Origin of the sequence: Rhizobium sp. S152 (assembly GCF_030380735.1) — a bacterium.
Lineage (GTDB): Bacteria > Pseudomonadota > Alphaproteobacteria > Rhizobiales > Rhizobiaceae > Rhizobium.
On sequence record NZ_JAUDRZ010000008.1, the window covers coordinates 559,908 to 612,986 of the forward strand.

The 53,079-nt window shown below is 63.1% G+C and carries 61 protein-coding genes and 2 tRNA genes (1 of these 63 cut by a window edge); 29 read left to right on the plus strand and 34 right to left on the minus strand.

Going from position 1 to position 53,079, the window contains the following annotated elements; translation table 11 throughout:
• The 5 genes from QTL95_RS12295 to QTL95_RS12315 all read right to left on the minus strand — a co-directional run.
• Nucleotides 1–745 carry the 5' portion of a metal ABC transporter permease gene (locus tag QTL95_RS12295; protein ID WP_289720238.1) on the minus strand. It extends 128 nt beyond the left edge of the window, so only the first 745 of its 873 coding nucleotides appear in the window; its start codon is at nt 743–745; the stop codon falls past the left edge of the window.
• On the minus strand, nt 742–1,500 hold the full coding sequence (locus tag QTL95_RS12300) for a metal ABC transporter ATP-binding protein (RefSeq protein WP_289720239.1): 759 nt from the start codon (nt 1,498–1,500) through the stop codon (nt 742–744). Before QTL95_RS12300 ends, QTL95_RS12295 begins: the two co-directional genes overlap by 4 nt.
• Entirely contained in the window at nt 1,479–1,604 is a 126-nt protein-coding gene (locus QTL95_RS12305; RefSeq protein ID WP_289720240.1) for a hypothetical protein, read from the minus strand. The genes QTL95_RS12300 and QTL95_RS12305 overlap by 22 nt, the downstream gene beginning before the upstream one ends.
• A 545-nt stretch (nt 1,605–2,149) precedes the next feature.
• Nucleotides 2,150–2,635: a peroxiredoxin gene (locus QTL95_RS12310; RefSeq protein ID WP_289720241.1), complete on the minus strand. Its 486-nt coding sequence runs from the start codon at nt 2,633–2,635 to the stop codon at nt 2,150–2,152.
• Nucleotides 2,636–2,717: 82 nt separating this feature from the next.
• Nucleotides 2,718–3,554 carry a protein-disulfide reductase DsbD domain-containing protein gene (locus tag QTL95_RS12315; RefSeq protein WP_442981288.1) on the minus strand — a complete coding sequence of 279 codons (837 nt, stop codon included), beginning with the start codon at nt 3,552–3,554 and terminating at the stop codon, nt 2,718–2,720.
• 140 nt (nt 3,555–3,694) lie between these two features.
• On the opposite strand from QTL95_RS12315, the gene QTL95_RS12320 reads away from it, so the two are divergent.
• The 3 genes from QTL95_RS12320 to QTL95_RS12330 all read left to right on the plus strand — a co-directional run bounded on the left by QTL95_RS12320 (nt 3,695) and on the right by QTL95_RS12330 (nt 5,742).
• The gene (locus QTL95_RS12320) at nt 3,695–4,300 is read left to right on the plus strand and encodes a YqgE/AlgH family protein (RefSeq protein WP_289720243.1); all 606 of its coding nucleotides are present in this window, start codon (nt 3,695–3,697) and stop codon (nt 4,298–4,300) included.
• 84 nt (nt 4,301–4,384) lie between these two features.
• Complete coding sequence (locus QTL95_RS12325; protein ID WP_289720244.1) at nt 4,385–4,576, plus strand: CsbD family protein; 192 nt, start codon at nt 4,385–4,387, stop codon at nt 4,574–4,576.
• A gap of 83 nt (nt 4,577–4,659) precedes the next feature.
• A complete protein-coding gene (locus QTL95_RS12330) occupies nt 4,660–5,742 on the plus strand; it encodes a zinc-binding metallopeptidase family protein (RefSeq protein WP_289720245.1) in 1,083 nt (360 codons plus the stop codon).
• Between the two features lie 6 nt (nt 5,743–5,748).
• Here the strand turns inward: QTL95_RS12330 and QTL95_RS12335 are convergent, their stop codons facing one another.
• The 4 genes from QTL95_RS12335 to thrC are packed head-to-tail and all read right to left on the minus strand — an operon-like array spanning nt 5,749 to nt 12,026.
• A complete protein-coding gene (locus QTL95_RS12335; RefSeq protein ID WP_289720246.1) occupies nt 5,749–8,661 on the minus strand; it encodes a sensor domain-containing phosphodiesterase in 2,913 nt (970 codons plus the stop codon).
• The gene (locus QTL95_RS12340; RefSeq protein WP_289720247.1) at nt 8,658–9,272 is read right to left on the minus strand and encodes a GNAT family N-acetyltransferase; all 615 of its coding nucleotides are present in this window, start codon (nt 9,270–9,272) and stop codon (nt 8,658–8,660) included. Before QTL95_RS12340 ends, QTL95_RS12335 begins: the two co-directional genes overlap by 4 nt.
• Before the next feature lie 27 nt (nt 9,273–9,299).
• A complete protein-coding gene (locus QTL95_RS12345) occupies nt 9,300–10,598 on the minus strand; it encodes a M16 family metallopeptidase (RefSeq protein WP_289720248.1) in 1,299 nt (432 codons plus the stop codon).
• 27 nt (nt 10,599–10,625) lie between these two features.
• Nucleotides 10,626–12,026, minus strand: a complete 1,401-nt coding sequence (gene thrC, locus QTL95_RS12350) for a threonine synthase (protein WP_289720249.1) — start codon at nt 12,024–12,026, stop codon at nt 10,626–10,628.
• A 231-nt stretch (nt 12,027–12,257) separates the two neighbouring features.
• Between thrC and QTL95_RS12355 the strand changes: the two genes are divergently transcribed.
• Complete coding sequence (locus QTL95_RS12355; RefSeq protein WP_289720364.1) at nt 12,258–12,911, plus strand: hypothetical protein; 654 nt, start codon at nt 12,258–12,260, stop codon at nt 12,909–12,911.
• Nucleotides 12,912–13,009: 98 nt separating this feature from the next.
• Here the strand turns inward: QTL95_RS12355 and QTL95_RS12360 are convergent, their stop codons facing one another.
• Nucleotides 13,010–13,699, minus strand: a complete 690-nt coding sequence (locus QTL95_RS12360; RefSeq protein WP_289720250.1) for an HAD family hydrolase — start codon at nt 13,697–13,699, stop codon at nt 13,010–13,012.
• Nucleotides 13,700–13,885: 186 nt separating this feature from the next.
• On the opposite strand from QTL95_RS12360, the gene QTL95_RS12365 reads away from it, so the two are divergent.
• From QTL95_RS12365 to QTL95_RS12375, 3 genes are all read left to right on the plus strand, one after another.
• Entirely contained in the window at nt 13,886–14,557 is a 672-nt protein-coding gene (locus QTL95_RS12365; protein ID WP_289720251.1) for a GntR family transcriptional regulator, read from the plus strand.
• Nucleotides 14,558–14,758: 201 nt separating this feature from the next.
• Entirely contained in the window at nt 14,759–15,337 is a 579-nt protein-coding gene (locus QTL95_RS12370) for a biotin transporter BioY (RefSeq protein ID WP_289720252.1), read from the plus strand.
• 1 nt (nt 15,338) lies between these two features.
• Nucleotides 15,339–15,764 carry a DUF1284 domain-containing protein gene (locus QTL95_RS12375; RefSeq protein ID WP_289720253.1) on the plus strand — a complete coding sequence of 142 codons (426 nt, stop codon included), beginning with the start codon at nt 15,339–15,341 and terminating at the stop codon, nt 15,762–15,764.
• A 76-nt stretch (nt 15,765–15,840) separates the two neighbouring features.
• Here the strand turns inward: QTL95_RS12375 and QTL95_RS12380 are convergent, their stop codons facing one another.
• The gene (locus tag QTL95_RS12380; protein ID WP_289720254.1) at nt 15,841–16,539 is read right to left on the minus strand and encodes an ArsR/SmtB family transcription factor; all 699 of its coding nucleotides are present in this window, start codon (nt 16,537–16,539) and stop codon (nt 15,841–15,843) included.
• A gap of 101 nt (nt 16,540–16,640) precedes the next feature.
• On the opposite strand from QTL95_RS12380, the gene QTL95_RS12385 reads away from it, so the two are divergent.
• Both QTL95_RS12385 and QTL95_RS12390 read left to right on the plus strand, forming a co-directional pair.
• Nucleotides 16,641–16,970 carry an NIPSNAP family protein gene (locus QTL95_RS12385; protein ID WP_289720255.1) on the plus strand — a complete coding sequence of 110 codons (330 nt, stop codon included), beginning with the start codon at nt 16,641–16,643 and terminating at the stop codon, nt 16,968–16,970.
• Complete coding sequence (locus QTL95_RS12390) at nt 16,967–17,320, plus strand: antibiotic biosynthesis monooxygenase family protein (protein ID WP_289720256.1); 354 nt, start codon at nt 16,967–16,969, stop codon at nt 17,318–17,320. Before QTL95_RS12385 ends, QTL95_RS12390 begins: the two co-directional genes overlap by 4 nt.
• A 38-nt stretch (nt 17,321–17,358) precedes the next feature.
• On the opposite strand, the gene QTL95_RS12395 is transcribed toward QTL95_RS12390, so the two are convergent.
• Together QTL95_RS12395 and QTL95_RS12400 are read right to left on the minus strand one after the other, a co-directional pair.
• Complete coding sequence (locus tag QTL95_RS12395; RefSeq protein ID WP_336622278.1) at nt 17,359–17,664, minus strand: HepT-like ribonuclease domain-containing protein; 306 nt, start codon at nt 17,662–17,664, stop codon at nt 17,359–17,361.
• Nucleotides 17,664–17,960, minus strand: a complete 297-nt coding sequence (locus tag QTL95_RS12400) for a nucleotidyltransferase family protein (protein ID WP_289720366.1) — start codon at nt 17,958–17,960, stop codon at nt 17,664–17,666. Before QTL95_RS12400 ends, QTL95_RS12395 begins: the two co-directional genes overlap by 1 nt.
• A gap of 143 nt (nt 17,961–18,103) precedes the next feature.
• Between QTL95_RS12400 and QTL95_RS12405 the strand changes: the two genes are divergently transcribed.
• A complete protein-coding gene (locus tag QTL95_RS12405; protein WP_289720257.1) occupies nt 18,104–19,234 on the plus strand; it encodes a site-specific DNA-methyltransferase in 1,131 nt (376 codons plus the stop codon).
• A 179-nt stretch (nt 19,235–19,413) separates the two neighbouring features.
• Here QTL95_RS12405 and QTL95_RS12410 read toward each other — a convergent pair whose 3' ends face one another.
• The 4 genes from QTL95_RS12410 to mutY form a co-directional block, all read right to left on the minus strand.
• Nucleotides 19,414–20,325: a hypothetical protein gene (locus QTL95_RS12410; RefSeq protein ID WP_289720258.1), complete on the minus strand. Its 912-nt coding sequence runs from the start codon at nt 20,323–20,325 to the stop codon at nt 19,414–19,416.
• Nucleotides 20,326–20,556: 231 nt separating this feature from the next.
• Entirely contained in the window at nt 20,557–20,922 is a 366-nt protein-coding gene (locus QTL95_RS12415) for a nuclear transport factor 2 family protein (protein WP_037180806.1), read from the minus strand.
• A 2-nt stretch (nt 20,923–20,924) separates the two neighbouring features.
• On the minus strand, nt 20,925–21,533 hold the full coding sequence (locus QTL95_RS12420; protein ID WP_289720259.1) for an HAD family hydrolase: 609 nt from the start codon (nt 21,531–21,533) through the stop codon (nt 20,925–20,927).
• A complete protein-coding gene (gene mutY / locus QTL95_RS12425) occupies nt 21,534–22,628 on the minus strand; it encodes an A/G-specific adenine glycosylase (protein ID WP_289720260.1) in 1,095 nt (364 codons plus the stop codon).
• 97 nt (nt 22,629–22,725) lie between these two features.
• Here mutY and QTL95_RS12430 point away from each other — a divergent pair, with 97 nt between their 5' ends.
• From QTL95_RS12430 to ppdK, 6 genes are all read left to right on the plus strand, one after another.
• Nucleotides 22,726–23,217 (plus strand): DUF721 domain-containing protein, encoded by a 492-nt coding sequence (locus tag QTL95_RS12430; RefSeq protein WP_289720261.1) that lies wholly within the window; start codon nt 22,726–22,728, stop codon nt 23,215–23,217.
• A gap of 81 nt (nt 23,218–23,298) precedes the next feature.
• Nucleotides 23,299–23,574 carry a type II toxin-antitoxin system ParD family antitoxin gene (locus QTL95_RS12435; RefSeq protein ID WP_037111341.1) on the plus strand — a complete coding sequence of 92 codons (276 nt, stop codon included), beginning with the start codon at nt 23,299–23,301 and terminating at the stop codon, nt 23,572–23,574.
• The gene (locus QTL95_RS12440; protein WP_289720262.1) at nt 23,561–23,866 is read left to right on the plus strand and encodes a type II toxin-antitoxin system RelE/ParE family toxin; all 306 of its coding nucleotides are present in this window, start codon (nt 23,561–23,563) and stop codon (nt 23,864–23,866) included. Before QTL95_RS12435 ends, QTL95_RS12440 begins: the two co-directional genes overlap by 14 nt.
• Before the next feature lie 142 nt (nt 23,867–24,008).
• A complete protein-coding gene (locus QTL95_RS12445; RefSeq protein ID WP_289720263.1) occupies nt 24,009–24,701 on the plus strand; it encodes a DsbA family protein in 693 nt (230 codons plus the stop codon).
• 84 nt (nt 24,702–24,785) lie between these two features.
• Entirely contained in the window at nt 24,786–28,247 is a 3,462-nt protein-coding gene (locus QTL95_RS12450; protein WP_289720264.1) for a chromosome segregation SMC family protein, read from the plus strand.
• 406 nt (nt 28,248–28,653) lie between these two features.
• Entirely contained in the window at nt 28,654–31,317 is a 2,664-nt protein-coding gene (gene ppdK, locus QTL95_RS12455; protein ID WP_289720265.1) for a pyruvate, phosphate dikinase, read from the plus strand.
• A 12-nt stretch (nt 31,318–31,329) separates the two neighbouring features.
• On the opposite strand, the gene QTL95_RS12460 is transcribed toward ppdK, so the two are convergent.
• Complete coding sequence (locus tag QTL95_RS12460) at nt 31,330–31,605, minus strand: hypothetical protein (RefSeq protein ID WP_289720266.1); 276 nt, start codon at nt 31,603–31,605, stop codon at nt 31,330–31,332.
• A 74-nt stretch (nt 31,606–31,679) separates the two neighbouring features.
• Nucleotides 31,680–31,877: a hypothetical protein gene (locus QTL95_RS12465; RefSeq protein ID WP_289720267.1), complete on the minus strand. Its 198-nt coding sequence runs from the start codon at nt 31,875–31,877 to the stop codon at nt 31,680–31,682.
• 109 nt (nt 31,878–31,986) lie between these two features.
• Between QTL95_RS12465 and QTL95_RS12470 the strand changes: the two genes are divergently transcribed.
• The gene (locus QTL95_RS12470) at nt 31,987–32,226 is read left to right on the plus strand and encodes a hypothetical protein (protein WP_289720268.1); all 240 of its coding nucleotides are present in this window, start codon (nt 31,987–31,989) and stop codon (nt 32,224–32,226) included.
• 10 nt (nt 32,227–32,236) lie between these two features.
• Here the strand turns inward: QTL95_RS12470 and QTL95_RS12475 are convergent, their stop codons facing one another.
• Nucleotides 32,237–32,623 (minus strand): hypothetical protein, encoded by a 387-nt coding sequence (locus tag QTL95_RS12475; protein WP_289720269.1) that lies wholly within the window; start codon nt 32,621–32,623, stop codon nt 32,237–32,239.
• Nucleotides 32,624–32,845: 222 nt separating this feature from the next.
• Between QTL95_RS12475 and QTL95_RS12480 the strand changes: the two genes are divergently transcribed.
• Nucleotides 32,846–33,754, plus strand: coding sequence for a DUF1499 domain-containing protein (locus QTL95_RS12480; protein ID WP_289720270.1), 909 nt, complete (start codon nt 32,846–32,848; stop codon nt 33,752–33,754).
• Nucleotides 33,755–33,773: 19 nt separating this feature from the next.
• Here the strand turns inward: QTL95_RS12480 and QTL95_RS12485 are convergent, their stop codons facing one another.
• Genes QTL95_RS12485 through QTL95_RS12495 form a run of 3 tightly spaced genes read right to left on the minus strand, consistent with a single transcriptional unit; the run spans nt 33,774 to nt 35,445 of the window.
• Entirely contained in the window at nt 33,774–34,223 is a 450-nt protein-coding gene (locus QTL95_RS12485; RefSeq protein ID WP_289720271.1) for a thiol-disulfide oxidoreductase DCC family protein, read from the minus strand.
• 10 nt (nt 34,224–34,233) lie between these two features.
• Nucleotides 34,234–35,145, minus strand: coding sequence for an MBL fold metallo-hydrolase (locus tag QTL95_RS12490; RefSeq protein ID WP_289720272.1), 912 nt, complete (start codon nt 35,143–35,145; stop codon nt 34,234–34,236).
• Nucleotides 35,146–35,148: 3 nt separating this feature from the next.
• Nucleotides 35,149–35,445 (minus strand): cupin domain-containing protein, encoded by a 297-nt coding sequence (locus QTL95_RS12495; protein WP_289720273.1) that lies wholly within the window; start codon nt 35,443–35,445, stop codon nt 35,149–35,151.
• A gap of 162 nt (nt 35,446–35,607) precedes the next feature.
• On the opposite strand from QTL95_RS12495, the gene QTL95_RS12500 reads away from it, so the two are divergent.
• Nucleotides 35,608–35,682: transfer RNA gene (locus QTL95_RS12500), tRNA-Gln, on the plus strand.
• Between the two features lie 164 nt (nt 35,683–35,846).
• Here QTL95_RS12500 and QTL95_RS12505 read toward each other — a convergent pair.
• Nucleotides 35,847–36,263: a hypothetical protein gene (locus tag QTL95_RS12505; RefSeq protein ID WP_289720274.1), complete on the minus strand. Its 417-nt coding sequence runs from the start codon at nt 36,261–36,263 to the stop codon at nt 35,847–35,849.
• A 268-nt stretch (nt 36,264–36,531) separates the two neighbouring features.
• Here QTL95_RS12505 and QTL95_RS12510 point away from each other — a divergent pair.
• From QTL95_RS12510 to QTL95_RS12520, 3 genes are all read left to right on the plus strand, one after another.
• Nucleotides 36,532–36,608 (plus strand) — tRNA-Pro (locus QTL95_RS12510).
• A gap of 201 nt (nt 36,609–36,809) precedes the next feature.
• Entirely contained in the window at nt 36,810–37,034 is a 225-nt protein-coding gene (locus QTL95_RS12515; RefSeq protein WP_289720275.1) for a hypothetical protein, read from the plus strand.
• Nucleotides 37,035–37,239: 205 nt separating this feature from the next.
• A complete protein-coding gene (locus tag QTL95_RS12520; RefSeq protein WP_289720276.1) occupies nt 37,240–37,470 on the plus strand; it encodes a hypothetical protein in 231 nt (76 codons plus the stop codon).
• Between the two features lie 75 nt (nt 37,471–37,545).
• On the opposite strand, the gene QTL95_RS12525 is transcribed toward QTL95_RS12520, so the two are convergent.
• Nucleotides 37,546–37,761 carry a hypothetical protein gene (locus QTL95_RS12525; protein WP_289720277.1) on the minus strand — a complete coding sequence of 72 codons (216 nt, stop codon included), beginning with the start codon at nt 37,759–37,761 and terminating at the stop codon, nt 37,546–37,548.
• 142 nt (nt 37,762–37,903) lie between these two features.
• On the opposite strand from QTL95_RS12525, the gene QTL95_RS12530 reads away from it, so the two are divergent.
• Nucleotides 37,904–38,725 (plus strand): bifunctional allantoicase/(S)-ureidoglycine aminohydrolase, encoded by an 822-nt coding sequence (locus QTL95_RS12530; protein WP_289720278.1) that lies wholly within the window; start codon nt 37,904–37,906, stop codon nt 38,723–38,725.
• 37 nt (nt 38,726–38,762) lie between these two features.
• Complete coding sequence (locus QTL95_RS12535) at nt 38,763–39,290, plus strand: GNAT family N-acetyltransferase (RefSeq protein WP_289720279.1); 528 nt, start codon at nt 38,763–38,765, stop codon at nt 39,288–39,290.
• Nucleotides 39,291–39,344: 54 nt separating this feature from the next.
• Here QTL95_RS12535 and QTL95_RS12540 read toward each other — a convergent pair whose 3' ends face one another.
• Entirely contained in the window at nt 39,345–40,280 is a 936-nt protein-coding gene (locus QTL95_RS12540) for a GlxA family transcriptional regulator (protein ID WP_289720280.1), read from the minus strand.
• Between the two features lie 95 nt (nt 40,281–40,375).
• On the opposite strand from QTL95_RS12540, the gene QTL95_RS12545 reads away from it, so the two are divergent.
• Complete coding sequence (locus tag QTL95_RS12545; RefSeq protein WP_289720281.1) at nt 40,376–40,891, plus strand: isochorismatase family protein; 516 nt, start codon at nt 40,376–40,378, stop codon at nt 40,889–40,891.
• A gap of 49 nt (nt 40,892–40,940) precedes the next feature.
• Here QTL95_RS12545 and QTL95_RS12550 read toward each other — a convergent pair whose 3' ends face one another.
• The 4 genes from QTL95_RS12550 to QTL95_RS12565 form a co-directional block, all read right to left on the minus strand.
• Complete coding sequence (locus QTL95_RS12550) at nt 40,941–41,978, minus strand: DMT family transporter (RefSeq protein ID WP_289720282.1); 1,038 nt, start codon at nt 41,976–41,978, stop codon at nt 40,941–40,943.
• A 59-nt stretch (nt 41,979–42,037) separates the two neighbouring features.
• A complete protein-coding gene (gene cysN, locus QTL95_RS12555) occupies nt 42,038–43,522 on the minus strand; it encodes a sulfate adenylyltransferase subunit CysN (protein WP_289720283.1) in 1,485 nt (494 codons plus the stop codon).
• A gap of 1 nt (nt 43,523) precedes the next feature.
• Nucleotides 43,524–44,477 (minus strand): sulfate adenylyltransferase subunit CysD, encoded by a 954-nt coding sequence (cysD, locus tag QTL95_RS12560; protein WP_289720284.1) that lies wholly within the window; start codon nt 44,475–44,477, stop codon nt 43,524–43,526.
• A 105-nt stretch (nt 44,478–44,582) separates the two neighbouring features.
• Complete coding sequence (locus QTL95_RS12565) at nt 44,583–45,326, minus strand: phosphoadenylyl-sulfate reductase (RefSeq protein WP_289720285.1); 744 nt, start codon at nt 45,324–45,326, stop codon at nt 44,583–44,585.
• Between the two features lie 437 nt (nt 45,327–45,763).
• Here QTL95_RS12565 and QTL95_RS12570 point away from each other — a divergent pair, with 437 nt between their 5' ends.
• The gene (locus tag QTL95_RS12570; RefSeq protein ID WP_289720286.1) at nt 45,764–46,210 is read left to right on the plus strand and encodes an RrF2 family transcriptional regulator; all 447 of its coding nucleotides are present in this window, start codon (nt 45,764–45,766) and stop codon (nt 46,208–46,210) included.
• 15 nt (nt 46,211–46,225) lie between these two features.
• On the opposite strand, the gene QTL95_RS12575 is transcribed toward QTL95_RS12570, so the two are convergent.
• Nucleotides 46,226–47,587, minus strand: a complete 1,362-nt coding sequence (locus tag QTL95_RS12575) for a chloride channel protein (RefSeq protein WP_289720287.1) — start codon at nt 47,585–47,587, stop codon at nt 46,226–46,228.
• A gap of 158 nt (nt 47,588–47,745) precedes the next feature.
• On the opposite strand from QTL95_RS12575, the gene QTL95_RS12580 reads away from it, so the two are divergent.
• The gene (locus QTL95_RS12580) at nt 47,746–47,961 is read left to right on the plus strand and encodes a ribbon-helix-helix protein, CopG family (protein WP_289720288.1); all 216 of its coding nucleotides are present in this window, start codon (nt 47,746–47,748) and stop codon (nt 47,959–47,961) included.
• Complete coding sequence (locus tag QTL95_RS12585; RefSeq protein WP_289720289.1) at nt 47,955–48,320, plus strand: type II toxin-antitoxin system VapC family toxin; 366 nt, start codon at nt 47,955–47,957, stop codon at nt 48,318–48,320. Before QTL95_RS12580 ends, QTL95_RS12585 begins: the two co-directional genes overlap by 7 nt.
• Before the next feature lie 3 nt (nt 48,321–48,323).
• On the opposite strand, the gene betA is transcribed toward QTL95_RS12585, so the two are convergent.
• The 3 genes from betA to betI form a co-directional block, all read right to left on the minus strand.
• On the minus strand, nt 48,324–49,976 hold the full coding sequence (gene betA / locus QTL95_RS12590; protein ID WP_289720290.1) for a choline dehydrogenase: 1,653 nt from the start codon (nt 49,974–49,976) through the stop codon (nt 48,324–48,326).
• A gap of 175 nt (nt 49,977–50,151) precedes the next feature.
• Nucleotides 50,152–51,615, minus strand: coding sequence for a betaine-aldehyde dehydrogenase (gene betB, locus QTL95_RS12595; protein WP_289720367.1), 1,464 nt, complete (start codon nt 51,613–51,615; stop codon nt 50,152–50,154).
• 10 nt (nt 51,616–51,625) lie between these two features.
• The gene (gene betI / locus QTL95_RS12600; RefSeq protein ID WP_289720291.1) at nt 51,626–52,219 is read right to left on the minus strand and encodes a transcriptional regulator BetI; all 594 of its coding nucleotides are present in this window, start codon (nt 52,217–52,219) and stop codon (nt 51,626–51,628) included.
• Between the two features lie 140 nt (nt 52,220–52,359).
• On the opposite strand from betI, the gene QTL95_RS12605 reads away from it, so the two are divergent.
• Nucleotides 52,360–52,908: an HdeD family acid-resistance protein gene (locus QTL95_RS12605; protein WP_289720368.1), complete on the plus strand. Its 549-nt coding sequence runs from the start codon at nt 52,360–52,362 to the stop codon at nt 52,906–52,908.
• Nucleotides 52,909–53,079 lie beyond the last annotated feature (171 nt).

Genomic DNA, 53,079 nt, shown 5'->3' on the forward strand with positions numbered 1-53,079 from the left:
AGGAGGCTATCAGCCCGAAATAGCCGGATGCCGCGGCACTCAAGGCCGCCACCAGCATCATCGAGGGCAGGCTGCGCGACCAGAGCTGCGCGATCGCCGCCGGCAGCATCATCAGCCCGACGGCCATCAGCGTGCCCAATGCCTGGAAGCTGGCGACGAGATTGAGCACCACGAGCAGGAGGAACAGAAAGTGATGGACGGGACCGCGTCCGCCGATGGCCCTGAGAAAACTCGGGTCGAAGCACTCCGCGATCAGCGGCCGGTAGATCGCGGCGAGCACGATCAGCGTCAGCGTCGTGATCGCGCCGATCTGGTAAAGCGCCGGCGGATCGATGGCGAGGATGGTGCCGAACAACACGTGCAGCAGGTCGATATTCGATCCACGCAGCGACACGATCAGCACGCCGAGCGCCAGCGATGCCAGATAGAAGCTGGCAAAGCTCGCATCCTCCTGCAGCACCGTCACCCGGCTGACCGCGCCCGACAGCAGGGCGACGGCGAGCCCCGCCACCAGTCCGCCGATCCCCATGGCGGTCAGCGACAGCGATCCCGCCACGAGATAGCCGATCGCAGCCCCAGGCAGGATCGCATGGCTCATCGCATCGCCCACCAGGCTCATGCGCCTGAGCATCAGGAACACGCCGATCGGCCCGGAACCGAGCCCGAGGCAGAGGCAAGCGACCAGTGCCCGGCGCATGAAGCCGTAATCGACGAAGGGTGCTAAGAACAGATCGTAGATGGTCATGCGGCCGGCGCGCAGGCGTCTGCGTCCTCGTCCCAGCGCTCGGCCATCGCCCGTGCCTTCAACAGGTTCTCGGCCGACATGGCGGTCGCCGTCGGTCCCCAGTCGATCATCTCGCGGGCAATCAGCAGCGTCTGCGGAAAATGCGCGCGGATCTGCTCGAAATCGTGCAGCACCGCGATAATGGTGCGGCCGTCGCCATGCCAGCGCCGGATGATGTCGATCAGGTTGCGGGTCGTGCGGGCATCGATTGCGGTAAAGGGCTCGTCGAGCAGGATCACCCCGGCGTCCTGCAACAGCAGCCGCGCGAACAGCACCCGCTGCAACTGGCCCGACGACAGTGACCCGATCTGCCGCCGCTCGAAGCCTTCGAGCCCGACGGCCGAAATCGCCTCCCGCGCCTTCTGCATCTTCGCACCCGACACCCGCGAAAACGCCCCCGCCTGCCGCCATGCGCCAAGCAGCACGGTATCGAGCACCGAGATCGGAAAGCGTCTGTTGATATCGGCCGCCTGCGGCAGGTAGCCGAAATCGGTGCGCTGCAATCGATGCTCGATATGCCCCTCACTCGGCCTGATCTCGCCCATGATCGCCTTCAGCAACGTCGACTTGCCGGCCCCGTTAGGACCGGCAATAGCCGTCAGGCTACCGGCGGCAATCGTGCCGGAAACGTGATGCACGGCGGGATGCCTGTCATAGGCGATGGTAAGGTTGGAAAGCCGGATCAACGCGTCGCTCACGGCAGCATCACCGCCCATGCAATGGCGATCCAGAGAAGGATGGCCACGAGCGCGGCGCCGATCACGCGAGTGATCGCGGAGGCGCTGATCAGGCGGGGAGAGAGATTGTTCAGGAGGGGCATTGCAGGTGCTCATTATGTAATAACATTACTTAGTAACGTTATAACGGTAGTTCTGATGGCGACGCAAGTGGCTGAGCGCCGAAATTTGGACGATCAACAGAGGATAATCGGAATATGGGCCAGGTCGTGAATTGAGGGGCGCGTCCCACATTCTCGACGTCATCCTCGGCCGTCGTGCCGAGGATTTGAGCACGCTGCCTCGAATACAACGTTGCAGCGGGAGCGGAGGGGCGGGAGCCGGTGGAATTGACGGGCGGGAAAGGCGCGACGTGTTTGCACCGAGCGCAAGGCCAGCCACCCGCAGCTCCGTCCTCGCCTAGCGTCCATTCACGTCGAACAAGATGCACCCTGGGCAGATACTCGGGACAGGCCCTAGTATGACGTCGAGGATTTGAAGACGCCCGTCAACTTATTGAAACGACGCCGCTTCCCCCCTTGCGCGACGTCATCCTCGGCCGTCGTGCCGAGGATCTGAGCACGCTGCCTCGACCGCAACGGCGCAGGAGGGCGAGAGGGCAAAACAACCTCCCGCCAGCAACATCTCCTCAGAGCTGCTCGATCATCGTCGCTGCGCCGGAAACCGTGGCCTGGCCTGGGTTTTCCTCGACGTTGAGCGACTTCACGACGCCGTCTTCGACCAGCATTGAATAGCGCTTGGAGCGAACGCCCAGTCCGCCGCCGGAGAGGTCGGCATCGAGGCCGAGCGCCTTGGTGAAGCTCGCGTCCCAGTCGGGCAGGAAGTGAATCTTGCCGAGGCCGCCGGAGGATTGCGCCCAGGCGCCCATGACGTGCCAGTCATTGACGGCGACGACGGCGATGTCGTCCACGCCCTTGGCGAGGATCGCGTCGCGGTTTTCGAGGTAGCCGGGCAGGTGGTTCAGCGAGCACGTCGGGGTAAAGGCGCCGGGCACGGCGAAGAGCACCACGCGCTTGCCTGCAAACAGCTGCTCGGTGGTCGTCTCGACCGGGCCGTCGGCCGTCTTTTCCTTGAAGGTCGCGGAAGGAAGCTTGTCGCCGATCGCGATGGTCATGGGTCTGTCCTCGTGTTTTCTTTGAAGTGTGGTCTGGAATGAAAGCGGCGGAATGCCAGCCTCCCCGGACTATAGGACGGGATCACTCGAAGACAAGCGGGGTCTCGATAGCACGGTCGCCGTCGATGACGAGCGCGCTCCATGTCTTGCCCTTGACGTCGTAATTCCTGGGAAGCTTGCCCACCGCGATCGTGGTCGAAAAGCTGGTGCCGTCGCGCTTGCTGGTCTTGCGCTTGGTGAAGGCGTAGCCGCTGGGGCCGGCGACGATCACCTGCGGCGCCGTCTCGCCGGCTTCCGGAAGGGTGATCTCCAGCGACAATTCCTTCATGTCGGGAGACAGCGCATGCGCGGTGACTTCGAAGTCGGAGGAAGGCTCCATCGGCAGGCGCGCTTCCGCGGCGTCGAGAATGGCTTTCTCCTCCGGTCGCGATTGCGGCGGCGAGAGGAAGTCGAGCGAGAGCTTCGCCTGGAAGGGAATGCAGATATCCTTGCAGATGCCGATGAAGGCATCGACCTCGAGCTTGGCGGGTTTCGCATCCGTCGCCGTCAGCCGCAACGGAAGCGTCACCATGCTGTCATAGGCGACCTCGTCGACAGCTTCGGTGACGATGTGCTTGGGCACCGGATAGAGCATCGTATCGAGTTTCACGCCCGGCGTGGAGACGGTGACCTGAGGCGGAATGCCGGCATTTCCCGGCTCGCGCCAATAGGTGATCCAGCCTGGTTTCGGCTCGATCTGCAGCCCCGCGCGGATGTGTCCGTCGCCATCGGCGGCAAGCGCCACCAGCCGCATTCGGCCACCCTCGTTGTCCGCCCAGGCACTGGTTTCGGCCCGTGCGGCATGGCTCGTCGCCAGCATTGCCGCAAGACAAGAAACAGCTATCGGGATAGCGCATGAGGGAAGTGGAATAGTCTTCATGGATCAAAGGTTTATTGAATATCATGAAAATCTGCCAGCAATCTCTATCATTTAAGTTTTCATTTTCAGTTGATTGATCTGTGACATTGCCCCATGTTTCCGTTGTCGGGACTTTCAGCGGTCTGGCAGCAGGAGGAATGATGTCGTTAGCAACTCTGAAGAACAGGCGCGAACGCGGCTTCTTCGATGGGCAGTTCCTCATCGCCATGCCGGCCATGGAGGACCGCAACTTCGCGCGCACGGTGATCTACATCTGCGCGCACTCCGATCAGGGGGCAATGGGCTTCGTCATCAACCGCCCGCAAAGCCTGACTTTCACCGATGTCCTGCTGCATCTCGAAATGATCAAGGACGAGGAAGCGATCGTGCTTCCGTCGCCGGCGCGCGATTTCCCGATCCAGACCGGCGGACCTGTCGAGAGCGGCCGCGGCTTCGTGTTGCACTCGGATGATTACCTCTGCGATTCCAGCATCCCCGTCAGCGACGACATCTGCATGACGGCCACGCTCGATATCATCCGCGCCATCTCCAAGGGTGAGGGGCCGAAGCGCGCCACCATGCTCCTTGGCTACGCGGGATGGGGTGCCGGTCAGCTGGAAGCGGAGGTCGGCAACAATGGCTGGCTGAATTGCCCGGCCAACGAAGAGTTGATCTTCGATCGCACGCTCGACGACAAATACGAGCGTGCGCTGGCGTCGATGGGCGTGACCGCCGCGATGCTTTCGGCTGAAGCCGGGCACGCATAATTCGCGCGGAACGATCTTCCAGAACGTGCGTTTCCTTTCGGCAAGCGGGACAGGTCGTCCCCGATCCCTTTAAGGAGACACGAGATGGGTAGCACCACCGACAAGATCGCCGGCAAGGCCAATGAAATCGCCGGCAAGACCAAGCAGGCAGCCGGCAAGGCGACGGACGATCCGGCGCTTCGCGGAAAGGGCGCTGCCCAGGAAGCCAAGGGCAAGGCCCAGGTCGCCACCGGCAAGGTCAAGGACAAGCTGAAGGGCGCCGTCGATCGCCTCTGATCGGCCGGACGTCGCAACGATGCCTGCTGCGCTTCCGCGCCGCGGGCATTTTTTTACTCTCCTGAACCGGGAACGGGAAGCCGATGAGACTGTTTGCTTGCGACAGCTGCGACCAGGTTGTCCATTTCGATAATCGCCAGTGCGTCCGCTGCAGCCATCGGCTCGGCTTTCTGCCCGGTGATCTCAGGATGCATGCGCTGGAACCGGCAGACGATGCTTGGCGGCTTGCGGCCGATCCCGAGCGGCGGGTGCGCTTCTGCGCCAATGCCGGCCTCGACATCTGCAACTGGCTCATACCGGCGGAAGGCGAGGGGGAGTTTTGCGTCGCCTGCCACTACAACAGGCTGGTGCCGAACACGAACACCGAGGACGGCATCGAGCGCTGGCGCCGCATCAGTCAGGCGCAGCGTCACCTCTTCTATTCGCTACTGCGCTGGCGCTTGTCACCGCCGGATAGAACGGAGGATCCGGCCGGCGGTCTTGTGTTCGATTTTCTGGAAGATACCGTTCAATCCGATGGGAATGTCGTTCCCGCCATGACCGGCCACGACGAGGGCGTCATTGCCATCCGCGCGGCCGAAGCCGACGATCTCACGCGCGAGCAGGCGCGGGCCTCCATGAACGAACCGTATCGAACGCTGCTCGGTCACTTCCGTCACGAGATCGGCCATTTCGTCTGGAACAAGCTCGTCCGCGACCGCGATGCATTCGAAGGCTTCCGCGCGGTGTTCGGCGACGAGCGTCAGGATTACGGCCAGGCGCTTCAGAACCACTACCAGAACGGTGCGCCGCCCGACTGGCAGCTGAGTTTCATCAGTTCCTACGCGACCGCGCATCCCTGGGAGGACTTCGCCGAATGCTTCGCGCATTATCTGCATATCGTGGACACGCTGGAGACCGCACGCGGCTTCGGTATTGCGATCGATCCGCGCGGTCATGAGGAGATGGCGGCGGAAGTGGATTTCGACCCCTACCGCGCGGCGAGCGCCGAACAGCTTGTCAGCGCCTGGATCCCGCTGTCGGTGGCGATCAACGCCATCCAGCGCAGCATGGGCCAGCCCGATTCCTATCCCTTCGTGCTGTCGCCCCCCGTCGTGACGAAGCTCGAATATCTGCACAGGTTGATCCAGGAAAGAGCGGCCGAACAACGACAGCGGGCCGCCTGACGGTCGTCAGGCGCGCTTGGTCAGCGGAAAGCGTTCCTTCAGCAGCCGCAATACAGATTCCGATGCCATCGGCGGGCCGAAGAGATAGCTCTGGCCGTAGGTGCAGCCCATCTTCGCCAGCTCGATCGCATCCTCGTTGGATTCGATCCCCTCGGCGACCACCTTCATCTCCAGCTCGCGCGCCATCGAGATGACGGAGCGCAGGATGGTGGCCTTGCGGTCGGTCGCATCACGCACCAGCGTCTTGTCAAGCTTGATCGTGTCGAACGGGAAGCGCGTGAGGTAGGAGAGCGACGAATGGCCGGTGCCGAAATCGTCGAGCGCCAGGCCCATGCCGGTCTCCTTCAGCTTCTCCAGCACCAGGCGCGCCTGTTCCGGGTTCTCCATGACCATGGTCTCAGTGAGCTCGAGCTTCAGCCGCGACGGGTCGCAATGGGTCTTGGCCAGCACCGAGCGTACGTCGTCATAAAGCTCGTTGGTGAGCAGTTGCGCGCTGGAAAGGTTGATGGAGACGAAGATCGGCAGCTCGCCGGTCTGGCCTTCCCATGCCATCAGATCGTTGGTCGCCTGCTCCAGCGCGAAGACGCCGAGCATGTTGATGATGTCGGAGGTCTCGGCGATCGGAATGAACTCGCTCGGCGGAATGGTGCCGCGCTTGGGATGCTCCCAGCGCATCAGCGCCTCGAAGCCGGCGATCTCCACATCCTCGAGGCCTGCGATCGGCTGATAGACCATCGACAGTTCCTTGCGCTCCAGCGCCCGGCGCAGGTCGGATTCGAGCTGCAGCCGGTCGGCGCCGAAGTCGCGGAAGGCGGGCTGGAACGGCTCGACGCGGTTGCCGCCGGCGCGTTTCGCCCGGTACATGGCCAGCTCGGCGTCGCTCAGCATCCCGGCCGCCGTTTCCTGCTGGCCGACGAAGGAGGCAAGCCCGATCGAGGCGGTGAGGATGATCTCGCGATTGGCGAAGTTGATCGGCACCATAATCGCCTTGCTGATCGCGTCGGCGAAATCGGCGACCTTGGCCGGATCGCGTTCAGACGTCAGCACCAGGCCGAACTGGTCGCCGGAGAGACGCGCCAGCGTATCCTGCGGCTTCAAGAGACGGCGCAGGCGGCGCGTCAGCGCGATCAGGATGTTGTCGCCGGCGGCGATGCCGAGCGCATCGTTGACCATCTTGTAGCGGTCGATGTCGATGACCATTACGGTCGGTCGCAGCGCGTCGCCGCCCGGCGCCAGCGCCAGCACCGACTGTAGTCTGTCGAGGAACAGCTGCCGGTTCGGCAGGCCGGTCAGGTTGTCGTGCAGCGCGTCGTGCAACAGCCGCTCGATCGAGTTCTTCTGCTCCGTCACGTCGACGATCGTGCCGACGCAGCGGATGATCTCGCCGTTCGAGCCGAGCACCGGCCGGGCGCGGATCAGCAGCCAGTGGAAATGTCCGTCTTCGGCGCGAATCCGGAACTCGTGGTTCAGCCGCCCTCGGCGGTGCTCCAAGAGCACGTCGAGCGTCGCGCGGAAGCGGTCGCGGTCGTCGGGATGCAGCCGCGGCAGCCAGTTGCGGGCGGCGCCGTGCATGGTGCCGGGCGACAGGCCGAGCTTCACCGAGACGTCGGGGATGGTAACGACGCGGTCGCGCGCCACATCCCAGTCCCAGACCATGTCGCCGGAGCCGGCGACCGCAAGCGACTGGCGCTCGAGATCGGAAAACAGACCCTGCTGAAACGCGCCGCCGGCAAAGGCGTGCTGCATGACGGTGAAGCCGATCAGAAGCACGATCAGGACTAGGCCGCCGCCGAGCGCCGGCTGGATGATGTCGTTGTCGAGCCGACCGGTGATCGTCAGCCAGGCGCCGAAGATCCACACCAGGATCAGCGCCCAGGCCGGCACCAGGAGAATGGCGCGGTCGTAGCGGTTGAGACCGAGATAGATGATGAGCAGCAGGCCCATCGTGGCCGTCAGCGCGAAGGAAAGACGCGCTACACCGGCGGCGATTGCCGGATCGTAGATGGCAACCCCGAACAAGAGCGCAAGGCCGAGCACCCAGGCGAGCGTGAGGTAGCCGAGATGCGTATGCCAGCGGTTGAGGTTGAGATAGGTGAACAGGAAGATGACGAAACTGGAGGCCAGCGCCACCTCTGCGCAGGCGCGCCATATTCGCTGGTCCGCCGAAGCGATGCTGATCAGCTTGCCGAGGAAACCGAAATCGACGCAGATATAGCCGAGCACGGCCCAGGCGAGCGCCGCCGTCGCCGGCAGCATCGAGGTTCCCTTGACGACGAACAGGATGGTCAGGAATACCGCGAGCAGGCCTGCGATGCCGAGCACGATGCCGCGGTAGAGCGTGAACGCGTTGATCGTGTCCTTGTAGGCGTCCGGCTCCCACAGGTAGATCTGCGGCAGTTCCGGCGTCGAAAGCTCGGCGACGAAGGTGATGACGGCACCCGGATTAAGCGTGATGCGGAAGACGTCGGAATCGTCGCTCGGCTGCCGGTCGAGCGCGAAGCCTTCACTCGGCGTGATCGCGATAATGCGCTGCGAGCCGAGATCAGGCCAGAAAAGCTTGGAGTTCACCAGTCGGAAGTGCGGCGCGACGATCACGCGCTCCAGCTGTTCGTCGGAGACGTTGGCGAGCGCGAACACGGCCCAGTCGCCCTGGTGGTTGCCGGAGCTCGAGCGCACCTCGATGCGGCGGCGGATACCGTCGGCGCCGGCCGCGGTCGAAACCTGAAAGGCCTCGCCCTGATTGGCATAGATTTCCGTCGTCGCCGTCAGGTCGAGCGCCGTGTCGTCACGGGAAATCTTCACGGGCTCGGCCGCCTGCGCGGCGCCGGCCAACAGCATCAAGGCCGACATAAAAAGCGCTGCGATCACCGCGATCAATCGTCCTGACGGTGATGAGGGCAGCATACGGTTTTCAGTCATCGGCTGTCGGTTATCCTGCCTTTATCCGTATCCGTGGCGAGCAGTGAAAACATCACGTGATCATGCCACTGACCGTTTATCTTCAAGTATCCGCGCAGATAGCCTTCCCGCTGAAACCCGGCTTTTTCAAGCAGGCGGATGCTCCGAGCGTTATCTGGAATACAGGCTGCTTCGATGCGGTGCAACTCAAGCCCCGCGAAGATGTAGGGTATAACCAACCGAAGTGCGGCGAACATATGGCCCTGGCCGGCATGCGCCTCGCCCATCCAGTAGCCGATCATGCAGCTTTGCGCCGCCCCCCGGCGGATGTAGCCGATGGTGATGCCGCCGAGCAATGTCATGTTCTGTTTGTGGAACAGGAGCAGTGGTACGGCCTGGCCCGAGGCGTATTCCTGCTTGCCGCGAATGACGCGGGCGCGATAGGCCCCCTCCGTCAGCTCATCGCGGCGCCAGGTCGGCTCCCATGGTTCGAGGAACTGCCGGCTCGATGCCCGCAGCTTGTGCCACTGGTTGAAATCCTGGTAACGCGGGAGGCGGAGCACATAGTGCTCGTTCTCGAGTTCCACTGCTTCCGGCTGCCGTGACAGGAACCGAAAAACAGATTTTGTCATCTATTGCTCCCGGCAGGATGGATGGCGTTAGAGGCTGGCCTGCTTGCTCTGCACGGCGGGCGCCGTGAGCGAGGCGGCGATGTCTTCCATCGGTGCCAGGTGTTCGAGCGGGCCGATCGCCGAAAGCGTCGGAACGGTATCGAAGAACAGCCGGCCGGCGAGATCGGTCAGGCGATCCACCGTGATGCCTTCCAGCCGCTCCATCATTTCCGGATTGGAGATCGGGCGGCCGTAGAGCATCATCTGCCGGGCGATCTGCCCCGCACGCGCCGCCGGGCTTTCCTGACCCATCAAGAGCTGTGCGCGAATCTGGGCGCGGGCGCGCTCGATTTCCTTCTGGTCGATCGACGCCGCCGACTTGTGCAGTTCATCGATGATGACAGGCACCAGTTCCGGCAAGTTCTCGCCGCCGGTCGCGGCATGGATGCCGAAGATGCCGGTGTCGGAGAAGCCCCAATGGAAGGCATAGATGGAATAGCAGAGGCCGCGGATTTCGCGCACTTCCTGGAACAGGCGGGACGACATGCCGCCGCCGAGGATGTTGGCGAGGATCTGCGAACAGTAGAAGTCGCGGGCGTGGTAGGCCTTGCCTTCGAAACCGAGCAGGATCTGCGCGTCCATCAGGTCGCGCGTCTCGCGGACATTTCCGCCGATATAATGGGCCGCTTCCACGACGGGCGGGGCGCTCGGCGCGGTCGGCAGGGATGCGAAACGGTCCTCGACCATGCGCACGAACTCGTCGTGATCGACGGCGCCGGTGGCGACCACGAACATCCGGTCGGTCGTGTAGTTGCGGCTGAGATAGCCGCGGATCTGCTGCGGGGTGAAGGAAACGACCGTCTGCGGCGTGCCGAGAATGGCGCGGCCGAGCGTCTGGTCGCGATAGGCGACTTCGGAAAAGCGGTCGAACACCACGTCGTCGGGCGTGTCGTTGGCGGCGTTGATCTCCTGCAGGATGACCTGCTTTTCCCGCTCCAGCTCTTCTTCCTCGAAGGCTGATTCGGTCAGGATGTCGGCCAGGATATCGACGGCGAGCGGAACATGGTCCTTCAGCACGCGGGCGTAGTAGGAGGTGGTTTCGGTCGATGTCGCGGCGTTCACTTCGCCGCCGACATCCTCGATTTCCTCGGCGATTTCCCGCGCCGTCCGGCGCGCTGTTCCCTTGAAAGCCATATGTTCGAGCAGGTGGGCGATGCCATGCTCGTCTGTCGTCTCATTGCGCGAACCGGATTTGATCCAGACGCCGAGCGCAACGCTTTCGAGATGCGGCATCGTCTGGGTCACTACTGTCAGCCCGGATTTTAGCCGGGTGCACTCAACTGTCATTGGCTATCTTTCTGCGCCTGCCGTCTCTCAGGCCCGGGAATGCTTGCCGATGAAGGTTTCGACGGCTTTAAGCTCGGGCTTCATGATCTGGAAGCGCTCCTCCTTGTCCATCAAATCAGCAAGCCACGTCGGAAGCGCGGGGTCAATACCGGATGCTGATTTTACGGCCGCGGGGAATTTTGCCGGGTGCGCGGTGGCGAGCGTCACCATCGGCGAATTGGCCTTTTCGTGCTTTTCCGCCACGAAAACGCCGATCGCCGAATGCGGGTCGAGCAGGTAGCCGGTCTCGGCATAGGTGGTCTTGATCGTCTGCGCCACCTGCTTTTCGCTGGCGCGGCCGGCGCGGAAATCCTTCTTGATGAAGGCCATCGCCTCGGGAGAAATCTCGAACCCATTCGATTGCTTCAGGCTTTCCATGGCAGCCCGCACCTTGGAGGCGTCGCGGCCATAGGCTTCGAACAGCAGGCGTTCGAAGTTGGAGGAAATCTGGATGTCCATGGAAGGCGAGGTGGTGGCCTTCACGTCCTTCATCTCGTAGCGGCCGGTCTTGATGGTGCGCGCCATGATGTCGTTTTCGTTGGTGGCGACGACGAGCTTGCCGATCGGCAGGCCCATGCGCTTGGCGCAGTAACCGGCGAAGATGTCGCCGAAATTGCCCGTCGGTACCGTGAACGAGACCTTGCGATCCGGCGCGCCGAGCGTGATCGCCGTCGTGAAGTAATAGACGATCTGCGCCATGATGCGCGCCCAGTTGATCGAATTGACGCCCGAGAGTTTCACCTTGTCGCGGAAGGCGGCGTCGTTGAACATCGCCTTCACGAGATTCTGGCAATCGTCGAAATTGCCCTCGACGGCGAGCGCATGAACGTTCGCCGAGGTCGAGGTCGTCATCTGACGCTGCTGCACGGGCGAAACCTTGCCGTGCGGAAAGAGAATGAAGATGTCGGTTCGTTCGCGGCCGGCGAAGGCATCGATCGCGGCGCCGCCCGTGTCGCCCGAGGTGGCGCCGACGATGGTGGCGCGCTCGCCGCGCTTTTCCAGCGCATAGTCCATCAGCCGCGCCAGAAGCTGCATGGCCACGTCCTTGAATGCGAGCGTCGTGCCGTGGAAGAGTTCCATCACGAAGCTGTTCGGGCCGGACTGCACCAGCGGTGCGATCGCCGGATGGCGGAAGGTGCCGTAGGCCTCGTCGATCATGGCGCGGAAGGTTTCGGCCGGGATTTCGCCGTTGGTGAAGGGAGACAGGATCGTGAAGGCGATATCTTGGTAGCTCTTGCCGCGAAGCGCCCGAATCTCTTTCTTGGAAAACTGCGGCCATTCACGCGGAACATAGAGGCCTCCGTCGCGGGCCAGTCCGGTCAGCAAGGCATCGCAAAAGCCGAGGGAAGGAGCTTCGCCGCGGGTCGAGATATAGTCCACTTTCGTCATCCTTGCTGTGCCGGCCGGAGAAAATCCGGGTTTTGAGGCAAGTCTGCCTTGCGCTCTATCCCGCTTGCCTCGGCGGCTGTGGCCGACAACGATCCGGAAATGTGCATCAAAACGGTTCTTACCCAATCGATTTTTGTTTGCGCCGCTGATATAGACCATCGCAAACTGTCACGAAAGGCCCTGCTTTCAAGTCGTTGGGCCTTGCAAACGCTTTGTGAAGAGGGTGGAACTATCGTGCTTGGTAAGGTCTCGCGTCTCATCGTTTCCGCATCGGTCGCCGCCATTCTTGTCGGCTGCAATTCGCTCGGCGTCGGCGGTGGAGACGCTAGCACGGCGCAATCGACGCAGGCTGGCGGCAACGGCCAGATCATGCCGATGGCGCCCGCCAACCCGTCTTCCAACGGTCCGCAGATAGGCACCGCGACCACCGCTTCGGGCACGACTGCGCCTGTGGTGCAGGGCGCCTGCCCGCAGATCTTCATGAAGGATTCGGAAGCGATCTACCGCAGCTATGCCGGTGGTGCCAAGACCGGCGAGCCGGATAAGCTTTCCGTTCAGGCCTCGATCGGCGATTACACCCGCCAGTGCTCGCTGAACGACCAGAACCTGTCCATGACCGTGGTCGCCCAGCTGCGGCTGATCGCAGGCCCGGCCGGTGGTACAGGCAAGGTTAACCTGCCGATCCGCATCACTGTCCTCGACGGTGAGGATGCGCTCTACTCGGAAGTCACCAATTTTCCCGCCGACATGACCTCCGGCGCCACCCAGGTCCTGTTCCGCAAGGACGGCATCAAGCTGCCTGTCGGTTCAGGCGCGCTGGTGCGCGTCAACATCGGCTTCGACCAGGGCGCGCCTGCCAAGGGCAAGAAGAAAAAGACGAGCTGATTGGGGTGGCGCGGCTACAGTCGTGTTGTGGTGGTAAACGGATGAGGTGGTCCGCTACGCGGCACAACGCCTAACCTTTTACTCCCCTCAATCCAAACTTACGCCACGCCTTCCCATTCCGCCAATGCCGCAACGATGCCCGGCAGGTCCACCATGCGCGAGATCACCGTCTCCGCGCCCGCATCCGTCAGCCGGTCCGCGTGCGACGGATACGTATGCGAGGCGCCGGTGAAGCCGATGACGCGCATGCCAGCGTCGCGGGCCGCCTGCACGCCATGCACCGAATCCTCGACCACCACGCAACGCGACGGCGCTGCACCCATCTGCTTGGCGCCATGCAGGAAGATATCAGGCTTCGGCTTGACGCGATCGGCGCCGAGATCCTTGGCCGAGAAGATGTTCGGCGCGAAAAACTGGCTGAGCCCGACCTTCGACAGCATCATGGCCAGTCGTGCGCTGGAGGAGTTCGAGCAGATGCAGCGCTTGAGATCGATGCGCTTGAGGGCAGCCTCTACGCCTGCGATCGCCTGCACGTCGCTCGCAAGGCGCATGTCGAGCAGCTTTTCCGACTTGTCGAGCAGCGAGGCGGAAAGCGGGATGCTGGCTTCGCGCTCGATCTGCAGCAGGATGTTCTGCCAGGTCATGCCGGAGAAGCGCTCGCCCATCTCCTCGATGCTGATCGGGTAGCCCGCTTCCGTCAAAAGCTTGGACTCGACGTCCGCCGCGATGATTTCGGAATCGACCAGGACGCCGTCGCAGTCGAAAAGAATGAGGTCGAAGCCGTTCATGTAAGTCTCAAGCCTTGGTTAAGGGGAAGGGGCGGCTTTACACGATGCCTCGCCCGATCTCAACCGGCAGGCCGTCATGGCTGGCCTGCGGCGGCCGGGAGGCTAGGGTTGCGCTCAATTGAAATGCCTGCGGATGCAGGGCCTTGCCGCCTCGACAAGCCAGGGTTCGCCCTCTAATGGAAGGATATGGCCAAGGAACCGGAAGACACAATCGCAAGCCGCATCAGCCGCGTGCTTGCCGACCGCATCGTTCGCGGTGAACTGCCGGCCGGCTTCCGCCTGCGTCAGGATAATATCGCCGAGGAATTCGGCGCGAGCCACGTGCCGGTGCGCGAAGCCTTCCGCAGGCTCGAGGCCCAGGGGCTGGCGATCAGCGAGCCGCGCCGCGGCGTGCGTGTCGCGTCCTTCGACCTCAAGGAGGTGCGCGAGGTGGCCGAGATGCGGGCCGCACTGGAAGTCTTGGCGCTGCGCCACGCCGCCAAGCACCTGACGCCTGCGATCCTCGACGCAGCCGAAGAGGCCACCCGCGAGGGTGATGCCGCGGCAGACGTCCACGCCTGGGAGGAGGCCAACCGGCGCTTCCATCGCCTGATCCTCACGCCTTGCAACATGAGCCGCCTGCTTACCTCGATCGATGATCTTCACGCCGCCAGCGCCCGCTTTCTGTTTTCCGCTTGGCGTTCGGGCTGGGAAAAGCGCACGGATCACGACCACCGCGCCATCCTCGTGGCCTTGCGCCAGGGCAGGGCGGAAGAGGCCGCCGGCATCCTCGAGCGCCACGTCCAGTGGATCGGCCGCGCGCCGAAATCCACCAGGAAGAGTGGCGAAAACGGCGAAGCCTTCGCCATCGTCGGCTAACTTTCCAAAATTATAGATAAATTATAATCGGCGTGATTCCCTCGGAAAGTCGCGCCTTTGCGTCTGTTTTCACTGCCGATCTTGCACGTTATGCCGCGTGTCCACTGCGCAATTGCATCGTGCCCGCTTGTCATGTCGAGAAATCTCTCTCATAAAATAGATGGGAATCAAAAATTATCTATAATTTGAGAAGGAGAGTTCATGTCCCTGTTCGACCAATCCCAAGAGTTCCGTTTCGACCCGCTGCGTCTGGCCGCGCGCCCGGCCGCCATCAAGGCCGTCTTCGTGCTGGCAGGCACGCTCATCCTCGCGCTCGCCTCGCAGATCTCGGTGCCGATGGTGCCTGTGCCGATCACAATGCAGACTTTCGCGGTGACGATGATCGGCGCGCTCTATGGCTGGCGTCTCGGTGCGGCGACGGTTCTCGCCTGGCTGGCTGAAGCGGCCATGGGCTTCCCGGTTCTGGCCGGCGGCGCCGGCGGTCTCGGGCCCTTCGCAGGCCCGACGGCTGGCTACCTCGCATCCTTCCCTGTCATCGCGGCCCTTGCCGGATGGCTTGCCGCGCGCGGCTGGACCGGCGACGCCGTGATCCGCAGCTTCGCCGCCCACTTCGCCGCCAATATTCTGTGCCTGGCGATCGGCGGTCTGTGGCTGGCAAACCTGCTCGGCATGGAGAAGGCATGGCTGCTCGGCGTCGCCCCCTTCATTCTCGGCGCGGTGCTGAAATCGGCGCTGGCAGCCGCCGTCCTGAAGGGCGTCAGGATCTATACCGGCCGCTGAGGTGACCGTTCATCTGCGCGCCCATCACCTACTCTGCATGCTGACCTTCGTCGGTGAAGGCTACACGCCCGCCTTCACCGAGAATTACATCCGCATCGCCCGGCGCCTGTCGTCGGGCGAGGAGATCGAGGTCGTCGACGGTCCCGACGATATCTGCGCGCCGCTGCTTTCAGGAGCGGCGGCGCATTGCCACAACGAAAGCGTCGTCGCGCGCGACGAGGCGGCGGCCGAGGCCGTCGGCCGTTTGCTGGGGGTTAAGGTCGGGAAGGGCACCCGCATTCGTCCCGACGCGGCGCTGCTGAAACGCCTGCGCCGCAATTTCGCCCTCGGCACGATCCGGAAGGCCTGCAGCGAGTGCGAATGGAGCGAACTCTGCGGCCATGTCGCCGAGCGCGGTTTTGCAGATGTGCTGGTCGCGCCGGGTTGACGCATGCCTCCCGAAAGTGGTCACTGTTTTGGGACAAAGACATGCGTAAAAACAGGCGCCTGAAGCGCGCTGCGCTTTAGGCCGCGACCGGCGTCTCCACCGGAAAGAGCGCCAGGAACCGCCGCTCTCCCTCCGGCGAAAAGATCACCGAACGGCTTCCCGCCGTGCGCCGCGCCCAGCCCTTGTCGAAGAAACTCGCAAGCAGCGCCTTGCCGAGGCTGCCCGCCAGATGCGCCCGCCGCTCGCTCCAGTCGAGGCACGAGCGGCAGAGCGGCCGCCGCGATGTCTTGAGGTCGGCGACGTTAATCCCGATGCACTTGAACGTGTCCTCGCCCTTCGCCGTCAACGCCAGCCCGTCGCCCACGGCGTCAATCGCGCCCCTGGCGACGAGGCTATCCAGCATCCGCACCCCGTAATCGCCGGCCAGATGGTCGTAGCAGATCCGCGCTTTACGCAGCGCAGGCTCTTTCGGCCCCGGCTGGTGGCGCAGGTGCCCGCGCCCGGCGGCAAAGCCCATGATGCTCTCGAGCAGCTTGCCCACCGCGTCGTCCGCCAGCGTGAAATAGCGATGCCTGCCCTGCTTGCGTTGCGCCAGCAGGCGCCCGGCCTCGAGCTTGGCAAGGTGCGTGCTTGCCGTCTGCAACGTGATGCCGCCGGCCGCCGCCAGCTCGGTGGCGGTCAGCGCCTTGCCGCCCATCAGCGCCGTCAGCATGTTGGCGCGCGCCGGATCGCCGATCAGCGCACCGATCTGCGCGATATCAGGTCCTTCCTTCACGGCTCACCTCCTGCGGATATCATCTTCCATACTTCGACCGTAGCCGAAGCATCTTCGTCCCGCAACATGGCAAAACCATCCTGCAATCAAGGAGAAAAAAGATGATCACCTGCTTCATCCGCTACGAAATCGACCCGTTCAAGAAGGACGCCTTTGCCGGATATGCCCGCAACTGGGGCCAGGCCATCCCGCGCAACGGCGCCGACCTGATCGGCTATTTCGCCCCGCACGAGGGTTCCGCGACCACGGCCTACGGCGTCTACCACATCGAAAGCCTCGCCGCCTACGAAGCCTACCGCGCCCGCCTTGCCGCCGATCCGATCGGCCGCGAGAACTATGAATTCGCAAGACGCGAGCGCTTCATCCTCAAGGAAGACCGTATCTTCCTGAAGAACGTCTCGCTGCCGCATGCCGCAAAGGTGCTGCCATGATCGCCGTCATCTTCGAGGTCCTGCCCTATATGGGCGAGCGCCACACCTATCTCGATCTCGCCGGCGAACTGCGGGTCGAGCTGGAGACGATGGATGGCTTCATTTCCATCGAGCGCTTCGAAAGCCTGACGACGCGCGGCAAGCTGCTGTCGCTCTCTTTCTGGCGCGACGAGGAAGCGGTCAGACGCTGGCGCAACCTCGAATGCCACCGCTCCGCCCAGGCCGCCGGTAGGCGTGGTATCTTCGCCGACTACCGCCTGCGCATCGGCCATGTCGTGCGCGATTACGGGATGACGGAGCGAGAGGAGGCGCCGGCGGATAGCCGGGCGGTGCATGATAGGGTGGGCTAATCGGTAAGGAAGCGTGCGCGCAGATCGTCGATCGCAATCTACAGACGGGGTATCTCGTCGATGATAACGCCCCAGAGAATATGGTCGGAAAGGCCGTGATATTCGTGCCGCAGCACGTTACCGATCGCCCGTACTTGTGGCCAAGGGATTTCCGGCCGCAGATCCTTGATTTCGTCGGGCAGGGCGCGGCTCGCCTCCGAGATGATCTCGACGGCGCGTTGCAGGGCGTGGCGAAGCAGCCAGTCAGTCTGATAGTCGTGCAGCAATTTTCCTGTGGCGGCGTTCTCGATTCCGTTGATGGCTGCATGGATGTCGTCGAGGAGATGCCTGATCTCGCGCGCCATCAGAAAACCTGCATCGCCGTCGCTTCGATCTCAGGTCTCAGGCGGGGGTGCAAGCCGTCGCGGGTCGTAATGTCGACAGATGTGTCGAGCCTTTGCTCCAGCATCAGCTTGATGCCGATCAGGTCGAAGGCATTGAAGCGGCTCTCGGGGTCATAATCGATGAAGAGGTCGATATCGCTGGCGGCGTTTGCTTCGTCGCGTGCGACCGAGCCGAACAGGTAAAGCGATGTCGCGCCGAGTGCGCGAACCACCTCGGCATTGTTTTTCAAACGTTCGAACGCTTCGCTTTTCTTCATTCCCTGACTGTAGCCGATCCGGCCGCGCTTTCCCATCGAACCAATATTTTTCCCGAAATCGCACCCCGGTTCAGCCTTTGGTAACCAAGATGAGTAACCATAACAGACAGTAAAGAGCGTAATGTGTATGAGCGAGTTAAAAGATGGCGTCAGTATTTCCGCTTGCCGATCTCAAGGCCTCCGCAAAGGCGGGTTCCTGGATCGACACGATCATCAAGGGCGATTGCGTTGCCGCTCTTGAAGCCCTCCCGACCCATTCCGTAGACGTCATTTTCGCCGATCCGCCCTATAACCTGCAGCTCGGCGGCAACCTGCATCGTCCCGACCAGTCGCTGGTCGACGCGGTCGACGACGAGTGGGACCAGTTCGCCTCCTTCGAAGCCTATGATGCCTTCACTCGCGCCTGGCTGCTCGCCTGCCGCCGCGTGCTGAAGCCTACGGGAACGCTCTGGGTCATCGGCTCCTATCACAACATCTTCCGCGTCGGCGCCACGCTTCAGGATCTCAACTTCTGGATCCTCAACGACATCGTCTGGCGCAAGACCAATCCGATGCCGAACTTCAAGGGCCGCCGTTTCCAGAATGCGCATGAGACGATGATCTGGGCGAGTCCGAACGCCAAGGCAAAGGGCTACACCTTCAACTACGACGCCATGAAGGCCGCCAACGACGACGTGCAGATGCGCTCCGACTGGCTGTTTCCGATCTGCAATGGCCATGAGCGCCTGAAGGGCGAGGACGGCAAGAAGGTGCATCCGACGCAGAAGCCGGAAGCGCTGCTTGCCCGCGTCATCATGGCCTCTTCCAAGCCCGGCGACATCATCCTCGATCCGTTCTTCGGTTCGGGCACGACGGGCGCCGTCGCCAAGCGCCTCGGCCGCCACTTCGTCGGCATCGAGCGCGAGCAGGATTATATCGACGCGGCTTCCGCCCGCATCGAGGCGGTCGAGCCGCTCGGCAAGGCCGAGCTGACGGTCATGACCGGCAAGAAGCAGGAGGTCCGCGTGGCTTTCAACACGCTGGTCGAAAGCGGCCTCATCAAGCCCGGCCAGGTGCTGACCGACGCCAAGCGCCGCTACAGCGCCATAGTGCGCGCCGACGGCACGGTCACGGCAGGCGGCGAGGCGGGTTCGATCCATAGAATGGGCGCAAAGGTCCAGGGTTTCGACGCATGCAACGGATGGACGTTCTGGCACTTCGACGATGGGCAATCCCTGCGCCCGATCGACGATCTCAGGGCCGTCATCCGCAGTGATCTGGCAAACGCGGGCTGATCCGCGAAGGCCTGATCGAGACTGCCGTCGTCCGGTTTTTGTACCTCCAGTTGCGGAAGACGGCAAAAAGACGCCCGGGATCATACCCCGGGCGTCTTCAGTTTCAGCGATCGCGCAATGAAAAGCGCCCCGGGGAGGGCCGGAGCGCTTAATGCTTGCCGATTATTGTGGCTTCCGCCTCAGCGCTGCAGCAGCGCCATCCGTTCCTCGTCCTCGTCGCGCTGGCGGCCGCCGATCGCGGCGGCGACACTGGCGATGAAGGCGCCGACGAATAGCGACAGTGCACCGAACAGGGCAACCGCCGAAGCCGTCTTGCGGGCATCATCAGCCGCCTTCTGCGCGGCTGCTTTCGCATCGTTGATCCGCGTCAGAACGGCATCGATGCGGGCTTTGGCGTCGGCCTCTGAGAGCCCGGTGCGCGAGGTGACCACCTGCTCTAGGTAAGTCTGGTCATCGGCCGAGAGCTTGCCGTCGACGATGCCGTTCACCAGCACCCGAGACACTTCCGCGCTTACCGCCTCGTTGCTCTGATTGGCGGGCGCCGCGGCCGGATTGGATGGGCGCAACAGTGCATCGGTGAAATAGGCAGGCGAAAAGCCGCTGCTATTGTCGCTCGTGCTGGCTGCCGTTGCCGCGCCAGCCGTTGCCGTAGCGCCGACGGCCGTTGCGGCTGCCTGGGTGCCGGTGACGAGCACCGACGAAAGCGCCGAGCCCAGCAGTCCGGCGACCACGACGGTCGCGAGCGCCCAAGAAAGAAAGCCGTGCGCGGTGTCACGGAAGAACACCTCGTACGTATGGACGCCGACCCATTTCGCCCGGAGGCGGCCGGTGAGATAGCCGCCGAGAGCCGCCGAAACCCACTGCACAACGATCAGCCAGACGGCCGCGGTGGCGCCGAGCGTCGTCAGCGACGCACTGTCCCCTGACCACGGGGAGACCATAGTCAGGCCGAGCCCGGAACCGATCAGGATGAAGACCAGCGAGATAGCGGTCGCGGCGAGCGTGCCGGCTATGATCGGTCCCCAGCTCACGGCGGAAGAGGACGATTCCAGCGGCGCGTCGGTCACGACGGTGGACGAAGTGTAGGACATCGCCGCCTCCTAGTGCCAGAACAGCAGGATGATGAGGATCAGCGGAATCGGAACGCCGAGAAACCAAAGCAAAATACCTCTACCCATCGTAACCTCCTGTCAGCGAAGCTGATCAATTGTTTTGCTCGAAGCCCGCCACGCGCGGGTCTTCCCAAAACTTTCAAGGTCACTCATTGTTCCTAACGCGATGGAAAAATTGCGGTTTCCCATCGCGCCGGGTAGGGCTGACGCTCAGAACGCCTGGTAGTCTTTCACTTCCACGTGGGTCACCTTGCCGTCTTCGTTGAAGGTGAGGGTTTCCTCGCCCTCACGCACCAGCGGCTTGCCCGTCTTGCTGTGCGTGGCGCGCACCGACCACACCGCACGTCCGGCATTCGGGCTCACGCGTTCCACAAGCGTATTGAACGCCGTCTGATCCGGGTAATCATCGAAATACTTGCGGAATGCGGCCATGATCTCGTCGCGGCCCGAAAGACTGCCGACGCCGTTCGACGTGTAGGTCGCGTCTTCCGCGAAGTAGTCCTCGATGACAGCGTAGTCGAGCCGGTTGACGGCATCGTGGAACAGTACGACTTCCTTGATTGGGTCGAATGTCATGGTCAGACCCTCACGCCGCGTTCCGAGAGATCGGCGCGCAATTGCTTGGCGCCGGTGAAGAGCACCGCATCCCATCCCGCCTTCTTGGCGCCTTCGACGTTGGGCGCCGAATCGTCGATGAAGATCGTCGCCGCCGGATTGAGACCGAAACTCCTGGCGTGCGTTTCGTAGATCGCGATGTCGGGCTTGATCAGACCGATATCGCCGGAAACGGTGACGCCGCGCGGCTTGGTGAGGAATGGAAAGCGCACCTGCGCCTCGCGGAAGGTGTCGCACGCGAAGTTGGTGAGCATCGTCACGTCGCGGCCCTCGGCGATCAGCCCTTCCATGATCGCGACGCTGTCGTCGTAGGCGTGCGACACCATCTCGTGCCAGTGCTTGCGGAAGGCGCGGATGTGCTCCTCGCGATCAGGATGCGTTTCGAGCAGCAGCGCCTCTGCGTCCGCCCATGTGCGTCCGCGGTCCTGCTCGAGGTTCCAGTCGTGGGTGCAGACATTGTCGAAGAACCACTGCCGCTCGGCGGCGTCCGGAATGATGCGGCTGAAGGGGATGCTTGGGTCGTAGTGGATAAGAACTTTTCCGATATCGAAAACGATATGATCAATAGGCATTTATCCGTCCTTGGACTGTTGAAACGCGCGTGGAATAGCGGCTGTGATCGCTTTTTTCATGACCGTCGGCAATGCCTGTGCGTCAAGATTTGTAACCGGCTCCCACCATCCGTCATCCCCCTCGATTTTGGCCGTGATCGCCACGCGCCAGATCGACAGCCTGAGTTCGAAATGGGTGAACACATGGGTGACGGTGCCCGATGGCTTCCAGTCGGCCGCGAACGGTGCCGCCTCAGCCGAGGTCTCGCCGTCGATACGCGCCGTCCAGCCCGTCGTCGGCACCTCGGTCATTCCGCCGAGCAGCCCGCTCTCGACCCTGCGCCGCAACAGCACCTCGCCATCTGATGTCACCGCCACGAAGGCAGCGCCGACGCGAATGGGCTTCGCCTTCTTGGCGGCCTTCACCGGGAAATGCTCTGGATCGTGAAGCGCCAGCGCCTCGCACGATCCGTTGAAGGGACAGAGCGCGCAGGCTGGTCGCTTCGGCGTGCAGATGGTGGCGCCCAGGTCCATCATCGCCTGGGCGAAATCACCCGGCCGATCCGCCGGCGTCAGCAGCGCCACCTTTTGCTTCATCAACGGCTTGGCTGCAGGCAGCGGCGTCGAGATCGCATAAAGCCGCGAGATCACCCGCTCGATATTGCCGTCCATCACGGCAGCCTGACGGTTGAAGGCGATCGCGGCCACGGCCGCTGCCGTATAGTCGCCGATCCCAGGCAGCGCCTTCAGCCCTTCCTCGGTATCGGGAAAGACGCCGCCGTGATCGCGAGCCACCGCCTCGGCGCATTTCTTCAGGTTGCGAGCCCGCGCGTAGTAACCGAGCCCCGCCCAGGCCGCCATCACGTCCTCACTGGGTGCGGCGGCCAGATCGTCAACCGTCGGCCAGCGCGAGAGGAATTTCAGGAAATAGGATTTGACGGCCGGAACCGTGGTCTGCTGCAGCATCACCTCGGAGAGCCACACATGATAGGGATCGGCCTTGATCCCGCGCTTGGCCATCGGCGGCGAAACGCGCCAAGGCAGCTCGCGGTGGTGGCGGTCGTACCAGTCGAGGAGGGGCTTTGCGGAGGGGGCGGTCGGGGTCTTTATGGTCATCATTTGCCGTGGCGAAGGGAAGTGCCTTATACTTGGCGAAGCAATGCTGCCCGATCAAGGCAAGCGTGCCTGATCGCGGCGGCATCCAAAGGTTTCCATGAGTTATCCACGCAAAGGTGAAAAACAGATCTCCGAACTGGCCAACGGCCTGATCGACCCCGTGCTCGCCAAGCGCGCCGGCATCAACACGGCGCTACTCGGCTCCTGGGACGAGATCGCCGGCGAGGATTTCGCCGATTGCACCCGCCCGGAAAAGATCGCCTGGGCGCGCGGCGGCGGTGACGACGGCAGCTTCCGCCCCGGCGTTCTGACCATTGCTTGCGAGGGCGCCCGCGCCTTGTTTCTGACGCATGCGCAGGGCGAACTCATCCAGCGCATCAACAGCTTCTTCGGCTTCTCCGCCGTCCACCAGATCCGCATCGTCCAAAAGCCGGTCTCCCAAGCCTTCAAACGCTCCCGCACCCCACCGCCGCTGAAAGGCGAGGCGGCCCGCCGGCTGGAGGGCATGATGGAGGGTATCGACAACGAGAAGCTGCGCGAGGCGGTGAAGCGGCTGGGCACGGCGGTGCTGGGGAAGAAGGGGCGGTAGCCGCTTGACCGCCTTTCACTTGCATCGGGGGCGTTCTGTATTACACTGTAATTATTCTCGTTCCGGTTTCAGGTGATCAGTATGCGCAGCAGCAAACCCATAACCGTTACGCTGGGCAGCCAGCAAAAGAGCTTGGACACGCGCCTGGAATCGGGGGCCTACAGCTCGGCTAGCGAAGTCATGCGCGCCGCGTTGCGCGCGCTTGATCGAGAGGAGGACGCGCTTGACGAAATCATGCGCCAGAAAATCCGCGAAGCGATTGACGATCCAAGCCCGGATATCGATGAGGACGTCGTCTTCGATCGTATCGAGCGCAAGCATGCGGAAAGAATGAAAGCGCGCGATGCCGGTAACTAAGGTCGTCTATCGCGCCAAGGCCGAACGAGACCTTGACGAAATCTATGACTTTATCGCCGACGACAATCCTGTTCATGCTGTCGACTTTGTTCGCAGATTGCGAGCCTTTTGCCGCAGCCTTACGGAGTTCCCGGAGCGCGGCGCTGCACGAAACGATTTTGATCCAGGCGTCCGCATCTTAGTTTTCGAGAAACGCGTGACGGTCGCTTACAAAGCTGACGGCAAACGCGTTCAGATCCTGCGATTTTTCTACGCCGGACGAAACACTCCAGCCGCCTTCCGCGCCAAATAAAATCAAGAGTTGCTTGCTACTCGCACCCCTTCGTCCCATCAAGGTCACAATTGTTTGAAGAAACTCGTTCATGCGTGCCTTGTTCGCGGCCATCAGCCGTTATATCGCACTTCCAGCCGCTACTCTCATTTATGAGGAAATTATGCAGATGTCCGAAATGCAACTGACCAAGCGCCAGCTCCTGGGCGGCGTGGCTGCCGCGACTGCCGGCCTGGCGGTTTTCAGCAGCGCCAATGCGGCTGCCGAGATCCCCACTGCTGATGGCGATGTCGATATGGCCGCCGTGCTGAAGCCAGGCGAGCTGCCGGAAATGGCGCTCGGCAAGGAAGATGCCAAGGTCACCATCGTCGAATACATGTCGATGACCTGCCCGCACTGCGCGCACTTCCACACCACGACCTTCGACGAGATCAAGAAGAAGTATGTCGACACCGGCAAGGTGCGCTTCATCATCCGCGAATTCCCCTTCGACCCCCGCGCCGCCGCCGCCTTCATGCTGGCGCGCTGCAACGCGTCGAACCCGACCGAGCTCAGCACGCCGGAGCAGTATTTCCCGATGGTCTCGATGCTCTTCAAGCAGCAGCAGACTTGGGCCGCCGCCGAAGACGGCCGCGCCGCGCTGCTTCAGATGTCGAAACTCGCTGGATTTAGTGAGGATAGCTTCACGAAGTGCTTGACGAACCAGAAGCTGCTGGATGAAGTGAACGCGACGCGGGAACGGGGTTCCAAGGAATTCGGCGTCAACGCCACGCCGACTTTCCTCATCAACGGGAAGCGCTACTCTGGAGACATGACGGTTGACACCATGTCGGCCCTTATCGACAGCCTGCTCTAAGCTGAACCGTTCCTATAAGACGGGCGACGGCGGAAGCCGTGCGCCCGTTTTTTCGTTGGATAGTCGCCAAGCTGAGGCGACCGCATGAAGTTCAACAAGCTTCGCGTCGTCGGCTTCAAATCCTTTGTCGAACCAACGGAATTCATCATCGAGCGCGGCCTGACCGGCGTCGTCGGGCCGAACGGCTGCGGCAAGTCCAATCTTGTCGAGGCGCTGCGCTGGGTGATGGGCGAGAATTCCTACAAGAACATGCGCGCGTCCGGCATGGACGACGTCATCTTCTCCGGTTCCGGCAATCGCCCCGCCCGCAATACCGCCGAAGTGGCGCTCTATCTCGACAATGCCGAGCGCACGGCGCCGGCCGCCTTCAACGACAGCGACGAGATTCAGGTCACCCGCCGCATCGAGCGCGAGCAGGGCTCGGTCTATCGCATCAACGGCAAGGAAAGCCGCGCCAAGGACGTGCAGCTGCTCTTCGCCGACGCCTCCACCGGCGCCCGATCGCCGTCAATGGTCGGGCAGGGGCGCATCGGGGAGTTGATCTCCGCCAAGCCGCAGGCGCGCCGCCAGCTCTTGGAAGAAGCCGCCGGCATCTCCGGCCTGCATTCGCGCCGCCACGAGGCGGAGCTTCGCCTGCGCGCCGCCGAAAGCAATCTCGAACGTCTCGATGACGTCACATCGCAGCTTGAAAGCCAGATCGAGAGCCTGAAGCGCCAGGCCCGCCAGGCCAACCGCTTCAAATCGCTCTCCGCCGATATCCGCGCCCGCGAGGCCATGCTCCTGCATATCCGCTGGGTGCAGGCCAAGGAGGCGGAAGCCGAGGCCGACAGCGCGCTCAACCAGGCCACCTCGATCGTCGCCGAAAAGGCGCAGATGCAGATGGAGGCCGCCAAGGCGCAAGGGATTGCCAGCCTCAAGCTGCCGGAGCTGCGCGATGGCGAAGCCCGTGCCGCCGCCGCCCTGCAGCGGCTGCAGATTGCCAAGACCCAGCTCGAGGAGGATGCCGGACGCATCCTTCGCCGCCGCGACGAACTCACCCGCCGCCTTGCGCAGCTCGCCGAAGACATCCGCCGCGAGGAGCGGCTGGTGGCCGACAATGCCGCGATCCTCGCGAGGCTCGATGCCGAGGAATCCGAAATTTCCGAGGTGCTGGCCGATTCCGGTCGCCATGCCGAGGAAACTCGCGAGGCGTTCGAGGAAGCCGCTGCCAAGCTTGCCGATAGCGAGCGCGTTTTCACGACACTCACCGCCGAGCGCGCCGAGGCCGCCGCCGGCCGCAACCAGCTGGAACGCGCCATCCGCGAGCTCGCCGATCGCAAGATGCGGCTGGAGCGCCAGATGGACGAGGCCAACCGCGAGCTGTCCTCGATCGGCGAAAAGGTCGCGACGCTGCCCGACCCCGAGGAAAAGCGCGCCATGGTCGAGGCCGGCGAGAACGCCGTCGCCGAGGCCGAAGCCGCCATCCAGGCGGTCGAGCAGACGCTGGCCGCCGCTCGCCAGACGGAAGCCATGTCGCGCGCGCCGGTCGATCAGGCCCGCTCGAAGCTGAACGCGATCGAGACCGAGGCGCGCACCATTTCCCGGATGCTGGCATCCGGTGCGGCGGCCGGCGAGTTTCCGCCTGTTGCCGACGATCTCAAGGTCGATCGCGGCTATGAAACCGCGCTCGGCGCCGCATTGGGAGACGATCTCGAATCGCCGCTCGATCCGCATGCGCCGGCGCACTGGTCCGATAATGGTGACGGTTCGGGCGATCCGGCGCTGCCGTCTGGTGCCACGCCGCTGATCGACTGCGTCCGCGCGCCGGCCGAACTCACTCGTCGTCTCCGGCAGATCGGCCTCGTCTCGGATACCGATGCGCCGACGCTCATGAAACAGCTGAAGCCCGGCCAGAAGCTGGTGACGACATCAGGCGCCGTCTACCGCTGGGACGGCCACGTCACCGGTGCCGATGCGCCGAGCGCCGCCGCACTTCGCCTTGCCCAGAAGAACCGCCTGTCGGAGCTGGAAAGCGAGGCAGCGCTTGCCCGTGATGTTCTGGACGAAGCGGAAGAGCGACTTGCCGTCGCCGCCGAGGCGATCCAGCACGAGGAGCGCCGCCTTGCCGATGCCCGCGACGCCAGCCGCATGTCCTCCAGGCATCTGACCGACGCGCGCGAGACCCTTGCTGCCGCCGAACGCGCCTCAGGCGATCTTATCCGCCGCCGCGATGTCGTCACCGAGGCGGCAAACCAGCTGCAGAGCCAGCTCGAGGACATCGCGTTCCAGGAGGAGAATGCCCGCATCGAGCTCGACGACGCGCCGGACCTCACCGAGATCGACGAGCGGCTGCGCCGGCAGCAGGCCGAGGTCGCGACCGATCGCGGCGCGCTTGCCGAAGCGCGCGCCAATCACGAAAGCCTGAACCGCGAGAACGAGGCGCGCCAGCGCCGCATCGTCGCCATCGGACAGGAACGCCAGACCTGGCACCAGCGCGCCGCAAGTGCCGAGGATCATATCGCCACGCTCCGCGATCGCGAGGAGGAAGCCCGCGAGGAGGCAGCCGATCTCGAAATGGCGCCCGACGAATTCGACGACAAGCGCCGCGCGCTGATGAGCGAATTGCAGAAGATGGAAGAGGCGCGCCGTGCCGCCGCCGATCTTCTTGCCGAGGCCGAACTCGTGCAGCGCGATGCTGACCACAAGGCGGCAACGGCACTTTCCGAGCTCGCCGAAAGCCGCGAGCGTCGCGGCCGCGCCGAGGAACGCCTGGTTTCCGCCCGCGAAAAGCGGCAGGAGGGTGAAGCCCGTATCCGCGAGGCCCTGAACGTCGCGCCGCACGAAGCGCTGCGCCTTGCCGGCCTCGAAGTCATGCAGACGATGCCCGACATCCGCGAAGTCGAGCGAGAGCTTGAACGGCTGAAGATGGAGCGCGAACGGCTTGGCGCCGTCAACCTGCGCGCCGAGGAAGAGCAGAAGGAACTGAGCGACCGCCTGGCGGCGCTGATCAAGGAGCGCGACGACGTGATCGACGCGATCCGCAAGCTGCGCGGCGCCATCCAGAGCCTGAACCGCGAGGGACGCGAGCGCCTGATCGCCGCCTTCGATGTCGTCAACGGCCAGTTCCAGCGGCTCTTCACCCATCTCTTCGGTGGCGGCACCGCCGAACTGCAGCTGATCGAATCCGACGACCCGCTGGAAGCCGGCCTCGAAATCCTCGCCCGTCCACCCGGCAAGAAGCCGCAAACCATGACGCTGCTGTCGGGCGGCGAGCAGGCCTTGACGGCTATGGCGCTGATTTTCGCGGTGTTTCTCACCAATCCGGCGCCGATCTGCGTTCTCGACGAAGTGGACGCTCCACTCGACGATCACAATGTCGAGCGCTACTGCAACCTGATGGACGAAATGGCCGCGTCGACCGAGACGCGCTTCGTCATCATCACCCACAATCCGATCACCATGGCGCGCATGAACCGCTTGTTCGGTGTGACGATGGCCGAGCAGGGCGTATCGCAACTTGTATCTGTGGATCTACAGACGGCGGAACAGCTGCGGGAAATCGCCTGATTTTGGGGCTTTCGGCACCGAAAACCCCAAAAAAAGTCAGTCACATTTAGGCGATATCACCTAATCGGGTGATGTGTTTGTACTCAACTTGTATTAAATATTACGGGAAGACAGGTGCTGCCGACAGATTATGTCTGTGGCGGCAAAGACCATACCTTCGCCGGGCCGGAGCGAAAAGCTCTGGGCGCGGTTGTTGGCGTGATGGAACCCCCCGTCCGGTTTCCTGGCTGGACGGACATAAGGCTTTGCGGGACTTTGTTGCGGTCCCGCAAAGCTTTCCTTCTCTCCACATTTTCATCCCTTTGGTCAGGCTGTTTTTGTGCGCTGCAACATTTCGGCCGTATTTGTCGATTTTCATTTCCGCACCAACGGATTAAGTTGATCCTGATATGGTGTTGGGGGAACTATGACCAAGTGGGTCTACACATTCGGCAATGGTCAGGCGGAAGGTCGTGCGGTCGATCGCGAGCGCCTGGGTGGCAAGGGCGCCAACCTCGCGGAAATGTGCAGCCTCGGCCTTCCCGTTCCTCCGGGCCTGACGATCGCCGCCGAAGCCTGCGGCGATTACGACAAGGCCGGCGGCCGTATCCATGATGAGCTGAAGGCCCAGGTCCGCGCCGGCATCGCCACAATCGAGGCCAGTACGGGCCGTCGTTTCGGCGCCGGTGATCGCCCTCTGTTGCTGTCGGTGCGCTCGGGTGCGCGCGTTTCCATGCCAGGCATGATGGACACCGTTCTCAATCTCGGCCTCAACGATGAAACCGTGCAGGCGCTTGGCCACGACGCCGGCGATGCGCGCTTCGCCTGGGACAGCTACCGCCGCTTCATCCAGATGTATGCCGATGTCGTCATGGGCCTCGACAACGAGGTCTTCGAGGAAATCCTCGAGGACGAGAAGGCGCGTCTCGGATACGACTACGATACCGAGATGACATCAGGCGAATGGCAGCACGTCGTCTCGCTTTACAAGACCATGATCGGCGAGGAACTGGGCGAGGATTTCCCGCAGGATCCCGAAATTCAGTTGTGGGGCGCGGTCGGTGCCGTCTTCCAGAGCTGGAAAAGCGCCCGCGCCGTCACCTATCGCCACCTCCACAACATCCCGGAAAGCTGGGGCACGGCCGTCAATATCCAGGCCATGGTCTTCGGCAATCTCGGTAATTCCTCCGCCACCGGCGTCGCCTTCACGCGCAACCCGTCAACCGGCGAGAAGTCTCTCTATGGCGAATTTCTCGTCAATGCCCAGGGCGAGGACGTCGTCGCCGGCATCCGCACGCCGCAGAGTATCACCGAGGAAGGGCGCATCAGTTCCGGCACCGACCGGCCGTCGATGGAAAAGCTGATGCCGGAGGCCTTCAGGCAGTTCTCCGATATCTGCGTCGAGCTCGAGAAACACTATCGCGACATGCAGGATATCGAGTTCACCATCGAGCGTGGCAAGCTCTGGATGCTGCAGACCCGCTCCGGCAAGCGCTCGACCCGCGCGGCGATGAAGATCGCCGTCGACATGGTGGACGAGAAGATGATCACCGAGGAGGAGGCGGTGCTCCGCATCGAGCCGTCCTCGCTGGACCAGCTGCTGCACCCGACCATCGACCCCCGCGTCGATCGTGCCGTCATCGGTACCGGCCTGCCGGCTTCGCCGGGTGCGGCGACGGGCGAGATCGTCTTTACCGCCGAAGAGGCGGTGGAAGCCTCCGAGGCCGGCCGCAAGGTCATACTGCTGCGCGTCGAGACCAGCCCGGAGGACATTCACGGCATGCATGCCGCCGAAGGCATCCTGACCACGCGCGGCGGCATGACCAGCCACGCGGCCGTCGTCGCCCGAGGCATGGGAATCCCCTGCGTCGTCGGTGCCGGCACCATGCGCATCGACGCCCGCAATGAGCGGCTGATCGGCATGGGCGTTACACTGAAGAAGGGCGACGTCATCACCATCGATGGCTCCGCCGGACAGGTGTTGAAGGGCGAGGTTCAGATGATCCAGCCGGAGCTCTCGGGCGATTTCGGCCGCATAATGCAATGGGCCGATCGTGCCCGCCGCATGGCCGTGCGCACCAATGCCGATACGCCGGCGGACGCCCGCGCCGCCCGCTCCTTCGGCGCCGAGGGCATCGGCCTTTGCCGCACAGAACACATGTTTTTCGAGGGCGCCCGCATTCACGTGATGCGAGAAATGATCCTTGCCGAGGACGAAAAGGGTCGTCGCGTTGCGCTCGACAAGCTACTGCCCATGCAGCGGCTCGATTTCACCGGTCTTTTCAACGTCATGCATGGATTGCCGGTAACGATCCGTCTTCTCGATCCGCCACTGCACGAATTCCTGCCGAAGACCGACGAGGAAATCGCCGACGTCGCGGCGGCCATGGGCATGGAAGCGACGGCGCTCAGCCAGCGCGTCGATGCCCTGCACGAGTTCAATCCCATGCTCGGCCACCGCGGTTGCCGTCTTGCCATCTCCTATCCCGAGATTGCCGAAATGCAGGCGCGCGCCATTTTCGAGGCAGCCGTCGCCGCCGCTCGCGAAACCGGGGCAGCGGTCGTGCCGGAGATCATGGTGCCGCTGGTCGGGCTCCGCTCCGAGCTCGATTACGTCAAGGAGCGTATCGAGGCTGTTGCGAAGGAAGTGACCGCCGAAGCCGACATGCGTATCGACTACCTCGTCGGCACCATGATCGAGCTGCCGCGCGCGGCATTGCGGGCGCATATCATCGCCGAGGCCGCCGAGTTCTTCTCCTTCGGCACCAACGACCTGACGCAAACGACCTTCGGCATCTCGCGCGACGATGCTTCGGCCTTCATCCCGACCTACCAGCGCAAGGGCATCATCGAGCACGATCCCTTCATCTCGCTGGATTTCGACGGGGTAGGGGAGCTTATCCGCATCGCCGCCGAACGCGGCCGCCGCACGCGCAACGACATGAAGCTCGGCATCTGCGGCGAACATGGCGGCGACCCGGCGTCGATCCATTTCTGCGAGGAAATCGGCCTCGACTACGTGTCCTGCTCGCCTTTCCGCGTGCCCATCGCCCGCCTTGCGGCCGCTCAGGCGATGATCCAGCGGCAATAGGCGTGGCGCAGCTCAGCGATAGTGCCTGTAGTAGTAAGGCCGGCCATAATAGGGGCCGCCAATATTGTATGACATGTCGAGCATCAACATATCGCTGTTATAGCGCGCCGCCGCACTACGGCTGAGATCGATCCGCTGCAGGCAGGTGGCGAAGTTATCGGTGCCGCGGCGAAAGCCGTAGCTCAGGCATTGCTTCTCGTCGCCCGCGCGCCGCTCGGCGGCGGTCTGGCACGAGGCGAGGCTGACGACGATCGCCGCCAGTGTGATGGAGAGGGTCAGAATACGCATCCGGATGACTTCGCGCTATTTACCTCGTCAAACAAGACGCCTTTCGCGGGGTTGCGTCAATCCGAAAGTGCTTTTCAGGCTGCGCCGGCGGGATCGCCGATCGGCAGCAGCGCCGGGTTGAGGGTCGGATCCTGCGGGTTCTTGCTGTCGCCGGGATCCTGTGCCGGCGTCAGCGGCGGCTTTTCCTGCACGCGGTCTGGAACGCCCGGTGTCGGCGTGGGACCGCGCGGGGTTTCCGGGCTGGGTGTCGGGATAGGGTCGCGATTGGGCATGATTGACATCTCCTTTTGAAAGGAAACGACACCCGCCGCCATTGGTTCCTGCTTTCGTTCCGCGACGATCGCCTGTAAGAAGGCCGCTTCGTCGGTATGGAAGGCAGGCATGGCACTACGCGATCGATTCTCGAAGAAACTGACTTGCCCGCAATGCGGCAACAGCGGCTTTGCGGAAGCGTCTGAAATCGACGATTCCAAGCGCAAGCATCCCGGCTTTACTGTCGATCAATTGCCGCGCGGCCTCTTCATGCAGCGGGCGTCGAATTATCAGGAAAGCACAGTGATCAAGTGCGAATGCGGACGCAAGTTCCCGTTCCGCAGCCTGACCGAAGCAGCAAGCGGCTGAGGGACGTAACCTAGAACCGCTCGAGAACCTTGATGAAGGCCTCGGCGAAGCGCACGATATGGGCGTTTTCGGGCTCCGGCGCTTCCATGCGGATTTCGCTGCCGGTGTGATCGAGCACGGCCAGCACAATGCGCATCTGTGAAGCCGAGGAGGGAATGCGCAGCACCGCGATCCGCCGGCAATCCTCCATCAGCCCTTCGGCGGGAAGATCGAACAGGAATTCGCCGCCGGCACGTGCAGCCGCGACCCGGACGGCATCGCAGAAATCCGCGTCGCCGTCATAGCCCTCGAGCGAAAGCTCAAGCTCCAGAAGCTCCATCGGCAGCAGCGGGTCGGATGGATCGACCGCACCCATTGCCGGCGGCTGGGTTTCGGCTGCGAGCTCGGGTGAAATCATTGCCCTTCTCCTCTTTTTCCCTGTTCGTCAGGAGATCGCCCCTACGCAATGGCCAATGAATATCAGAAAATGCTTACGCACGCCATTGCCGTCTTCTTCGTGGATTGCGCGTCACTCTTCGAGACAACAGTTTCAATTTAGGCGAATCTTGCACTAAACAAGTGATGGGCCGATTTGTGCGTTCATGCGGGACGCGCCGCCTGCGAGTGACCGGTAAATTTGATGGCAATCCGTTTTGACCGCCCCGTTTCCAGTGCCGCCCGGTTCGCGCGGCGCATTGGAGCATTTGCGCTGGTGCTCTGCCTGGCGGCCCTGGTCGGCCATCGCTTCGGCGGTCTTGCGACGCCCTATTTCGTGCTGGTTCTGCTGGTCTCGATCGGTCTCGCGCTTCTGGCCGCGCTTCTGGCCTTCATGGGGTTGCGCAGCCTGTGGCAAACGGGCGCCGAGGGCGGTCTGGATGCGATGAAGGGGCTGATCTTCGCCGCGCTGCCGCTGATCGTCGGCGGTCTGGCCGCCGAGCGGTACTACAGCCTGCCGGCGCTCTATGAAGTCTCCACCGATATCGAAACCCCGCCGGCCTGGCTGAAGCCGCCGAACGCCGACCAGATGTGGCTGAAGCGAAGCCCTGTTGTTTCCGACGCGGACCGCGAGAAACAGGTCGAGGCCTATCCCGAGCTCACCGGCCGCCGCTATGACGGCGCCATCGACCGCGTGCTGGAAGCAGTGAAGAAGGTAGCCAAGCTGCAGGGCATCCGCATCGTCCGCGCCGATGGCGATACCCTGCCGCTGCCGGAGACGGAAGCGCCACCGCCCAAGCCGCAGGCCGACGACAGCGCTGTGACCGACGCGCCCGATCTCGTGCCGGTTCCCACCCCGCGCCCCTATGACGACGATGTCGCCCAGCTCATTCGCCGGGCCAACGGCGTGACGCTGCAGGGCGATACCCGCACGCTCGTGCTCGGCCTGCGCTTCGATGTCGAGATCCGCCTGCGCGAGGAGGCGGAGACCACCTTCGTCGACCTCCGCGTCGCCTCGCGCTACGGGCCGCACGATCTCGGCATGAGCGCCGATATCGCCGACGACTATCTGAAGGCGCTCGACGCCGAACTGCTGGGGATCGCCGGCGGCTGAGGATCTTGCGATCCCGAGATCAGCCGATGAAACGGTTCCGCTGCTCCGGCGTCGGCACATAACAACTCTCTCGCCGCCCGGCGATGCGAAGCCGGTTGCGCGCCACGAACTCGTAGATCAGGTCCATCAGCCCCCGCGGAAAGAGCCGCAGCACACGAACGGCAGACCACGGCGCGCCAAGCCCGGCCGCCATGCGGATCGACCCTTCCGACTTGAAATAGGCGCGCCCGTTCTCGATCAGGATATTGGTCTCGTAGTCGGGTGTCGTAAGCCCGTAATGTCGGTAGAGCGCCTGGCCGAGCGGCGATTGCGCCGCGAGAAAGCGATAGCGGCCCGTCTTGTCGTGCTTCAGCACGAACTGCACCCAGCCCGAGCAGAAGATGCACTCGCCGTCGAAGATGATCAGCGGGTGATCGTCGGGGAAGGCGGGTATCTCGGGGTCGTCGCGGTAGCTGTAGTCGGCGCGCATATCACGTTCCTCACGCCGCCGGCCGGTAATGGCCGCCGAGCGACGGCGGTCCGTCCGTTTCGATCAGCCCCTGTTCCAAAAGGTCCTCGATATGGGCGAGCACCGAAAGCGCGGCGGCGGCATGCAGGGCCACATTCGTCTCGCGATAGATCACCTTCACCATCTCGGCGATGTCGGTATCGCCGGCGCGGATCCGCGCGAGGATCGCCTGCTCGCGCATCCGCCGGTGGGTCTTCATGGCGCGCATGAAGGTCACGGGCTTTTGCACCGGCCCGCCATGGCCGGGAAACAGGATGCGGTCCTTGCGTGCGATCAGCTTGTCGAGCGAGGCCATGTAATCGGCCATCGAGCCATCGGGCGGCGCCACGATCGAGGTCGACCACGCCATGACATGATCGGCGGAAAACAGGATGCCGGTACCCTCCAGCGCGAAGGCCGCATGGTTCGCCGTATGTCCCGGCGTCAGCACCGCCGACATCCGCCAGCCGTCGCCCGCAATGCTCTCCCCGTCGCCGACCGCGATATCGGGCGTGAAGGCGGCGTCTGAACTCTCCGCGAACGGGTTGACCTCGCCCAGATGCAGCGGCCGCGCGGCGCGGTGCGGCCCTTCGGCGACGATCACGCCGCCGGTCGCCTCCTGCAGCCTCCGCGACAGCGGCGAGTGGTCGCGATGCGTGTGGCTGACGAAGATGTGGCTGACCTCGCGCCCCCGTAACGTCAGCATCAGCGCCTGGAAATGCACCTCGTCCTCCGGTCCCGGATCGATCACCGCGACCGAGCGATCACCGACGATATAGCTGTTGGTGCCGAAGAAGGTGAAAGGGCTGGGATTGTTAACCGTGATGCGCTGCACGCCGGGCGCAACGCTCACCGCCTGGCCATAGGCGGGTTCGAAACGGGTGTTGAACGCGGGATTGGCCATTCTCTACTTGTATTCGATCTCGATGAAGGACATCGGCGCGTCGCCGGCATTGACGACATTGTGCTCGGTTCCGGCATCGCGCCGGTAGGCGGCGCCCTTGGCGATATCCACGCGGCGGCTGCCATCCTTCTCCTCGATCAGGAAGCTGCAATCCGTCATCGGCACCACCACATAGCCCATGCCGTGCACATGCACGCCGGTATCTGCGCCCGGCTCGAAATCCCAGCGCGTGATCCGCACGACGGCGTCGTCGAGAAGAAGCGTGGCAAGGGCAGGGGGGCGTGCGCGATACTGGCTCATGATGGCTCCGGACGCTGATCGATCGGTCGACCGAGACCTAGCACGCGCGAGACCGGATCGCACAGAAATATGCGAACCGGAGAAACATAATCATTGTGACGGGAACGGACCTTTGCTAATCAGGCCCCGATCCGGCAAGCGCTTTGCGCTTCCAGGCCATGGTGGGGCGTCGCCAAGCGGTAAGGCACCGGTTTTTGGTACCGGCATTCCCAGGTTCGAATCCTGGCGCCCCAGCCACCTTGAGGTTGTCCGACCCGGACACATAGGTCACAATCCATACCTGATACATAGGTGACGACCTCGTGCCGAACGAGTTGTCGATGGTTTTCACCCGCCGATCGATGGGCATAAAAAAGGCAGCCCCGAAAGGCTGCCGTTTCGATTTCTCGCAGTGTGCCAGCTCAGCCGGCAGCCGGGGCGGCCGGTGCCAGGAACTCGGCGCAATAGGACGGGCCGTTGACGCCGGGGATGTCGCCGGACACGCGGATGCTGCGGATCGTGTAGTCCGAGCTCGTGGTGATTTCGGCCTGGCAGCGCAGATAGAGCGTGCGCGCCGGAGAGATCTGCTTGCCGCGCTTGCCGTCGGCGCCTTCGGCATACTTCGCCGGAACCCGCACCGTCTTGTAGCCGCCCTTCCAGGTGTAGCTGACACCCGAGCCATTATCGACGTCGTTGATCGGCGGGCCGTATGCAGCGAAGAACTTGCCGGCCGACTGGCCGACCCAGCGGCTGGAGATCGGATCGGCGGCGGTCGGAATGGTCGTGCAGCCGGCGAGCGCAATGGCAAGCCCGGCCGCGGCAAAGGTGCGGAGTTTCATCGTGTGTCCCTGAAGTTGTCGCGCATTCGACGGCGAATCGCTGCCTTAAGGCAGTCTTCGCCTGTCCAGTCGAGCGCTTTAGCGTGGAATCCGGCAAAAGAAAATTGGGCCGTGTTCGCACGTGCAAAATTTGCCCGAACTGTGGCTTTTTCTCCGCGTTCTCAACCGTCGCTGACCGCGTCGTCACGCCGCAAAAGAAATGCGCGCAATTTTCGATTTTGACGCTTGCGCAACGACATGTGCCGTTCTATAGAGGCGCCGCTGGTCACGGAGTGTAGCGCAGTCTGGTAGCGCACCACGTTCGGGACGTGGGGGTCGCAAGTTCGAATCTTGCCACTCCGACCAGCCGAAAATCCCGCTTCGGCGGGTTTTTTTCTTTTTGGATACGCCGCAGCGCGGCAATCGACCTAGCTGCCATCCTCTCCAGACATGTGTCGTCCGCGTCACACCCTGCATCACTGTTCAATTAATTCGTCTTGGGGGTTGCCATCCGCGGCCCGGCGAAGAACTATATCAGCGGGAGCATGATAGTGACGGGAACCACACATGCCTAAGACTGGTAGAATTGCGATATCGGGTACCGCCCTTTCGGGGGCATGCGTATTTACGGACGAGGGCTCGGGCGGCAAGATCCGGGGCTGTCCGCTCTTTCTGGGAATGTTGGCCGGCAAGGGCAGCATCCGCCTGTCGGATACGTCGAGCGGACGTTGGACGTCGATCGAGATCAACAAGGTCGATCGGCGCGGTAACGCAACCTTCCGCTGGATCTAGCGGTCGCGCCTCGATTTCACGCGCACCCTTGCATGTCGGCGGCAGCCTGCATCGGCTATCGCACAGCTGTGCATTGTCTCGGAAATGTCGCGGACAGACACGTGGCTGTCGTATCCGCGTATCCACTCCAATGAGATGCGACTAAAGTAGCGATCCTCACAGACAACATAAAAACAGCGCGCCTCCGGCGGGCGGGGAACAGTGCATGAAGGCCTCAGAGTACAAAGCTGCGGTTGCCGTGACGGGACTCGACACGGCTGGCGTTGAAAAACTTTTCGGCGTGGATCAGCTCACTCACCGGCGCTGGGCGTCGGGAGAGCAGGAGGTGCCGCGTGCCGTGGCGCTTTGCCTGCTGCTGATGACAGCCGCCAACGTATCGGTGGCGCAGACGCAGATACTGGCCGATGGCGAGCCGCGTCTGGCGCTGGCCGGGTAGTTGGCCTGACCGTTTTTGTGAGGGTGTCTCCGACGCGCCGTGGGCCGCAAGTCGCGTGCGGCGCGTCGGTGTCGTTCAGGCGCCGAGGATGGCGTCGATCTGTGCGATCAGCGCCGTATAGGTCTCGATATGCCGGCGATACTCGTTCTTGATCTGGTCGGTGATATCGGCCAGCGGCCCCTTGCCCTCCGAGCGGAAATGGCGAATGTCCTTCTCGCTCGTTTCCTCGAGGTTGGCCTCGTATTCCTTGATCCGCTGCGCGTAGTCTTCGCGAAGTTTTTCCAGGCTCATCTCACACCTCCTGCATTAAATGTCGGCCGCCGCGGTACAGCGCGTTCGGTGGCAGCGCGGCGTATCCTTCTAAAAAGGTTGCCTGAAAGAGATGCGGCGCTTAAACCGGATTGACAGTCCCCGCCTGAGATAAAGTGAACCGATGAGCACCAGGAATTACTATTCGAACATGGGCGGGCTGCCGCCGCAGACCGAGCTTCTCTCCAGCAAGGCGGTGTTCACGACCGCCTATGCGGTCATCCCGCGCAGCGTGATGACCGATATCGTCACCAGCTATTTCCCGCATTGGGAGGGCACGCGCGCCTGGGTGATCTCGCGGCCGATGACGGGGTTTTCCGAGACCTTCTCGCAATACATCATGGAAGTTCAGCCGGGTGGCGGCAGCGACCGACCGGAGCCGGAAAAGCGTGCTGAAGGCGTGCTCTTCGTTGTTGACGGCGAGGTCACGGTCGATCACGAGGGCACCACCCACGTGCTGCGCCCCGGCTCCTTCGCCTTCCTGCCGGCGGGTTCCAAGTGGACGTTGTGGAACAAGGGGGCCGCTGTCGCCAAGTTCCACTGGATTCGCAAGGCCTTCCAGGAGGTCGACGGCCTCGAACCGCCGCCGGCGCTCTTCACCCATGAAGACCAGAATCCACCGCAGTCGATGCCCGATACCGACGACGTCTGGGCGACCACCCGTTTCATCGATCCCAATGACCTGCGTTACGACATGCACGTCACCATCGTCACGCTCGAGCCGGGCGGCGTCATTCCCTTCATGGAAACCCATGTCATGGAGCACGGCCTCTATGTGCTCGAGGGCAGGGCGGTCTATCGGCTGAATCAGGATTGGGTCGAGGTCGAGGCCGGCGATCACATGTGGCTGCGCGCTTTCTGCCCGCAGGCCTGCTACGCCGGCGGCCCCGGGCGCTTTCGCTACCTGCTCTACAAGGATGTGAACCGGCACATGCCGCTGTTTTGAGCAGCGCAATGGCGGCGCTGATATTGAGGACCATCCGATGACGGCTTCCTTTGAGATAAAACGCGCCGCCCCGTCGGATGCGGCGGCCCTTGCCGCCTTCGCGGCGCGACTGTTCCGCGACACCTACAGCGATGACACAGCCGCCGCCGATCTCGACGACTACGTCGCCAAGTCCTTCAGCGCCGAGCTTCAGGCGGCGGAAATCGGCGATCCCGAAGCCGCCGTCTTCATGGCTACGGACGGCGGCGTGCTTGCGGGATATGCCTACGTGGTGTTTTCGCCAGAAGAAGCCGATCTCGCGCTGCTCAGCCGCATCTACGTCGACGCGAACTGGCGCGGCCGCGGGGTGGCCAACCATCTGCTCAACGCTGCCATTGCTGAATGCGCGGCGCACAACGTGGGACGTCTGCGATTGACGGTCTACGAGAAGAACGCTCGCGCTATCGCCTTTTACAGCAAGGTCGGCTTCGCGGTTATGGGCACTACGACCTTCACGGTCGGTGATGACGTGCAGGCCGATCTCGTCATGGAACTGGACGTGATGGCGCGGCGCGCCGATCACTGACCGCGCACGGCAACTTTGCCGATCTGCGCAGGACGCTCCCTGCCGGCAGCGCCTTCAATCGAGCCGCTGCCGCGCAAGCCACTGACGCGGCGACATGCCGAGCTCCGTGCGAAAGGCGGCCCGCATGGCTTGAGCGTCGGCAAATCCGCTACGGGCGGCAACGTTGTCGAGCCCCTGGGTGCCGGCGGCAAGCAGTTCCTGCGCGTTCAGGAGCCGCAGTCGCCGCAGCCACTCCCCGAGGCTCCCGCCCGTTCGCGCGCGGATATGCCGGGTAAGACTGCGTCGGCTCATGCCCGCCCGGTCGGCGAGTTCGCCGAGTGTCGGCGACGCGGCGGGATCGGCGCGCATTTCGTCGAGGAGATGCGCCAGGCGAAGGTCGGCAGACCTTCCGATTGCCGGCCGCTCGAAAAACTGCGGCTGAGCGCCGGTTCGCTGCGGCGCGACGATGAGGTGGCGCGCCACGCGATTGGCCTCTCCGATATTTGCAAGCCGCGCAAGCAGATGCAGGCAGCAATCGATGCCCGAGGCGATGCCGGCCGAGGTGACGACACTTCCCTCATCGACGAAGATGGCGCCGGGATCGACAGTCACGCCGGGATAGCGTCTTGCGAAATCGTCGATCCGGGCCCAGTGCGTCGTTGCCCTGCGTCCCTCAAGCAGGCCCGCCTCCGCCAGCCCGAACGCCCCGAGGCAGAGCCCGACGACGATCGCACCGCGCGCGCTGGCAACGGTCAACTCTGCAAGGATGTCTGCGTCCACCGGCTCGTCATGATCGCGCCAGCCGGGCAGGATCACGACATCCGCGTCACGTGCCGCCCCAAGCGGGCAAGGCGCCTCGATGACAAGTCCCGCCGAAGCCGCGATCCGCGGCTGGGCGGCGCAGACGTCGATGCGATGGCCACTAGCGGTGAACGCCTCGCCGAACACCGCAAGCGGTGTCGAAAGCATGAACGGACTGATCCTGTCGTAGGCGATAACCGCGATGTGCATTGGCCCGATTTACTACAAATCTGTCCATCGGGCCACTCTTCGCGGCCGCGTGCCGTGGATAATATCCGCGTAGTCTTGATCCATAAGGAACTGCCATGAGCCGCACCCTTCTCGTCATCGATATCCAGAACGACTATTTCGCCGGAGGCGCTTTGCCACTATGGGCGGCGGAGGAAACGGAGGCACGCATTGTCGCTGCCATCGGCGTCGCCCGTAGCGCGGGCGATCGGGTCGTTCTCGTTCAGCATGTTTCGACAGCCGGCACGGGCCTCTTTGCTCCCGACGGTCCAGGTGTCGCGATACGGCCCGCTGTGATCCGTGCGGCGGGAGCGGCACCTGTCGTCGTCAAACATCTTGCCGATGCGTTTCAAGATACACAGCTGGACAAAGAACTGGAGGGCACGCGGGAGTTGCTGGTTTGCGGGATGATGACGCAGAACTGTGTTGTCTTCACCGCGATGTCACGGGCGGCCGAGCCGTTCGATGTCCGCGTCGTCAGCGATCTCTGCACTGCGCCCACTGAAACCGTGCATCGGATCGCGCTGAACGCGCTGGCGTCGAAGCTGGACGTGGTGGAGGCCGCGCAGTTGTGGCGCGGCCTAGGCGCCTGAGTGCTTGCTATCCAAAAACAGGCTATCCGGGCAAGCTCAAATAAGCAGATCAAATATCACTTGCTGCATAAGGCCAGCGACGTGCGGCCTGTGCGGCCGTCATGCGCCGGATCTCCCCGGCGCGGTGCCCGCCACCGGCCAATGCCGCAAGCCGCCGCAAAAGCCGGCCGTCGATGACGGTGAGGCTGCTCAGGATCAGCGCCATTCCCGTGAGCTCGAACATTTGCAGCCGTTCGCCGAGAAAGACCGCGCCGAGCAGCGTGGCGCTCACCGGCACCAGCAGCGTTACAAGCGAGGCGTTGGTCGCCCCGGCCGAGGCGATGAGGCCGAAATAGAGGATGAAGGCCAGCGCCGTACATAGCAGGCCGAGCATCGCGATCGCTAGCCATGTCGTTCCGTTGATGGGAATGATGTCCTGCGGCGTGCAGAAGATGACGACGACCGGCAGCATGAGCAGGCTTGATACCGTCAGCTGGCCGGTGGCGATCACCTCGGCGCCGATGGCGCGGAAGCGTCTCGCAAGAACGACGCCGAACGCATAAGAGATCGAGGCACCAATGACGGCGAGTTTCGCCCACAGGGGTCCATCGAGATCGGAGAGCAGGCCGGGGCCGATCAGCACGCTCGCGCCGCCGATGCCGAGAGCGATGCCGGCGAGTGCTGCGAGCGACAGCCTTTCGTCTTTCGTCAGCATGGTGGCGACAAGGATCGTCCATAGCGGTGTCGTCGCATAGAAGATCGAAGCGAGCCCGGCGCCGATCTCGGTCTGTCCGGCGAAGATCAAGGAGAAGGGGATGACGTTGTTGAGCAGCGCCAGACCGAGAAAGCCGGCCGGCCGCGAAAGTGCCGGGGCGAAGGACAGGCCGCGAATTCTGAGCCAGAGATGCAGCGCCAGTGCCGCGATCGTCACGCGATAGAAAACCAGAGCCAGCGGCGAGATCTCGGAAACCGCGATCCGCCCGAGAAAGAACGAACCGCCCCACAGCACTCCAAGCAGCAGCAGCCTGCTCCAATCGCGTGCCGACATGGCACGCACGGCGTTGACATGTGATGAGGCAGGCCTTGTCGGTATTGCGAAACCACGCATGCCCTTCGCGCCTCCCAAAAGAAAACGGGGCCGATCCGGCCCCGTATCAAGTCGTCAGGTCAGATATCGCTTGCAGCGTTCGACCAGAGATCGGCGGCTTCCGCCGCCGTCATCCGCCGGACTTCCGCTTCATGGCGGCGGTTGGCGAAGAGTTCGCTGGCCATGATCTGATCGGCGAGATCGGCCGGCAGCGACAGGACCACGCGGGCGTCGCCGCCATGGATGCCGCCGAGCTCCGAGCGCTTGCCCGTGATCATGCCACCGGCGACCGTGTTGTTGGTCTCCGGGTCGATCAGGATGAAGGCGCCGGATGAACGATTGTGCTCGTAAGGGTCGAAGATCGCCGCCTCGTCGAAGGAGAGATGCACCTTGCCGATGGCGTTCATGTAGAGGGTCTCGGTGGCGCTCCACGCACCGCTCTTCAGCTGCAACTGCGCGACAGGCTGGACCTGCACGCGCTGGCGGCGGCTGCCGCTCTTCAGCCAGTAGCGCTTTCCGGCCTCGATGCCCTCGGGCTGTAGCGCCACGACCTGCGCGTCGAAGGACAGGCCGACCTGCGGCTGGCTGTCGATCGAGACGATCATGTCGCCGCGCGCCACGTCCACCTGGCGGTCGAGCACGAGGGTGATCGCATCACCCGCGACCGCCGCATTGCGCACGAGGTCGAAGGTGACGATCTTGGAGACGTTGGCAACCATGCCCGACGGCAGGATCATGACGCTGTCACCCGGCTTCACCGAGCCGCCGGCGACCGTGCCCTGATAGCCGCGGAAGCTTTCGCCCGGACGCGAGACGCGCTGCACGGAGAGGCGGAAGCCGACCGTCTGCGACGAGCGGACAGTGGCGAGTTCCAGCGTTTCCACCAGCGTCGGGCCGGCATACCACGGCATCGAAGCTTCGCCCGAATAGACAACGTTTTCGCCCTTCAGCGCCGACATAGGGATCGCGGTGATCTGCTTGACACCGAGGGACAGCGCGAATTCGCGGAATTCGTGGACGATCTTCTCGAAGCCGACGCGGTCGTAGTTCGTGAGGTCGATCTTGTTGACGGCGAGCACGAACTGCTTGATCCCCAGCAGCGAGGCGATCGTCGCATGGCGACGCGTCTGCTCGAGAATGCCGGCGCGTGCATCGACCAGCAGGATGGCGAGATCGGCAGTCGAGGCGCCGGTCGCCATGTTGCGGGTATACTGCTCGTGGCCGGGGGTGTCGGCAACGATGAAGGAGCGCTTGTCGGTCGCGAAATAGCGATAGGCAACGTCGATGGTGATGCCCTGTTCGCGCTCGGCCTGCAGTCCGTCGAGAAGCAGCGCGAAGTCGGGCAGGCCGAGATCGTTCTGCTTGCCGGTTGAATCCCGGCGCAACGTCGCGGCCTGGTCTTCCTTGACAGCCTTGGTGTCCCATAGCAGGCGGCCGATCAGCGTGGACTTGCCGTCATCGACGCTGCCGCAGGTGATGAGGCGCAATGGTCGCGTGTCGCGCACGGCCTGGACAGGCTCGGCGGCGGGTGCGGTGATGGCGCTTGCTGTTGCTGCTGCAGTCATCTCAGAAGTATCCTTCACGCTTCTTTTTCTCCATCGAGCCCGACTGGTCGCGGTCGATGGCGCGGCCCTGGCGTTCGGAGACAGTGGCAATTTCGAGTTCGGCGATCATCTCTTCCATGGTCGTGGCGGTCGACTTGATGGCGCCCGTCAGCGGGAAGCAGCCCAGCGTGCGGAAGCGGATGAAATCCTCCTGCTTCGTCTCGCCGGGCAACAGTTCCAGCCTTGGATCGGAGGCTGCGATCAGCATGCCGTCGCGCTCGACAAAGGGGCGCTTGGCGGCAAAATAGAGCGGCACGATCGGGATGTTTTCCGCCTGGATGTACCGCCAGATATCGACCTCGGTCCAATTCGACAGCGGGAAGGCGCGCACGCTCTCGCCACTGCGGATCTGGCCGTTATAGATGTTCCAGAGTTCCGGGCGCTGGTTGCGCGGATCCCAGCGGTGGTCTGGCGTGCGGAAGGAATAGATGCGCTCCTTGGCGCGGGAGGCTTCCTCGTCGCGCCGCGCGCCGCCGAAGGCCGCGTCGAACTTGCCGGCGTCGAGCGCATTGCGCAGCGCTTCCGTCTTCATGATGTCGGTGTAGCGCGCCGAGCCGTAGGTGAACGGCGTGATGTTCTCCGCCTCGCCGCGCGGGTTTTTGTACTCGATCAGGTCGAGATCGTAGTCCTTCACGATCTGGTCGCGGAAGGTGATCATCTCCGCGAACTTCCAGCCGGTGTTGACGTGCAAGAGCGGGAAGGGGACGCGGCCGGGATAAAAGGCCTTGCGCGCCAGGTGCAGCAGCACGGAGCTATCCTTGCCGATCGAGTAGAGCATCACGGGGCGCTCGAACTCGGCCGCAACCTCGCGGAAGATATGGATGGATTCGTTTTCGAGCGCCTTCAGATGCGGATCGAGCGGCGGACGTGTGCTCTGCGGATTGCTGAGTTCCGTATCCGGACGGTTATCGGACATGTCTTACTCCAGACGTCGCTCATTCCAGGCCGGACAGCCGGAACGCAATTTCATGTGATCTTCGGGGAGCGGCGACGACAGCCGCGCTTCGGTCCCGAATTCGGGTTACTGTCGGGCCGGGATTGCCGAAGCTTCTTCGGCAACATGCAGACCGCATTCGCGCTTCTCGTCCTGCTCCCACCACCAGCGGCCGGCCCGTTCGGGCTCGCCCGGCTTGATGGCCCTTGTGCAGGGCTCGCAGCCGATCGAGGGGTAGCCGCGGGCGTGAAGCGGGTTAACCGGTACACCGTTATCGGCCACGTATCCACGGATTGTGTCAATATCCCAATCGGCCAGCGGGTTCACCTTCAGCAGATGCCGTACGGCATCATACTCCACAAAGGGGGTGTCCGATCGGTTGGAGGACTGGCCGCGACGCAGTCCGGTGATCCAGATGGTTGCCCCATGGAGTGCGCGCGCAAGCGGCTTCAGCTTGCGCACGCCACAACAGGCATGCCTGGCTTCGACGCTTTCATAAAAGCCGTTCAGCCCGTACTTCGCGGCATAGGCGTCGATATCGGCCTGCTCCGGCTCGTAGCGGTGGATATGAATGTCGTACTGCTTTTCCGTCTCGTCGATCAGATTGAGCGTTTCGGGAAAAAGCCGGCCGGTCTGCAGCGTCGCCACGTCGATCGGCAGGCGATGATTGCCGATCTCGGCAGTGATCACCTGATCCTCGATGCCGAGAGAGGTTGTGAACACCACGCGTCCGCCGAGCCCGGAGACGAACGACAGGCGTTCGGCCAGGCTCAAGCTAGCAAGTTTCGCGTTCAGCGTTTCCGCTTCTTCGATTGTATGGGCAACAGTCATGGGAATCCTGTCCTTGATGTTGGCCGGAGTATCGCAGGTCAGGAAAGGAACGGACAGAAACGGGCATTTCGAATGCGGGGTCGAAAGGAGCAAATATCTCTCCCGGGCCGCTGCAATGCAGAAAAGCAGCTGCGTCGCAAAGCAGGCGCAACCTCGAAACTTTAATGTCTACAGATTTAGTAGGCTTACACGGAGCCTGTCAATTGGAAATGTGAATTGATGGCTTGTCGACTGCGAAAGGGACGCGTTTTCACCTAGTGTGGACACAGGTTCGCCGGAGGGTTCAGCAAAAACCGGAAACGAGCGAAACACCTTGCGGTGCAAGGCATTTGCCGCCCTGTTCAAGTTCGGTTCATGCGGCGCATGTCATGAAGGGTGAAACAAGGATTCGGGTGGAATGCGCTTGCGTTCCGTCATGTGTGTGTCGACGGTCGAAAATGATTACGCAAAAAGCAAAATACGCGCTGAGAGCGCTGACGGTTCTGGCCGACGCCGACGCCGGCGAACCGGTGATGATCTCCGACATCGCGGCGCAGCAGAAGATCCCGAAGAAGTTCCTCGAGCAAATCCTTCTCGACCTCAAGCACCAGGGAATCGTTGCCAGCCGCCGCGGCAAGCAGGGCGGCTACCTGCTTCTGAAGCCGGCCGACATGATTACCTTCGGCGAAGTGCTGCGCATCATCGACGGCCCGATCGCCCCGCTTCCCTGCCTGTCGATTACCGCCTACCGCAAGTGCGATGATTGCGACGGTGAGCAGAACTGCGAGATCCGCCACGTCTTCGCCAAGGTCGCCGACGCCACTCGCAAGGTGCTGTTCTCGACGACGATCGCCGACGCCGTTGCGCCGGCGCGCGGTGCCGAGGTCACGAGGCTGCTGGCTTGAGGGCCGGCAGGTAACTTATTGGGCCGGCTCTTCCTGATGTGACGCCTTCTCCGCCGCGCGGCGCGCCCGGATCGCGGCTGCGATGAACACGCGCGACAGGCCGTGATAGAGTGGCTCGCGCGACAGGAAGCGAGATGTCACGTAGCCGATCATCGACACCGCCATGATCGGGATCACGGCCTCATGGTCACCGGTCATCTCCAGGATAATCACGAAAGCCGTCATCGGCGCCTGCACGACGCCCGCGAAATAGCCGGCCATGCCGAGGATCGCGGCAAGCGCGATGCTGCTGCCGATCAGCGAGCCGACCGTGCTGCCGAAACCGGCGCCGACGGCGAGCGACGGCGCGAAGATGCCTCCGGGAATTCCCGATATCATCGACAGGAAGCTCGCGAACAGTTTCTCCACGAAGAAGAACAAGGGCAACGGATGCCCTTCGACGGCACCGCGCGCCTGCTCGTAACCCGTGCCGAACGTGTTGCCACCGGAGGCGATGCCGATGACGGCAATCGCAAGGCCGCAGCCGCCTGCAAGGCACAGCATGCGTTTCAAGGGTTGCGGCTGGGCCCAGCGACGCACGCGCTGGCCGACATGGAGTGCAAGGCCGCTGAAGCCGGCGCCGAGCGCCCCGCCGCCGACGCCGCAGATGAGCACGAGGCTCCAGTCGGTCAGATGCATCGGCGCGACGGAGGTGGAACCGAAATAGTTGTAGCTGCCCGACAGCCCGAGTGCTGCTAGGCCGGATAGGATTACCGCCGTCAACACCAGCCCGTTCGACCGGGACTCATAGGTGCGGCTCATCTCCTCGATCGCGAAGACGATGCCGGCGAGCGGGGTGTTGAATGCGGCGGCGATGCCGGCGGCCGAGCCCGCCAGGATCAGGCCGCGCGCTTGCGCCATGCCGCCGAAGCGGGCGACGGCGAGCATGATCGATGCTCCGACCTGCACCGTCGGCCCTTCGCGGCCGATCGATGCGCCGGAGAAGAGCCCGAGCACGGTGAGCAGGATCTTGCCGCCGGCGATCCTGAGCGACAGGAGCCGCGTGCGGTCGGCCTCCTCATGCAGGTGACGCGCCGCGATCGCCTGCGTAATGCCGCTCCCCTGCGAATTCGGAAACAGCTTAGCCGCCAGATAGGCGGACAGCACGAAACCGACCGGCGTGATGACCAGCGGTAAGAGAAACGACCAGCGCCCTGACGTCGTCACCGCCGCGAATGCCTTCTGAGCCATGTCGGCAAGCTCCGCGAAGGCGACGCTGATCAACCCGATCGCCAGCGCTCCGCACCAGAAAACCAGCCGCGGACGCCAGAGTGAGAACGAGCCCCGAAACACGCGCGAGCGGCGGATGAGCTTGGATTTGCGGTAGAGAGGGGGCATGTCGGTCACTTGGGATGGGGATGGGATAAGGGGGCACCGGTCTTATCTGCCCCGTGGCCGATGTTTGCAAGTCCTGCTGAATATGCGGGTGAGGTTGTCATTTATCGATATATGATATACATAGATGATATCTATGAGATGTGGTTTAAGAGTATCCAATGAGAATCCTTGTCGACCTCGGTGAAGATGATCTTCGAGCTCTTGATGCGATCGCCGCAGCCAAGAACGTCTCCCGTGCCTCCCTCATTCGCAAGGCGGTCAGCGGGTTGCTTGAGCAAGACGCGCCACGTGATCGTAACGAGGCCTTTGGGCTATGGGGTAACCGGCAGGTCGATGGTCTTGCCTATCAGGAGGAGATCAGGGGCGAATGGTGAAGCCCCTGTTCGACACCAATATCCTCATCGATCACCTGAACGCCGTTCCTCAGGCTGCCGAAGAAATTGATCGCTACGACAGCGCGGCGATCAGTATTATCACCTGGATGGAGGTGTTGGCGGGTGCTCGTCACGACGTTGCCGACGCCACCCGACGTTTCCTGGCCGGTTTTCACGTGATCCCGCTCGAGACATCCATCGCGGAAAGAGCTGTCGAGATCAGGCAGAGATACCGCATCAAGCTCCCGGACGCGATAATCTGGGCGACCGCCGAGACGAATGCGATGCTGCTCGTCACCCGCAACAGCAAGGACTTTCCGGCAGACGCACCCGGGGTGCGGCTGCCTTATGTGATCTAACCCCTACCGGTCGCTCGCTTCCCAGCGCGGATTGATCCACGGCTCCTGATTGGAGCGTGGTAGCGGCTGCTTGCCGAGGATGTGATCGGCGGCCTTCTCGCCGGTCATGATCGACGGGCCGTTGAGGTTGCCGTAGGTCACGTGCGGGAAGATCGAACTGTCGGCGACGCGCAGGCCATCGACGCCGATGACCCGCGTTTCCGGATCGACCACCGCCATCGGGTCGTCCTTGGCGCCCATCTTGGCTGTGCCGCAGGGATGATAGGCGCTTTCCAGGTGCTCGCGCAGGAAGGCGTCGATCTGATCGTCGGTCTGTACGCTGTCGCCCGGCTGGATCTCGGCGCCGCGATACTGGTCGAAGGCCTGCTGGCCGAAGATCTCGCGGGTGAGCCGCACGCAGTGGCGGAACTTCTCCCAATCCTCGGGATGGCTCATGTAGTTGAAGCGGATGACAGGATCGGCCTTGGGGTCTGCCGACGCGAGCGTCACGTTGCCGCGCGATTTCGACAGGTTGTAACCCACATGCACCTGGAAGCCGTGGCTCTTTGCCGCCGCCTTGCCGTCATAGCTGATCGCCACCGGCAGGAAGTGATACTGGATATCCGGCTGCTTGACCCCGGGGGCCGAGCGCAGGAAGGCGCAGGCCTCGAACTGGTTGGAGGTGCCGAGACCGGACTTGGTGAACATCCACTGCGCGCCGGCGACCCCCTGCCAGAACCAGGGTAGCCAGGAATAGAGCGACACCGGCTTGGTCGAGACCTGCTGGAAATAGAATTCCATGTGGTCCTGCAGGTTGGCGCCGACGCCCGGCCGGTCCGCCTTCACCTCGATCCCCATCTCCTTCAGATGCTTAGCCGGACCTATGCCCGACAGCATCAGGAGCTTCGGCGAATTGAACGACGAGGCCGAGACGATCACCTCGCGGTTCGCCTTGACCACCTCGACCTTGCCGCCGCGCTCGATCTCGACGCCGACAGCCCGGCCGTTCTCGATCACCACCTTGCGGGCGAGACCGTAGACGAGGTCCACATTGGCCCGCTTCAGCGCCGGCTTCAGATAAGCCGATGCGGCCGACCAGCGCCGGCCCTGATAGATCGTCTGCTCCATCAACCCGAAGCCTTCCTGCTTCGAGCCGTTATAGTCGTCGGTGGCCTCGAAACCCGCCTGCTTGCCGGCCTCGATGAAGGCGTGGAAAAGCGGGTTGCGGAAGCCGCCGCGCTGCACGTGCAGCGGCCCGTCGGTCCCGCGCCAGCCCTCTTCGCCGCCGTGGCTGTGTTCCATCCGCTTGAAATAGGGGAGCACGTCGGCATAGGCCCAGCCATTGGCGCCAAGCGCCTCCCAGCGGTTGTAGTCCTCGGCGTGCCCGCGCACATAGACCATGCCGTTGATCGACGATGAGCCGCCGATCACCTTGCCGCGCGGCGCGGTGATGCGCCGGTTGTTGAGAGCAGGCTCGGGCTCTGAGAGATAGCCCCAATTGTAGCGCTTCATGCTCATCGGCCAGGCAAGAGCCGCCGGCATCTGGATAAACGGCCCGAAATCCGACCCGCCCGCCTCGATGACGATAACGCTGTTCTTGCCGTCTTCGGAGAGACGATAGGCAAGCGCCGAGCCCGCCGAGCCGGAACCGATGATGACGAAATCTGCCTGCTGCATGATGAGTTCCATAGCTCGTGGTGTCGTGTCTAAGACCCCGCCCCAACCCCTCCCCACAAGGGGGAGAGGCTTAACCCGCCGCGCTCTTCGGCCCGTTCCAGCGCTGAGCGGTTGCGGCAATCTAGCCCCTCCCCCTTGTGGGGAGGGGTTGGGGAGGGGTCTCTATTTTAAAGTCTCAGTAAGGCGCCTGCACCGGCCCCATGCCGACATAAACCGTCTTCAGCTCCGAATAATGCTCCAGCGCCGCCAGCGAGTTCTCGCGGCCGAAGCCGGATTGCTTGGAGCCGCCGAAGGGGATCTCGACGGGGCAGAGGTTGTAGGTGTTGATCCAGAGCGTCCCGGCCTGGAGTTGGTCGACGACGCGGTGGGCGCGGGTAAGGTCGGCGCTGAAGACGCCCGCGGAGAGGCCGAATTCTGTGGCGTTGGCGCGCTTTATCACCTCCGCCTCGTCGTCGAAATCGAGCACGCACATGACCGGTCCGAAGATCTCCTCGCGGGCGATGGTCATGCCGTCGGTCACGTCGGAAAACACGGTCGGCTGCACGTAATAGCCTTCACCCGAGACATTGTTCGGAATTCCGCCGCCGGTCAAAAGCGTCGCGCCCTCGGCCTTGCCCTGGTCGATATAGCCGAGCACCTTGTCGCGCTGCGCCTTCGAAACCATCGGACCGACCTGCGTCGCCTGATCCATGGGGTCGCCGATCACCATCGCCTCGGTGCGCGCCTTCAGCCGCTTCAGGAATTCGCCCTTGATGTCCTTCTGCACGAACACGCGTGTGCCGTTGGAGCAGACCTGGCCGGTCGAATAGAAATTGCCGAGCATGGCACCGCCGACCGCACTGTCGATATCGGCGTCCTCAAAGACGATCAGCGGTGATTTCCCGCCGAGCTCCATCGTCACATGCTTGAGATTGCCGGCCGCCGCCGCGGCCACCTTGCGACCTGTCGGGACCGAACCCGTCAGCGATACCTTGGCGACGTCGGGGTGGTTGACGAGCAGGGGCCCGGTGTCGCGGTCGCCCTGGATGACGTTGTAGAGCCCCTTGGGAAGGCCCGCCTCGATCAGGATTTCGGCGATCTTCAGGGCGCCGAGCGGCGTGTTTTCCGACGGCTTGAACACCATGGCGTTGCCGGCGGCCAGCGCCGGTGCTCCCTTCCAGCAGGCAATCTGCTGCGGATAGTTCCAGGCGCCGATGCCGACGCAGACGCCGAGCGGCACGCGCTTGGTGTAGGCGAAATCGCCGCCGAGCGGGATGTAGGAGCCGTTGAGGCCGGCCGCGATGACGCCGCCGAAGAACTCGAAGCTGTCGGCGCCCGAGGTCGGATCGGCGACGATCGTCTCCTGGATCGGCTTGCCGGTGTCGAGCGTTTCGAGTTCCGAGAGCTCGCGGTTGCGCACGCGCATGATGTCGGCGGCGCGCTTGAGGATACGGCCGCGCGCCGTCGGGCTCATCGCCGCCCATTCCGGCTGCGCGCGCTTGGCCGCGGCGATGGCCTTTTCGACGATCGCGGGTGTTGCCGCATGCAGGCGCGCGATCACCTCGCCGGTCGCCGGATAGAGGCTTTCGATCACGCTGCCGGCGGCATCCTCGACATATTCGCCGTCGATGAAATGCGAGGCTTTCGGCTGGGCTTTCAGGGTCACGGTGTCAGTCCTCTTTGGAATGCGGCGCCAGCGCCGAGCTGATGTAATCTTCGGTAAGCGATATCGAGGCCTCAATGCTCACGGGAACCGATCTCAGACTTTGCCTGATGTAGAGCCCGTCGATCATCGCGGCCGCGCCTTCGGCGATGCGTTCCGCGGCATCGGCGGGGCAAAGCCGTCTGAGGTCGGCAAGCAGGTTGGAGCGCAGCCGCCGCGCATAGATCACCAGGAAGCGGCGCGTCTCTTCCGAACGCTGCGCCTCGGCGTAAAAGGCAAGCCAGGCCGCGATCGTCTCCGGCGCGAACTGGTCGGCCTGGAAGTTGACACGGATGATCGCCGACAGCCGGGTGCGCGGCGTGTCGGCTCTTTTCAGCGCCTTCACGCTGTCGTCGCGCAGCTGCCTTAGAAGAAAGCGGATGGTCTCGATGAGAAGCCGGTCCTTGCTGCCGAAATAGTGGTGCGCCAGGGCAGGCGAGACGCCGGCGCGCCGGGCGATCTCCGACATGGTCACGGTCAGCGAGCCGCGATCGCCGATGACGCTCAGCGCCGCGTCGACAAGCGCCTTGCGACGCACAGGTTCCATTCCGACTTTCGGCATACGGGCAGCTCCGATGTTGGTTCATCATATTTTTGATTGACTGATCAATCAATAAAAATCTGTCATATGCTTCGCAGGCTATATTTCCTTTTACTTTTCAACTGTTGACTCATATCCTGACGGCAACCGGGAGGTGCATGATGACCGACGTTCCAAGAGAAATGTCCTTTTCGTCCCTGCAGTCCAAATGGGTCTGGTTTGTCGCCTTGGGCGTGCTGCTGCTGGTCTGCGGCGTCATCGCCGCCGCCAACGTTTTCATGGCCACCGTCGTATCGGTGTTTTACGTCGGCATGCTGATGCTGGCGGGCGGGGTGGTCTATCTCATCCACGCATTCCAGGTGCGCACCTGGAACCAGGTTCTCTTCTGGGCGCTGAGCGGCGTGCTGTACGTCCTGGCCGGCGTCTTTGCCTTCATGAACCCCATCCTGGCTTCGGCGGCGTTGACGCTATTCCTGTCGATCGCGCTGCTGATTGCCGGCATCTTCCGCCTCTGGGTGGGCATGCGCATGCGCCCGACGAAGGGCTGGGGCTGGGTCGTCGCCAGCGGTCTCATCACCGCGCTCGCGGGCTTCGTCATCGCGCTCGGCTGGCCCGTTAACAGCCTGTGGATCCTCGGTCTTTTCCTTGCCGTGGACCTGCTGATCCAGGGCTGGACGATGCTCGCGTTCGGCCTTGCATTGCGCAGCTAATTTGTCCTCGCAATTCACAGCCGCGTCTCACGCTTTGTTTCTTTTTTGACAAGAGCGTGAGTGAGGGCTAAAATTCGGCCCCATAAAAGGCAACCGAACAGCCGGCAACGAGGCCGGCACGCGTCGGAATAATCACCCGCCCCAACAGGACACATGTCTGTCCAAAGAGGT

What these genes read in the sequence shown, in the direction of transcription:
- betA (WP_289720290.1), bottom strand. Translation starts at nt 49,976, where the DNA reads ATGCAGCAGGCAGATTTCGTCATCATCGGTTCCGGCTCGGCGGGCTCG.
- QTL95_RS12490 (WP_289720272.1), bottom strand. Translation starts at nt 35,145, where the DNA reads ATGGCCAATCCCGCGTTCAACACCCGTTTCGAACCCGCCTATGGCCAG.
- QTL95_RS12365 (WP_289720251.1), top strand. Translation starts at nt 13,886, where the DNA reads ATGGCCAAGGAACCGGAAGACACAATCGCAAGCCGCATCAGCCGCGTG.
- QTL95_RS12470 (WP_289720268.1), top strand. Translation starts at nt 31,987, where the DNA reads ATGGCACTACGCGATCGATTCTCGAAGAAACTGACTTGCCCGCAATGC.
- QTL95_RS12475 (WP_289720269.1), bottom strand. Translation starts at nt 32,623, where the DNA reads ATGATTTCACCCGAGCTCGCAGCCGAAACCCAGCCGCCGGCAATGGGT.
- QTL95_RS12370 (WP_289720252.1), top strand. Translation starts at nt 14,759, where the DNA reads ATGTCCCTGTTCGACCAATCCCAAGAGTTCCGTTTCGACCCGCTGCGT.
- QTL95_RS12565 (WP_289720285.1), bottom strand. Translation starts at nt 45,326, where the DNA reads ATGACTGTTGCCCATACAATCGAAGAAGCGGAAACGCTGAACGCGAAA.
- QTL95_RS12340 (WP_289720247.1), bottom strand. Translation starts at nt 9,272, where the DNA reads ATGACAAAATCTGTTTTTCGGTTCCTGTCACGGCAGCCGGAAGCAGTG.
- cysD (WP_289720284.1), bottom strand. Translation starts at nt 44,477, where the DNA reads ATGTCCGATAACCGTCCGGATACGGAACTCAGCAATCCGCAGAGCACA.
- QTL95_RS12525 (WP_289720277.1), bottom strand. Translation starts at nt 37,761, where the DNA reads ATGAGCCTGGAAAAACTTCGCGAAGACTACGCGCAGCGGATCAAGGAA.
- QTL95_RS12575 (WP_289720287.1), bottom strand. Translation starts at nt 47,587, where the DNA reads ATGCCCCCTCTCTACCGCAAATCCAAGCTCATCCGCCGCTCGCGCGTG.
- QTL95_RS12460 (WP_289720266.1), bottom strand. Translation starts at nt 31,605, where the DNA reads ATGCGTATTCTGACCCTCTCCATCACACTGGCGGCGATCGTCGTCAGC.
- QTL95_RS12405 (WP_289720257.1), top strand. Translation starts at nt 18,104, where the DNA reads ATGGCGTCAGTATTTCCGCTTGCCGATCTCAAGGCCTCCGCAAAGGCG.
- QTL95_RS12570 (WP_289720286.1), top strand. Translation starts at nt 45,764, where the DNA reads ATGATTACGCAAAAAGCAAAATACGCGCTGAGAGCGCTGACGGTTCTG.
- QTL95_RS12400 (WP_289720366.1), bottom strand. Translation starts at nt 17,960, where the DNA reads ATGAAGAAAAGCGAAGCGTTCGAACGTTTGAAAAACAATGCCGAGGTG.
- QTL95_RS12420 (WP_289720259.1), bottom strand. Translation starts at nt 21,533, where the DNA reads ATGCCTATTGATCATATCGTTTTCGATATCGGAAAAGTTCTTATCCAC.
- QTL95_RS12385 (WP_289720255.1), top strand. Translation starts at nt 16,641, where the DNA reads ATGATCACCTGCTTCATCCGCTACGAAATCGACCCGTTCAAGAAGGAC.
- QTL95_RS12465 (WP_289720267.1), bottom strand. Translation starts at nt 31,877, where the DNA reads ATGCCCAATCGCGACCCTATCCCGACACCCAGCCCGGAAACCCCGCGC.
- QTL95_RS12450 (WP_289720264.1), top strand. Translation starts at nt 24,786, where the DNA reads ATGAAGTTCAACAAGCTTCGCGTCGTCGGCTTCAAATCCTTTGTCGAA.
- QTL95_RS12305 (WP_289720240.1), bottom strand. Translation starts at nt 1,604, where the DNA reads ATGCCCCTCCTGAACAATCTCTCTCCCCGCCTGATCAGCGCCTCCGCG.
- QTL95_RS12315 (WP_442981288.1), bottom strand. Translation starts at nt 3,554, where the DNA reads ATGAAGACTATTCCACTTCCCTCATGCGCTATCCCGATAGCTGTTTCT.
- QTL95_RS12485 (WP_289720271.1), bottom strand. Translation starts at nt 34,223, where the DNA reads ATGCGCGCCGACTACAGCTACCGCGACGACCCCGAGATACCCGCCTTC.
- QTL95_RS12580 (WP_289720288.1), top strand. Translation starts at nt 47,746, where the DNA reads ATGAGAATCCTTGTCGACCTCGGTGAAGATGATCTTCGAGCTCTTGAT.
- QTL95_RS12495 (WP_289720273.1), bottom strand. Translation starts at nt 35,445, where the DNA reads ATGAGCCAGTATCGCGCACGCCCCCCTGCCCTTGCCACGCTTCTTCTC.
- cysN (WP_289720283.1), bottom strand. Translation starts at nt 43,522, where the DNA reads ATGACTGCAGCAGCAACAGCAAGCGCCATCACCGCACCCGCCGCCGAG.
- QTL95_RS12445 (WP_289720263.1), top strand. Translation starts at nt 24,009, where the DNA reads ATGCAGATGTCCGAAATGCAACTGACCAAGCGCCAGCTCCTGGGCGGC.
- QTL95_RS12300 (WP_289720239.1), bottom strand. Translation starts at nt 1,500, where the DNA reads ATGGGCGGTGATGCTGCCGTGAGCGACGCGTTGATCCGGCTTTCCAAC.
- QTL95_RS12335 (WP_289720246.1), bottom strand. Translation starts at nt 8,661, where the DNA reads ATGACTGAAAACCGTATGCTGCCCTCATCACCGTCAGGACGATTGATC.
- QTL95_RS12550 (WP_289720282.1), bottom strand. Translation starts at nt 41,978, where the DNA reads ATGCGTGGTTTCGCAATACCGACAAGGCCTGCCTCATCACATGTCAAC.
- QTL95_RS12325 (WP_289720244.1), top strand. Translation starts at nt 4,385, where the DNA reads ATGGGTAGCACCACCGACAAGATCGCCGGCAAGGCCAATGAAATCGCC.
- QTL95_RS12530 (WP_289720278.1), top strand. Translation starts at nt 37,904, where the DNA reads ATGAGCACCAGGAATTACTATTCGAACATGGGCGGGCTGCCGCCGCAG.
- QTL95_RS12605 (WP_289720368.1), top strand. Translation starts at nt 52,360, where the DNA reads ATGACCGACGTTCCAAGAGAAATGTCCTTTTCGTCCCTGCAGTCCAAA.
- QTL95_RS12395 (WP_336622278.1), bottom strand. Translation starts at nt 17,664, where the DNA reads ATGGCGCGCGAGATCAGGCATCTCCTCGACGACATCCATGCAGCCATC.
- QTL95_RS12540 (WP_289720280.1), bottom strand. Translation starts at nt 40,280, where the DNA reads ATGCACATCGCGGTTATCGCCTACGACAGGATCAGTCCGTTCATGCTT.
- QTL95_RS12330 (WP_289720245.1), top strand. Translation starts at nt 4,660, where the DNA reads ATGAGACTGTTTGCTTGCGACAGCTGCGACCAGGTTGTCCATTTCGAT.
- ppdK (WP_289720265.1), top strand. Translation starts at nt 28,654, where the DNA reads ATGACCAAGTGGGTCTACACATTCGGCAATGGTCAGGCGGAAGGTCGT.
- QTL95_RS12505 (WP_289720274.1), bottom strand. Translation starts at nt 36,263, where the DNA reads ATGAAACTCCGCACCTTTGCCGCGGCCGGGCTTGCCATTGCGCTCGCC.
- QTL95_RS12430 (WP_289720261.1), top strand. Translation starts at nt 22,726, where the DNA reads ATGAGTTATCCACGCAAAGGTGAAAAACAGATCTCCGAACTGGCCAAC.
- QTL95_RS12390 (WP_289720256.1), top strand. Translation starts at nt 16,967, where the DNA reads ATGATCGCCGTCATCTTCGAGGTCCTGCCCTATATGGGCGAGCGCCAC.
- QTL95_RS12520 (WP_289720276.1), top strand. Translation starts at nt 37,240, where the DNA reads ATGAAGGCCTCAGAGTACAAAGCTGCGGTTGCCGTGACGGGACTCGAC.
- QTL95_RS12310 (WP_289720241.1), bottom strand. Translation starts at nt 2,635, where the DNA reads ATGACCATCGCGATCGGCGACAAGCTTCCTTCCGCGACCTTCAAGGAA.
- QTL95_RS12360 (WP_289720250.1), bottom strand. Translation starts at nt 13,699, where the DNA reads ATGAACGGCTTCGACCTCATTCTTTTCGACTGCGACGGCGTCCTGGTC.
- QTL95_RS12345 (WP_289720248.1), bottom strand. Translation starts at nt 10,598, where the DNA reads ATGACAGTTGAGTGCACCCGGCTAAAATCCGGGCTGACAGTAGTGACC.
- QTL95_RS12535 (WP_289720279.1), top strand. Translation starts at nt 38,763, where the DNA reads ATGACGGCTTCCTTTGAGATAAAACGCGCCGCCCCGTCGGATGCGGCG.
- QTL95_RS12545 (WP_289720281.1), top strand. Translation starts at nt 40,376, where the DNA reads ATGAGCCGCACCCTTCTCGTCATCGATATCCAGAACGACTATTTCGCC.
- QTL95_RS12440 (WP_289720262.1), top strand. Translation starts at nt 23,561, where the DNA reads ATGCCGGTAACTAAGGTCGTCTATCGCGCCAAGGCCGAACGAGACCTT.
- mutY (WP_289720260.1), bottom strand. Translation starts at nt 22,628, where the DNA reads ATGACCATAAAGACCCCGACCGCCCCCTCCGCAAAGCCCCTCCTCGAC.
- QTL95_RS12480 (WP_289720270.1), top strand. Translation starts at nt 32,846, where the DNA reads ATGGCAATCCGTTTTGACCGCCCCGTTTCCAGTGCCGCCCGGTTCGCG.
- QTL95_RS12415 (WP_037180806.1), bottom strand. Translation starts at nt 20,922, where the DNA reads ATGACATTCGACCCAATCAAGGAAGTCGTACTGTTCCACGATGCCGTC.
- QTL95_RS12320 (WP_289720243.1), top strand. Translation starts at nt 3,695, where the DNA reads ATGTCGTTAGCAACTCTGAAGAACAGGCGCGAACGCGGCTTCTTCGAT.
- QTL95_RS12585 (WP_289720289.1), top strand. Translation starts at nt 47,955, where the DNA reads ATGGTGAAGCCCCTGTTCGACACCAATATCCTCATCGATCACCTGAAC.
- QTL95_RS12410 (WP_289720258.1), bottom strand. Translation starts at nt 20,325, where the DNA reads ATGTCCTACACTTCGTCCACCGTCGTGACCGACGCGCCGCTGGAATCG.
- betI (WP_289720291.1), bottom strand. Translation starts at nt 52,219, where the DNA reads ATGCCGAAAGTCGGAATGGAACCTGTGCGTCGCAAGGCGCTTGTCGAC.
- QTL95_RS12515 (WP_289720275.1), top strand. Translation starts at nt 36,810, where the DNA reads ATGCCTAAGACTGGTAGAATTGCGATATCGGGTACCGCCCTTTCGGGG.
- QTL95_RS12435 (WP_037111341.1), top strand. Translation starts at nt 23,299, where the DNA reads ATGCGCAGCAGCAAACCCATAACCGTTACGCTGGGCAGCCAGCAAAAG.
- thrC (WP_289720249.1), bottom strand. Translation starts at nt 12,026, where the DNA reads ATGACGAAAGTGGACTATATCTCGACCCGCGGCGAAGCTCCTTCCCTC.